Source organism: Cupriavidus sp. 22TCCZM01-5 (assembly GCF_057798915.1).
The window spans coordinates 112,544-167,544 of the sequence record NZ_JBYOJR010000007.1 but is presented as its reverse complement, the minus strand read 5'-3'; the positions used below and the strand labels follow the sequence as shown (position 1 = coordinate 167,544).

Annotated in this window: 52 protein-coding genes and 1 pseudogene (1 of these 53 cut by a window edge); 21 read left to right on the top strand and 32 right to left on the bottom strand. The window is 65.9% G+C overall.

Annotated features, from left to right (window positions below; genetic code table 11):
• Positions 1 to 82: the start of a ribbon-helix-helix protein, CopG family gene (locus AC3FNH_RS09580; RefSeq protein WP_276100987.1), read on the bottom strand. Its footprint begins 194 nt before the window's first position; the window shows 82 of its 276 coding nt (coding positions 1-82); the start codon lies at positions 80 to 82; its stop codon lies off the left edge, out of view.
• A gap of 258 nt (positions 83 to 340) precedes the next feature.
• Between AC3FNH_RS09580 and AC3FNH_RS09575 the strand changes: the two genes are divergently transcribed.
• From AC3FNH_RS09575 to AC3FNH_RS09565, 3 genes are all read left to right on the top strand, one after another.
• Positions 341 to 1,252, top strand: coding sequence for an IclR family transcriptional regulator (locus AC3FNH_RS09575; RefSeq protein ID WP_488719878.1), 912 nt, complete (start codon positions 341 to 343; stop codon positions 1,250 to 1,252).
• Positions 1,253 to 1,280: 28 nt separating this feature from the next.
• Positions 1,281 to 2,093 (top strand): SDR family NAD(P)-dependent oxidoreductase, encoded by an 813-nt coding sequence (locus AC3FNH_RS09570; protein WP_488719877.1) that lies wholly within the window; start codon positions 1,281 to 1,283, stop codon positions 2,091 to 2,093.
• A gap of 64 nt (positions 2,094 to 2,157) precedes the next feature.
• On the top strand, positions 2,158 to 3,132 hold the full coding sequence (locus AC3FNH_RS09565) for a Bug family tripartite tricarboxylate transporter substrate binding protein (protein ID WP_488719876.1): 975 nt from the start codon (positions 2,158 to 2,160) through the stop codon (positions 3,130 to 3,132).
• A 31-nt stretch (positions 3,133 to 3,163) separates the two neighbouring features.
• Here the strand turns inward: AC3FNH_RS09565 and AC3FNH_RS09560 are convergent, their stop codons facing one another.
• The 8 genes from AC3FNH_RS09560 to AC3FNH_RS09525 all read right to left on the bottom strand — a co-directional run bounded on the left by AC3FNH_RS09560 (position 3,164) and on the right by AC3FNH_RS09525 (position 13,801).
• Positions 3,164 to 4,051 (bottom strand): carbohydrate ABC transporter permease, encoded by an 888-nt coding sequence (locus AC3FNH_RS09560; RefSeq protein WP_488719875.1) that lies wholly within the window; start codon positions 4,049 to 4,051, stop codon positions 3,164 to 3,166.
• 1 nt (position 4,052) lies between these two features.
• On the bottom strand, positions 4,053 to 4,988 hold the full coding sequence (locus AC3FNH_RS09555) for a carbohydrate ABC transporter permease (RefSeq protein ID WP_488719874.1): 936 nt from the start codon (positions 4,986 to 4,988) through the stop codon (positions 4,053 to 4,055).
• Positions 4,985 to 6,016 (bottom strand): ABC transporter ATP-binding protein, encoded by a 1,032-nt coding sequence (locus tag AC3FNH_RS09550; protein WP_488719873.1) that lies wholly within the window; start codon positions 6,014 to 6,016, stop codon positions 4,985 to 4,987. The genes AC3FNH_RS09555 and AC3FNH_RS09550 overlap by 4 nt, the downstream gene beginning before the upstream one ends.
• Before the next feature lie 30 nt (positions 6,017 to 6,046).
• Complete coding sequence (locus tag AC3FNH_RS09545) at positions 6,047 to 7,444, bottom strand: ABC transporter substrate-binding protein (protein ID WP_488719872.1); 1,398 nt, start codon at positions 7,442 to 7,444, stop codon at positions 6,047 to 6,049.
• A 193-nt stretch (positions 7,445 to 7,637) separates the two neighbouring features.
• Positions 7,638 to 8,075, bottom strand: coding sequence for a universal stress protein (locus tag AC3FNH_RS09540; protein WP_276100995.1), 438 nt, complete (start codon positions 8,073 to 8,075; stop codon positions 7,638 to 7,640).
• Positions 8,076 to 8,180: 105 nt separating this feature from the next.
• Positions 8,181 to 9,572, bottom strand: coding sequence for an MFS transporter (locus AC3FNH_RS09535; protein WP_276100996.1), 1,392 nt, complete (start codon positions 9,570 to 9,572; stop codon positions 8,181 to 8,183).
• 134 nt (positions 9,573 to 9,706) lie between these two features.
• A complete protein-coding gene (locus AC3FNH_RS09530; protein ID WP_488719871.1) occupies positions 9,707 to 13,147 on the bottom strand; it encodes an ATP-binding protein in 3,441 nt (1,146 codons plus the stop codon).
• A gap of 6 nt (positions 13,148 to 13,153) precedes the next feature.
• Positions 13,154 to 13,801: a response regulator gene (locus tag AC3FNH_RS09525; protein WP_488719870.1), complete on the bottom strand. Its 648-nt coding sequence runs from the start codon at positions 13,799 to 13,801 to the stop codon at positions 13,154 to 13,156.
• A 442-nt stretch (positions 13,802 to 14,243) separates the two neighbouring features.
• Here AC3FNH_RS09525 and AC3FNH_RS09520 point away from each other — a divergent pair, with 442 nt between their 5' ends.
• Positions 14,244 to 14,408, top strand: a complete 165-nt coding sequence (locus AC3FNH_RS09520) for an FmdB family zinc ribbon protein (protein WP_276100999.1) — start codon at positions 14,244 to 14,246, stop codon at positions 14,406 to 14,408.
• A gap of 134 nt (positions 14,409 to 14,542) precedes the next feature.
• The gene (locus tag AC3FNH_RS09515; RefSeq protein WP_488719869.1) at positions 14,543 to 14,797 is read left to right on the top strand and encodes a hypothetical protein; all 255 of its coding nucleotides are present in this window, start codon (positions 14,543 to 14,545) and stop codon (positions 14,795 to 14,797) included.
• 93 nt (positions 14,798 to 14,890) lie between these two features.
• Here the strand turns inward: AC3FNH_RS09515 and AC3FNH_RS09510 are convergent, their stop codons facing one another.
• Both AC3FNH_RS09510 and folE read right to left on the bottom strand, forming a co-directional pair.
• A complete protein-coding gene (locus AC3FNH_RS09510; RefSeq protein ID WP_488719868.1) occupies positions 14,891 to 15,334 on the bottom strand; it encodes a BLUF domain-containing protein in 444 nt (147 codons plus the stop codon).
• Between the two features lie 22 nt (positions 15,335 to 15,356).
• Complete coding sequence (gene folE / locus AC3FNH_RS09505) at positions 15,357 to 16,106, bottom strand: GTP cyclohydrolase I (RefSeq protein WP_276101002.1); 750 nt, start codon at positions 16,104 to 16,106, stop codon at positions 15,357 to 15,359.
• A 318-nt stretch (positions 16,107 to 16,424) separates the two neighbouring features.
• Between folE and AC3FNH_RS09500 the strand changes: the two genes are divergently transcribed.
• Entirely contained in the window at positions 16,425 to 16,589 is a 165-nt protein-coding gene (locus AC3FNH_RS09500; RefSeq protein WP_276101003.1) for an arsenite efflux pump ArsB, read from the top strand.
• Positions 16,590 to 16,636: 47 nt separating this feature from the next.
• Here AC3FNH_RS09500 and AC3FNH_RS09495 read toward each other — a convergent pair whose 3' ends face one another.
• From AC3FNH_RS09495 to AC3FNH_RS09485, 3 genes are read right to left on the bottom strand one after another with little or no spacing between them, the layout of a single operon-like run.
• Entirely contained in the window at positions 16,637 to 17,896 is a 1,260-nt protein-coding gene (locus AC3FNH_RS09495) for an arsenic transporter (RefSeq protein ID WP_276101004.1), read from the bottom strand.
• Between the two features lie 49 nt (positions 17,897 to 17,945).
• Entirely contained in the window at positions 17,946 to 19,988 is a 2,043-nt protein-coding gene (locus AC3FNH_RS09490) for a penicillin-binding protein 1A (RefSeq protein WP_276101005.1), read from the bottom strand.
• Between the two features lie 10 nt (positions 19,989 to 19,998).
• Complete coding sequence (locus AC3FNH_RS09485; protein WP_488719867.1) at positions 19,999 to 20,889, bottom strand: alpha/beta hydrolase; 891 nt, start codon at positions 20,887 to 20,889, stop codon at positions 19,999 to 20,001.
• A gap of 173 nt (positions 20,890 to 21,062) precedes the next feature.
• On the opposite strand from AC3FNH_RS09485, the gene AC3FNH_RS09480 reads away from it, so the two are divergent.
• Together AC3FNH_RS09480 and AC3FNH_RS09475 are read left to right on the top strand one after the other, a co-directional pair.
• Positions 21,063 to 21,305: a hypothetical protein gene (locus tag AC3FNH_RS09480; RefSeq protein ID WP_276101007.1), complete on the top strand. Its 243-nt coding sequence runs from the start codon at positions 21,063 to 21,065 to the stop codon at positions 21,303 to 21,305.
• A gap of 158 nt (positions 21,306 to 21,463) precedes the next feature.
• Positions 21,464 to 23,437 carry a sigma-54-dependent Fis family transcriptional regulator gene (locus AC3FNH_RS09475; RefSeq protein ID WP_488719866.1) on the top strand — a complete coding sequence of 658 codons (1,974 nt, stop codon included), beginning with the start codon at positions 21,464 to 21,466 and terminating at the stop codon, positions 23,435 to 23,437.
• Between the two features lie 7 nt (positions 23,438 to 23,444).
• Here AC3FNH_RS09475 and AC3FNH_RS09470 read toward each other — a convergent pair whose 3' ends face one another.
• The 3 genes from AC3FNH_RS09470 to adh all read right to left on the bottom strand — a co-directional run bounded on the left by AC3FNH_RS09470 (position 23,445) and on the right by adh (position 26,517).
• Positions 23,445 to 23,843, bottom strand: coding sequence for a DUF779 domain-containing protein (locus AC3FNH_RS09470; protein ID WP_276101009.1), 399 nt, complete (start codon positions 23,841 to 23,843; stop codon positions 23,445 to 23,447).
• 10 nt (positions 23,844 to 23,853) lie between these two features.
• Positions 23,854 to 24,882, bottom strand: a complete 1,029-nt coding sequence (gene adhP, locus AC3FNH_RS09465) for an alcohol dehydrogenase AdhP (RefSeq protein WP_276101010.1) — start codon at positions 24,880 to 24,882, stop codon at positions 23,854 to 23,856.
• Between the two features lie 114 nt (positions 24,883 to 24,996).
• The gene (adh, locus tag AC3FNH_RS09460; protein WP_276101011.1) at positions 24,997 to 26,517 is read right to left on the bottom strand and encodes an aldehyde dehydrogenase; all 1,521 of its coding nucleotides are present in this window, start codon (positions 26,515 to 26,517) and stop codon (positions 24,997 to 24,999) included.
• A gap of 394 nt (positions 26,518 to 26,911) precedes the next feature.
• Here adh and AC3FNH_RS09455 point away from each other — a divergent pair, with 394 nt between their 5' ends.
• Both AC3FNH_RS09455 and AC3FNH_RS09450 read left to right on the top strand, forming a co-directional pair.
• A complete protein-coding gene (locus tag AC3FNH_RS09455; RefSeq protein WP_488719865.1) occupies positions 26,912 to 27,439 on the top strand; it encodes a DUF3455 domain-containing protein in 528 nt (175 codons plus the stop codon).
• A 13-nt stretch (positions 27,440 to 27,452) separates the two neighbouring features.
• Positions 27,453 to 28,448: a Vgb family protein gene (locus AC3FNH_RS09450; protein WP_488719864.1), complete on the top strand. Its 996-nt coding sequence runs from the start codon at positions 27,453 to 27,455 to the stop codon at positions 28,446 to 28,448.
• Between the two features lie 34 nt (positions 28,449 to 28,482).
• Here AC3FNH_RS09450 and AC3FNH_RS09445 read toward each other — a convergent pair whose 3' ends face one another.
• The 6 genes from AC3FNH_RS09445 to AC3FNH_RS09420 are packed head-to-tail and all read right to left on the bottom strand — an operon-like array spanning position 28,483 to position 37,542.
• On the bottom strand, positions 28,483 to 29,733 hold the full coding sequence (locus tag AC3FNH_RS09445) for an MFS transporter (RefSeq protein WP_488719863.1): 1,251 nt from the start codon (positions 29,731 to 29,733) through the stop codon (positions 28,483 to 28,485).
• Positions 29,733 to 31,637 (bottom strand): IucA/IucC family protein, encoded by a 1,905-nt coding sequence (locus AC3FNH_RS09440; protein ID WP_488719862.1) that lies wholly within the window; start codon positions 31,635 to 31,637, stop codon positions 29,733 to 29,735. The genes AC3FNH_RS09445 and AC3FNH_RS09440 overlap by 1 nt, the downstream gene beginning before the upstream one ends.
• Before the next feature lie 6 nt (positions 31,638 to 31,643).
• The gene (locus AC3FNH_RS09435) at positions 31,644 to 32,789 is read right to left on the bottom strand and encodes an NAD/NADP octopine/nopaline dehydrogenase family protein (RefSeq protein WP_488719861.1); all 1,146 of its coding nucleotides are present in this window, start codon (positions 32,787 to 32,789) and stop codon (positions 31,644 to 31,646) included.
• On the bottom strand, positions 32,786 to 33,826 hold the full coding sequence (locus AC3FNH_RS09430) for a PLP-dependent cysteine synthase family protein (RefSeq protein ID WP_488719860.1): 1,041 nt from the start codon (positions 33,824 to 33,826) through the stop codon (positions 32,786 to 32,788). Before AC3FNH_RS09430 ends, AC3FNH_RS09435 begins: the two co-directional genes overlap by 4 nt.
• 14 nt (positions 33,827 to 33,840) lie before the next feature.
• Positions 33,841 to 35,247: a Y4yA family PLP-dependent enzyme gene (locus AC3FNH_RS09425; RefSeq protein ID WP_488719859.1), complete on the bottom strand. Its 1,407-nt coding sequence runs from the start codon at positions 35,245 to 35,247 to the stop codon at positions 33,841 to 33,843.
• 51 nt (positions 35,248 to 35,298) lie between these two features.
• Positions 35,299 to 37,542, bottom strand: coding sequence for a TonB-dependent receptor (locus AC3FNH_RS09420; RefSeq protein ID WP_488719858.1), 2,244 nt, complete (start codon positions 37,540 to 37,542; stop codon positions 35,299 to 35,301).
• A 212-nt stretch (positions 37,543 to 37,754) separates the two neighbouring features.
• On the opposite strand from AC3FNH_RS09420, the gene AC3FNH_RS09415 reads away from it, so the two are divergent.
• Positions 37,755 to 38,192 (top strand): ParB N-terminal domain-containing protein, encoded by a 438-nt coding sequence (locus tag AC3FNH_RS09415; protein ID WP_276101019.1) that lies wholly within the window; start codon positions 37,755 to 37,757, stop codon positions 38,190 to 38,192.
• A gap of 127 nt (positions 38,193 to 38,319) precedes the next feature.
• Here AC3FNH_RS09415 and AC3FNH_RS09410 read toward each other — a convergent pair whose 3' ends face one another.
• Positions 38,320 to 38,829 (bottom strand): hypothetical protein, encoded by a 510-nt coding sequence (locus AC3FNH_RS09410; protein ID WP_276101020.1) that lies wholly within the window; start codon positions 38,827 to 38,829, stop codon positions 38,320 to 38,322.
• Between the two features lie 527 nt (positions 38,830 to 39,356).
• Entirely contained in the window at positions 39,357 to 40,271 is a 915-nt protein-coding gene (gene kdgD, locus AC3FNH_RS09405; RefSeq protein ID WP_488719857.1) for a 5-dehydro-4-deoxyglucarate dehydratase, read from the bottom strand.
• A gap of 443 nt (positions 40,272 to 40,714) precedes the next feature.
• Between kdgD and garD the strand changes: the two genes are divergently transcribed.
• Entirely contained in the window at positions 40,715 to 42,304 is a 1,590-nt protein-coding gene (garD, locus tag AC3FNH_RS09400; protein WP_488719856.1) for a galactarate dehydratase, read from the top strand.
• 234 nt (positions 42,305 to 42,538) lie between these two features.
• Entirely contained in the window at positions 42,539 to 42,754 is a 216-nt protein-coding gene (locus AC3FNH_RS09395) for an ATP-binding protein (RefSeq protein WP_488719906.1), read from the top strand.
• A 226-nt stretch (positions 42,755 to 42,980) separates the two neighbouring features.
• Here AC3FNH_RS09395 and AC3FNH_RS09390 read toward each other — a convergent pair whose 3' ends face one another.
• The 3 genes from AC3FNH_RS09390 to AC3FNH_RS09380 form a co-directional block, all read right to left on the bottom strand.
• The gene (locus tag AC3FNH_RS09390; protein ID WP_276101023.1) at positions 42,981 to 43,337 is read right to left on the bottom strand and encodes a SpoIIAA family protein; all 357 of its coding nucleotides are present in this window, start codon (positions 43,335 to 43,337) and stop codon (positions 42,981 to 42,983) included.
• Positions 43,338 to 43,476: 139 nt separating this feature from the next.
• Entirely contained in the window at positions 43,477 to 43,737 is a 261-nt protein-coding gene (locus AC3FNH_RS09385; RefSeq protein WP_488719905.1) for a transcriptional regulator, read from the bottom strand.
• Between the two features lie 121 nt (positions 43,738 to 43,858).
• The gene (locus AC3FNH_RS09380; protein WP_488719904.1) at positions 43,859 to 44,326 is read right to left on the bottom strand and encodes an Hsp20/alpha crystallin family protein; all 468 of its coding nucleotides are present in this window, start codon (positions 44,324 to 44,326) and stop codon (positions 43,859 to 43,861) included.
• 52 nt (positions 44,327 to 44,378) lie between these two features.
• Between AC3FNH_RS09380 and AC3FNH_RS09375 the strand changes: the two genes are divergently transcribed.
• Complete coding sequence (locus AC3FNH_RS09375) at positions 44,379 to 45,332, top strand: DnaJ C-terminal domain-containing protein (protein ID WP_488719855.1); 954 nt, start codon at positions 44,379 to 44,381, stop codon at positions 45,330 to 45,332.
• A gap of 3 nt (positions 45,333 to 45,335) precedes the next feature.
• A complete protein-coding gene (locus AC3FNH_RS09370) occupies positions 45,336 to 45,629 on the top strand; it encodes a chaperone modulator CbpM (protein WP_276101025.1) in 294 nt (97 codons plus the stop codon).
• Positions 45,630 to 46,267: 638 nt separating this feature from the next.
• On the opposite strand, the pseudogene AC3FNH_RS09365 reads toward AC3FNH_RS09370, so the two are convergent.
• Positions 46,268 to 46,689: pseudogene (locus tag AC3FNH_RS09365) on the bottom strand (molybdopterin cofactor-binding domain-containing protein); the annotation flags it as partial.
• A 71-nt stretch (positions 46,690 to 46,760) separates the two neighbouring features.
• On the opposite strand from AC3FNH_RS09365, the gene AC3FNH_RS09360 reads away from it, so the two are divergent.
• The 3 genes from AC3FNH_RS09360 to AC3FNH_RS09350 are packed head-to-tail and all read left to right on the top strand — an operon-like array spanning position 46,761 to position 49,917.
• Positions 46,761 to 48,074, top strand: a complete 1,314-nt coding sequence (locus tag AC3FNH_RS09360; protein WP_488719854.1) for a porin — start codon at positions 46,761 to 46,763, stop codon at positions 48,072 to 48,074.
• A gap of 42 nt (positions 48,075 to 48,116) precedes the next feature.
• Entirely contained in the window at positions 48,117 to 48,896 is a 780-nt protein-coding gene (locus AC3FNH_RS09355; protein ID WP_488719853.1) for a cupin domain-containing protein, read from the top strand.
• A 34-nt stretch (positions 48,897 to 48,930) separates the two neighbouring features.
• Positions 48,931 to 49,917, top strand: coding sequence for a Bug family tripartite tricarboxylate transporter substrate binding protein (locus tag AC3FNH_RS09350; RefSeq protein WP_276101028.1), 987 nt, complete (start codon positions 48,931 to 48,933; stop codon positions 49,915 to 49,917).
• A 19-nt stretch (positions 49,918 to 49,936) separates the two neighbouring features.
• Here AC3FNH_RS09350 and AC3FNH_RS09345 read toward each other — a convergent pair whose 3' ends face one another.
• Positions 49,937 to 50,857 (bottom strand): LysR family transcriptional regulator, encoded by a 921-nt coding sequence (locus AC3FNH_RS09345; RefSeq protein WP_488719852.1) that lies wholly within the window; start codon positions 50,855 to 50,857, stop codon positions 49,937 to 49,939.
• A gap of 233 nt (positions 50,858 to 51,090) precedes the next feature.
• On the opposite strand from AC3FNH_RS09345, the gene AC3FNH_RS09340 reads away from it, so the two are divergent.
• The 3 genes from AC3FNH_RS09340 to AC3FNH_RS09330 are packed head-to-tail and all read left to right on the top strand — an operon-like array spanning position 51,091 to position 52,121.
• Positions 51,091 to 51,621, top strand: coding sequence for a flavin reductase family protein (locus tag AC3FNH_RS09340; protein WP_488719851.1), 531 nt, complete (start codon positions 51,091 to 51,093; stop codon positions 51,619 to 51,621).
• Between the two features lie 33 nt (positions 51,622 to 51,654).
• On the top strand, positions 51,655 to 51,870 hold the full coding sequence (locus AC3FNH_RS09335) for a CDGSH iron-sulfur domain-containing protein (RefSeq protein ID WP_488719850.1): 216 nt from the start codon (positions 51,655 to 51,657) through the stop codon (positions 51,868 to 51,870).
• Positions 51,871 to 51,896: 26 nt separating this feature from the next.
• Positions 51,897 to 52,121 (top strand): CDGSH iron-sulfur domain-containing protein, encoded by a 225-nt coding sequence (locus tag AC3FNH_RS09330; RefSeq protein WP_276101031.1) that lies wholly within the window; start codon positions 51,897 to 51,899, stop codon positions 52,119 to 52,121.
• A gap of 225 nt (positions 52,122 to 52,346) precedes the next feature.
• Here AC3FNH_RS09330 and AC3FNH_RS09325 read toward each other — a convergent pair whose 3' ends face one another.
• Positions 52,347 to 52,745 (bottom strand): cupin domain-containing protein, encoded by a 399-nt coding sequence (locus AC3FNH_RS09325; RefSeq protein ID WP_276101032.1) that lies wholly within the window; start codon positions 52,743 to 52,745, stop codon positions 52,347 to 52,349.
• 41 nt (positions 52,746 to 52,786) lie between these two features.
• Positions 52,787 to 54,043, bottom strand: a complete 1,257-nt coding sequence (locus AC3FNH_RS09320; RefSeq protein WP_276101033.1) for an MFS transporter — start codon at positions 54,041 to 54,043, stop codon at positions 52,787 to 52,789.
• Between the last annotated feature and the right edge of the window lie 958 nt (positions 54,044 to 55,001).

Below are 55,001 nucleotides of genomic sequence, written 5' to 3'. Positions count from 1 at the left end.
CCTGCTGTGCGCAAAGGTGCTCGAAGGCAGCCTTCTTGTCGGGATCGATGAGCAGCGTAAGCCGAGCGGTCTTTTGCTCCATGGGAGCCTCAAGATGGCAATACGATGATGACGTGAATCACATCATAGATGATAAGCATGCGAATCCAAAGGGGCGGCCGTTGCCATTCGCTGCTGCTCGAATTGACAGCATGATCCCGCGCGATGGGGTGAGAATTGGGCTAACCCATTGATTCGGCTATATAGATGGCGTTTCTGGCGCACATGTTTTCCCTACATAGCCAGGGTCGGGGGCCGCCGGAACTGGTATCTAGTCAGGCAGGACAACACCCAGCCCTGCATGAAGCGCTCGACCTCCATCCCGGCACCGCCGCCCGACGCCGCCCACGTCATGCCCGCCATGCCCTGCGGCGCGGCGGAGCCGGCCGAAGACCGCAACTTCGTCACCGCGCTCGCGCGCGGCATGGAACTGCTGCGTGCGTTCGGGCCGCATGACGACTACCTGGGCAATGCCGAGCTGTCACGCCGCACCGGCATTCCGCGGCCCACCGTGTCGCGCCTCACCTACACGCTGGCCTCGCTGGGCTACCTCACCTATATCGAGTCGATGGAGAAGTACCGGCTGGGGCAGGGTGCAATGGTGCTGGGGCATCGCTACATCTCGGGCGCGGGCATCCGCGAGATCGCGCAGCCGCTGATGCAGTCGCTCGCGTTCGCGACCGACTGCACCGTTGCGCTGGCCATGCCTGACCGCCATGCGATGGTCTACCTGGAATCGTGCCAGCCGCGCGGCGCGCTGGTGATCCGGCTTGCGCCCGGCGCGCGGCTGCCGATGGCCACCTCGGCCATGGGGCGCGCGTGGCTGGCCGGGCTGGACAGCGCGCACCGCGAAGCCGCGCTCGCCGAGCTGGAGCGTCACTACGGCGCGCGCTGGGCGCCGGTGCGCAGCAAGATCGAGCGCTCGCTGCGCGACCATGCGCGGTGCGGCTTCTGCGTGGCCCACGCCGAGTGGGACCGCACCGTCAGCGGGGCCGCGGCGCCGCTGCGGCTCGAAGGCAGCGGCGAGGTGCTGGCGCTGAACATCGGCGGCGCCGCGACGCGGCTCTCGCCGGAAATCCTGGAAAGCAACCTGGGCCCGCGTATCCGCGAACTGGCCCAGGCGCTGCAGGCGCGGCTGTGGCAGGCCGGTGCCGGGCGGCAAGGATCGACACGTACGGCGCCGGCAGCGTCCGGCGCGCGCGAAGCCAACTGAAAGCAGACTCAGACGAGGAGACAAAAGCATGCAAGTCAAAGACAAGACCGTCGTCGTGACCGGCGCCGCCACGGGCATTGGCCGGGCGCTGGCCCTGGCATTTGCCCGGGCCGGCGCGCGCGGGGTGGCCATCGCCGACCTCAACGCAGCCGGGGCTGCCACGGTGGCGGCAGAAGTGCAGGCGGCCGCGCCGGACTGCAAGGTGTTCGGGCAGGCGGTGGATGTCGCCGACGCCGCCGCGGTGCAGGCGCTGACGGACGAGGCGACGCGCCGCTTCGGCCAGGTCGATGTGTTCTGTTCCAACGCCGGGATCATCCTGCGCAAGGGGCTCGACGCCAGCGCCGAGGAGTGGCAGCGCATCTGGGACATCAACGTCATGGCGCACATCCATGCGGCCAAGGCCGTGCTGCCGCAGATGCTGGAGCGTGGCGATGGCTATTTCGTCAATACCGTGTCGGCAGCGGGCCTGCTGTCGCAGATCGGTTCGGCGCCGTATGCGGTGACCAAACATGCAGCCATTGGCTTCGCGGAATGGCTGTCGATCACCTATGGCGACCGCGGCATCAAGGTGAGCTGCATCTGCCCGCAGGGCGTGCAGACCAATATGCTGTTCGGCGAGAACGGCGAGCGCAAGGGCTTCCTGCAGGAAGGATCGGTCACGCCCGAGCACGTGGCCGGCGCCACGATCGAAGGCATGGTCGACGAACGATTTCTGATCCTGCCGCATCCGGAGGTATTGGAATACTATCGCCGCAAGGGGCAGGACTATGATCGGTGGCTGCGTGGCATGCGGCGCCTGCAGGAGAAGGTCATGCAGGAGTTCGGCGGTATCGCAGTGTAGTCCCGGATTTTCCGACCAGAACAGCCGGCGCCCACGCAGGTGCCGGCCAGCCAGGAGACAATCGATGCGAGTCAGTTCCCTTGCCGCGGCGGCACTCGCCGCTGCCGCCGTGTTCAGCGCGCCCGCCGCGCAGGCGCAGGCCTATCCGAACAAGCCGATCCGGATGGTGGTCGGCTTTCCCAGCGGCGGCGCGCCGGACACGCTGGCGCGCATCGTCTCCGAGAAGATCTCGCCCTCATGGGGGCAACCGGTCGTGGTGGACAACAAGCCCGGCGCCGGCGGCAATATCGGCGCCGAGGCCGTGGCCCATGCGCCGGCCGACGGCTACACGCTGGCGATGGGCACCGTGGGCACGCACTCGATCAACGGTGCGCTCTACAGCAAGATGCCGTACGACATGGTCAAGGACTTCACGCCCGTGATCCTGGTCGCGACGACACCGAATGTGCTGGTCGTGCATCCGGACGTACCGGCGAAGAACGTCGCCGAACTGATCGCGCTGGCCAAGGCGAAGCCCGGCGGCCTGACGTTCGGCACACCGGGCGTCGGGACCTCTCTGCACGTCGCGGGCGAGCTGTTCAATTCCATGGCCGGCGTGAAGATCGTCCATGTCCCGTACAAGGGCCGGGCCATGGCGATTCCGGACCTGCTCGGCGGCCATATCACGATGATGTTCGACAACCTGCCGTCGGCGCTGCCGGTGGTGAAGGAGGGCAAGCTGCGCGCGCTCGGCGTCACCAGCGCGAAGCGCTCGCCGTCGGCACCGGACATTCCCACGCTGGCCGAGCAGGGCCTGCCCGGCTTCGAGGCGGATTCCTGGTTCGCGATCTTCGCGCCGGCCAATACGCCGAAGGACGTGGTGGCCAAGCTCAATGCCGAGTTCAATCGCATCTACTCGCTGCCGGACGTGCAGGCAAAGCTCAGGACGCTGGGGCTCGAACCGGTCCTTGGCACGCCCGAGCGGCTGGCGAACTACCAGCGCGCGGAGATTGCCAAGTGGGCGAAGGTGGTGAAGGAGTCGGGCGCGAAGGCCGAGTGAGCCGGCTGCCACGCCTTGCCAGCGGGCGCGGCTATTTGATTGCGCCCACGGTGAAGCCGGTCACGAAGCGGTCAAGGAACAGGTTGTAGAGCAAGGCCACCGGCACACTGACAATCAGGCACGCCCCCATCAGCGATCCCCAGAAATAGACATCGCCGCGCACCAGGAACGTCGGCACGCCCACGCTGACCGTGTACTGCGAAGAGCTGGTGATGAAGGTGAGCGCGTAGACGAATTCCTGCATCACCAGCGTCAGCGTGAAGATGACCACGGTCAGGATGCCCGCCGAGGACAGCGGCACCACCACTTTCAGGAAGGCGCCGAAGCGGCTCAGGCCATCCATCATCGCTGCCTCTTCGATGTCGCGTGGGACGGCCTTGAAGAAGCCCATCATCAGCCAGGTGCAGAACGGCACGGTGAAGCTGGGATACACCAGCACCAGCGACCACAGCGAGTCCTGCAGCCCGAGCGCGCCGACGATGCGGGAGAACGGGATGAACAGGATCGTCGGCGGAATCAGGTAGGTCAGGAAGATGGCGATCGCCAGTTGGCGTCCATGCCTGCCAGACAGGCGTGCCAGGCTGTAGCCGGCCGGCACCGCCAGTGCCAGCGTGATGAGCACCACCAGTACGCCCACCAGCAAGGTATTGAGCAGCCAGCGCAGGTACTGCGTGTCGTGGAACAGTACGCGCAGGTTTTCCAGCGTAGGAGGCTGGTTGAACAGGAACGGATTGTTGGCGGTGTTGATCAGGTCGTGGACGTCCTTGAAGGTCGTCACCAACATCCAGTAAAAGGGGAAGGCGCAGAACATGGCAAATGCGGCCAGCGTCACGAACACGAGCATGCGTGCGCCGCGCGCGCGCCAGCGCGGCGCGAACCATTTGCCCGGCTTGCCGCCGGTCGCGATGACGGCGGCCATGTCAGGTCACCTCGGTGCGGTGGGCCACGGTCAGCAGCAGGACCACGGCCGCCACCAGCAGCGGGAAAAGGAATAGCGAGATGGCCGCGCCCTCGGCCAGGTCGCCACCCTGGATCCCCGTGAAGAAGGCCAGGCTCGCCAGCACCTGCGTGGTGTCGTAGGGGCCGCCCCGCGTGAGCACGTAGATGATGATCATGTCGGTCAGCGTGAAGACGATGCCGAACAACAGGGCCACCAGCATGACGGGCATCAGCAGCGGCAGGTCGATGCGGAACAGGCGCCGCCAGAAGCCGGCGCCATCCATGGCGGCGGCGTCATGCAGGTCTTGCGGGATGCCCTGCATGCCGGCCAGGATGATCACCGTGGCCAGAGGCAGCAGGCGCCAGACATCGACCAGAATCACCGATGCCATGGCCAGCGTGGGCTGCCCCAGCCACACCGGCCAGACGCCGGGGCCGAATACGCCGAGCGCCTGCAAGGTCCAGTTGATGATGCTGTAGACCGGGTCGAAGATCCACAGCCAGCCGATCGACCCCAGCGAGATCGGCGCCACCCACGGCAGCAGGATCAGCAGGCGCACCAGCCATTTGCCGGGAAAGTCATGCGCCAGGGCCAGCGCGAGGACCTTCGCCAGCACGACCACCAGCGCCTGCGATACCAGCGTGAAGACCAGCGCATTGCGCAGCGAGCGCCAGAACGTCGCGTTGTGCACGACGCGACGGAAATTCTCCAGGCCGACAAATTGCAGGGCGTGGCTGCCGACGGTGGCATCGGACAGGCTGTACCAGATCGACAGCAGGAACGGGAAAGCCAGCAGCAGTGCAATGTACAGCAGCGCCGGCGCCAGCATCAGAGTACCCAGCCAGCGTTCTTCCCATGGGGCGCGGGCGGCGCCGCCATGGCTGGCTTCCAGCGACGCGGGCAGATGGACGTTCATGGCGCAGCGGGATCGAGGCTCGCGCCGGAGCCGGCATTGAAGTGGTGCAGGTCGGCGTGCCGCACGGCAAAGCGGTGGCGCGTGCCGGCCTGCAGTGCCACGCTGACCGTGCAGGGGATGCGCGAGATGACCTTCACTGGCGGTTGTGGCGGTTCCAGCAGCCCATACACCAGGCGGTCGGAGCCCAGGTTCTCGATGCGGATGATGTTCAGCGGATAGTCCTCCAGCGGCTCGCCTGCGGCGAAGACCTCGCGCGGCAGGAAATGCTCGGGCCGGAATCCTGTCTCCACGTTGCCCGCTGCAAGCAGGTTCATTGGCGGCGAGCCGATGAACGTGGCGACAAAGCGGTCCGCCGGCCGTTGGTAAACCTGGCCCGGCGTGCCGATCTGATGCATGCGCCCGCGGTCGAGCACGGCGATGCGGTCGCCCAGCGCCAGAGCTTCGACCTGGTCATGGGTGACGTAGATCGTGGTGGTGGCCAGGCGGCGCTGGATCTGCTGCAGTTCCTCGCGCGCCGAGGTGCGCAGCTTGGCGTCGAGGTTGGACAGCGGCTCATCCAGCAGGAAGGCCACCGGGTCGCGCACCACGGCCCGCGCCAGGGCCACGCGCTGCCGCTCGCCGCCGGACAGCTGGCGCGGCTTGCGTGCCAGCAACGGTTCGATGCCGAACAGTGCGGCCGCCCACCTGACTTTCTCGTCCACGGCCTGGCGCGGCATGTGCCGGGCCTCGAGCGGGAAGGCGATGTTGGCGGCCACCGTGAGGTGCGGGTAGAGCGCGTAGCTCTGGAACACCATGGCCATGTTGTGCAGGCGCGGCGGCAGGCCGGTGACGATGCTGCCGTTCACCAGCACGTCGCCGGAGGTAGGCGTCTCCAGGCCGGCAATCATGCGCAGCAGGGTGGTCTTGCCGGAGCCGGACGGGCCCAGCAGCACCAGGAACTCGCCTTCGCGCACGGCCAGGTCGATGCCGTCGACGGCATTGCCGCCGTCAAAGCGCTTGGTGAGGGCGTGTGTTTCGACCGTGGCCATGGTGCGCAGGCGCAGAGGCGGCGCTGGCGTTCATACCAGCCCCCTGGCCCGCCATTTGGCAAAGATCCGCTTGCAGGCGGCTTCGGCATCGCGGATGGCGTCCTCCGGCGAGGCGTCGCCGGTCGCGGCCCTTGCGAACATGGTGTTGAGTACCCAGGTGTTGAAGATCTCGTCGATGGCGGCGTTCGCATGGCCGGGATAGCCGACATTGGTGGCCTGCACCATCAGATCGCCCAGTACCCGGTACTTGGTCCCCGGCTTGGCCTTGGGGTCTTCATCGATCAGCTTCTTCAGGTCCGGCACGGTGCTGGCGAAGCACGGGAAATTGTAGGACTCGCTGGCCAGGAAGGCCTTGCGGAAGTTGTCGATGTAGTCCACCAGGAACTGCTTCGCGCCTGCGATGTTCTCGGCGAATTTCCAGATGACGTAGCAGTCCATCACGTGTTCCAGGCAAATGCGCTGCGCCGGCCCGCGCAGGGCCTGCGTCAGCCAGATGTCCGGCGTGACGGGCAGGTTCTTGTTCTCGCCCTCGCGTGTGATGGAGATGGCATTCAGGCATAGCGAGATCTTGCCCGCCAGCATGGCGCGGTTGTTCGAGGAGGGATCCCAGGCAAGTACCTCCGGCGTCATGGTGTCGCGGTACAGCGCTCGCACGTACTTGACGGCTTCGAGCGTATTGCGCGAGTTCAGCACGACATTGCCGCGCTCGTCCTGCTCCGAGCCGCCATACGCAAAGAGGATGGTCCGCATGGCCATGGCCGTGTCCAGTTCGGCGGACAGTCCGATGCCGACCGGAATGCCTTTCGACTGCTTGATCTTGCGCCCGGCCGCCAGCACATCTTCCCAGCTGTCGGGTGCTGCCATGCCGGCTTCATCCCAAAGATCCTTGCGGTAGTTGACCGGATCGGGCACGAAGCTGTCGGAGAAGGCGAAGTACTTGCGCGTCTTGGGGTTGAGCGTGCTGCGGACCGCCAGTTCTACCGGCTTGCCATGCTTGCGCTGGCATTCCTCATAGATCTCGCGGTGGTCGATGACCTGCTCCTCATACACAGGCGGCGGCGACAGGAACATGAAGAGGTCGTGCCCTTTCTGAGCCGAGACCTCGGCCGCGGCGCGCGTAGCCAGCGCCGGGATGCCGACATGGTCGACGATGACCTCGGTGTCGTGGCGCTGCCCCCATTCCTTGACATAGGTGCCGTCGAACCAGGTGTCGTAGCCCGGCACAAAATGGTTCCACTGCAGGATCTTCAGCGTCCGTCTGGCGGCGGCATGTACGGGACGCGGGCTGGCCAGCGTGCCAAGCTCGGCGGCCAGGGCAGCCGCTGCCGCCGCGTGCAGCACGCGGCGGCGCGCCGGGCTGGCGAGCGGGCCCGTGGACGCGCACCGGCGCAGATAGCGGGTTGTGGCAAGGCGTGTCTCGTTCTTCATGGCTGCCTCCGTGTAACGGAAAACAGGACGCGTGCGTCGGGTCCGTTCGGCTGCCCCCGGACAATGCAAGCGCCTGCCAGCCTGACTCGGTCAGGATGGAGACTGACGGGGCCGCTGGCGCATGGCAGGGAAGGCCACATACCGCTGCATGCTGCCGCGCATCGGAACGGCCCCCTCCGCGCTGCCGGTATCGTCAGCGGTACACCAGCACAGGGATGCGGCTGTGCGTGAGTACCTTCTGCGTCTCGCTGCCGATCAGCACCCCTTGCAGGCCGCGCCGCCCGTGCGATGCCATCACGATCAGGTCGCAGCCCTTTTCCACCGCGGTGTTGATGATGGCCTCGTAGGGATGGTCGTGGATGACCGCTACGGTGTCGCAGGCGACTTCCGCCGCCGCAGCCTCGGCGGCCATCGTGTCGAGGTAGTCCTCGACAGCCTTGGTGGCATCGCGCGCGTACTGGTCGCGCGTGCTGGCCAGCATTTCGACCTGGTAGGTGTAGGTGTGGAAATCGGGGATCACCTGGAGCGCCGTGACACGGGCCCCGGCGTCGCGGGCGAAGGCAATGCCCTGGCGGAACGCGGATTCGGAAAGGGGCGAACCGTCAACAGGGAGCAGCAGGTGCTGGAACATAGCAGCCTCCAGTCAAGCAAGGCGGCACTCCCCCCGGTCAGGTGCCGGGCGCCGACGTGACATAACCGGCGCCCTTGATCCAGTATAGGGCACGTACCGGGGACGTCAGGCGTCAGGTTCGGCGGTTGCCTGCGTGCGCCGGGCAGGTCCGGCATCGCGCAGCCGGCTCAGGCTGATTACCGCGCCCAGCGCAGCCATGCCCACCGCCACATAGAGCGCGGAGCGCGCGCCGCCGGTTTCATCCAGGCTGAACAGCAGTGCCACCACGGCCGTGCCGGTGGTCTGCCCGAGCAGCCGCGTGGTTGCCTGCGCCCCGCTGGCGCCGCCGCTGCGCGCGGGCGGCGTGGCACCGATCATGGCGCGGTTGTTCGGCGACTGGAACAGGCCGAAGCCAAGCCCGCACATCGCCATGCGCCAGGCGATGTCGAGGCTGCCGGCATCACGCCCGAGCAACGCCAGGCCGAGCAGGCCGGCCGCAAGCAGCGCCAGCCCGAGGCCCGCCAGGATGCTGGCGGGATAGCGGTCCGACAGCCGTCCCGACAGCGCCGCCATCAGCGCCACCGTCAACGGCCAGGGCGTGATCAGCAGCCCGGTTTCATGCAGCGACCGGCCCAGCTGGTATTCGAGAAAGAACGGAAGGGCCACGAAGGACAGCATCTGCGTCATGAATGAGCAGAACGAAGTGCCGACCGCCAGGGTGAAGGCCCGGCTGGCGAACAGGTCTACGGGCACGAGCGGTGCCGGACGGCCGTGCTGGCGCCGTACCAGGAGCCAGCCCAGCACGAACGTGACGCCTACGGCGGCCGCACCGGCGGCACGCAGGCCGGCATGGCCGAGGCCATCGACGCCCAGGATGAACAGCCCGAAGACCACTGCCGACAGCACGGCGCTTGGATAGTCGAACTCGCGCGGCTGGGGCGCCGTTTCGGGCAGCGCGCTGCGGCTGAGCGCCAGCGCGAAGATCGCCACGGGCACGTTCACCGCGAACAGCCATTGCCAGCTCGCCAGCGACAGGATCAGTGCCCCGAGCGAGGGGCCCACCGCCGTGGTCACGCCGACCACCAGCGCGTTCAGGCCGATGCCGCGGCCCAGGCGCGTGGGCGGATAGATGTAGCGCACCAGCGCCGTATTCACGCTCATGATGCCGGCACCGCCCAGGCCCTGCAGCACGCGCGCCGCCACCAGCATGGGCAGGTTGACCGCCAGCGCGCACAGCAGCGACCCGACCAGGAAGGTGGCCAGTCCGGCGCGGTACACACGCTTGTATCCCAGGATATCGCCCAGCGATGACAGCGGCAGCAGGCATACCGTGACGGTAAGCTGATAGGCGTTCACCACCCAGATGGTGTTCGACGGCTCGGCCTGCAGCTGGCGCGAGATCGAGGGCAGCGCGATATTGGCGATCGAACCGTCCAGCACGGCCATGATCAGCCCGCAGAAAACGGTGAGGATGGCCCAGGTGCGCTGCGGCTGGGGAAGGCCTTGATGTGGCGACATGCGGAAGACAGGAGCGGCAAACAAGGGCGGCAAGGCCGCGCCCGCGAGGCCGGGCACGGCCCCGCCATTATCGGCGCCTGGGGCGTTGCCCGCAAATGCGCGGAATGTGGTAAGCGCTTGTCAGCCGGCTGGAATCAGGGGCGGTCCTGCGCGCTTGCCGACGGGGCATGGCCGGTGTAGCGCCGCGCCAGCGTCAGCAATGCTTCGCCTGCGGCGGCAATGGCCGGAGTCCAGCGGTGCTCTCCGAGGCAGATCCGCTCGACTTCGCGGCAGTGCCCTTGCAGCGCGCGCTGCCGGACGATCCTGAATCCGCCCGCGGCGCGATGCGCCCATCCCTGCAGTGCCCGCACGTCCCTGTCGGCCAGGATTTGCGCAAGCTCGGGCAAGTCGGTCTGCAGTTGTTCGCGCAGCAGGCCCGTGTAGTGTTCCTGGTCGGCACTGGCGGCCTGCACCTCGTGTGCCTGCGTGGTGGGCAAGTCGCGCAGCGCCTGGCCAAGCTCGCGCAACGACGCGGGCTTGGTGATGTAGCCGCTGAAGCCGCGCTGCTGCCAGTCCTCGCCCTGCTCCTGTTGGGCAAGGGCGCTGAACGCTAGTACCGGCAGGCCGGGATGCAAGGCGCGCAGGGCATCCAGCAGGGCGTAGCCGTTCATGAGCGGCATGTGGATGTCGGTCAGGACGGCATCCACATGGGTCGTTTCCGCGACCGCCAGTGCCTGCTTGCCGTTACCGGTGACGATGGGCCGGCAACCCAGGGCGCGCAGTTGTTCGCCGATCAGCGCCTGGTTCAGCGGATTGTCCTCGGCGACGAGGATGGTCAGCCCGGCGGCATCGGGCAACGGCAACGACGCGTGCGCCGTGGGCGGCTCCGCGTCACCGGCCGCGGGCGACGATGCGGTTCCGTCCGGCGGGCCCGGCAGCGCGGATGCCACGCAGGCGAGCAGGGCGCTGTGGCTGAAGCTCGTCACTTCGAGGATGCCGGGTGCGCGTTGCCGGGGCCGGTGGGGGCCTTCCGGCGTCAGCCAGACCATGGGCGCGGAACTCAGCGCATGCAGTGCCGCGAACGCGTCCGGATGGTATTCCTCGGTGGCGACAATCACCTGCGGATGGTGGCTTTCCAGGTGTTCGCGGGCGGCGGCCAGCGATGCCAGCACGTGGGTTCGCCAACCCGCAGTGGCCAGCCAGGCTTCCAGGCATTCGCCGGTCCTGGTGTCATGGCACAGCACCATGACATTGCCGCGACGGACAGGCATGACGCCGGGTCCGTCGCCAGCCGCCGCATCGTCGCTGGCTGGCGGCAATGGCACGGTAATGGTGAAGGCACTGCCCACGTCCTGCACGCTCTGCACGCCGATGCTGCCGCCCATCAGCTCGCACAGGCGCGCGCAGATCGACAAACCGAGACCGGTGCCGCCGTAGCGGCTGGCGGCGACGGCATCGCCTTGCACGAAGGGCTGGAAGACGCGTTCGCTCAGCGCGGGCGGCATGCCGATGCCCGAGTCGCTGACGCGGCAGGTCAGCGTATGCCGGCCCTGCGCGTCCGGTCCGTAGCTGCCGCTGAGCGTGATGCGGCCGCTCGTGGTGAACTTGAAGGCGTTGTTCAGCAGGTTATTGACGACCTGCGTCAGACGCATGCAGTCCCCGCACACTTCGCGGTCCAGTTCGGGGGCCAGTTGCAGGCTGAGCCGGATGCCGCGTTCCGTGGCCATGGGCGCGTAAGTCAGCGCCAGGCCTTCCAGCGCGTGGGCCAGCTGGCATGGCTTGCTGTCCAGTTGCAGCTTGCCGGCATCGATCTTCGAGAAGTCCAGGATGTGGTTGACGATGCGCAGCAGGCCGTCCGCCGCGGTGCCCAGCGCCTGCAGCCGCTGGGCGTGGCTTTCCAGCCCAGGGCTGCGCGCGAGCAGTTCGAGGTTGCCAATCAGGGCATTGAGCGGCGTGCGGATTTCGTGGCTCATGGCCGCGAAGAAGCGCGATCGCGCACGCATCATGGCCTCGGTGGCCTGCTGTGCCGAGCGCAACTGCTGTTCCAGCGCCTGCTGGGTGGTGACGTCCTGCACGGCACAGAACAGGACCTTGTCGTCGCGGTAGCGCGCGGGCGCATACGTGACCTGCAGGTAGCGCTGCGTGTCGCCGTCACCGCTGTCCTCATCGCTGTCGTCGCCGCCGCAGCCTGGCGCAGCGACGGTGAAGCGTGCGATCGGTGCGAGCTGCCCGGTTTCGGTGGACGGTGGCTGGCGTTCGAAGGCCTCCGTCACCGACGCGGGCAAGGTGTCGACCCGGTCCAGCCGCAGCAGTGACTGCGCAAGCTGGTTTGATGTCAGCACCACGTAGTCGCGCTGCCGGACGATGCACAGGCCGACAGGCGTGGCGCTGACGAGGATCTGGTTCGGGATCTCGTTCTCCAGCGCGCGCGCCGCCTCCGAATGGGTGCGGCGCAGCAGCTGGCGGTCCCAGTAGCGCGCACTCAGAACGATGGCACCGATCAGCAGCAGCGCCACGCCGAGGATCACGGCCAGCGCGGGGGCAAGCGCCGGCACCAGCAGCGCGTACGGCAGGAAACAGACCAGCGTGCCGAACGCGGGCTTCAGTGGCTGCACCATCAACACGCCGCGGCGCGTGTAGCGCGACAGATTGCGCGGCTGGCGCCGCGCCTGCGACAGGATGACGCTGACCACCAGGCCTTCGGCCGGCAAGGCCGGGGCGGCAACGTCGATGGCCTCGCCGGCTGGATTGAGCAGGGCGAGCTGCGCCGGTTCTCCGGGGCCTTCGATCAGTGTCAGGAAGTCGCCGACCGGCACGCATGCGGCAAGCAGTACGGTCGGTGTATCCCCCGAATATGCCGCCCCGACGCTCAGCATGACCATCGTGCCGGTCAGCGGATCCCGCACCGGACCGGCCCAGACCTGCTCGCTGCCATGCGGTAGCGCATGGCCGGTTCGGTCCAGCATCGCTTGCGTGATGGTGTCGCGCAGCGTGTCGATCAGCGCGGGACGGACCGACACCGTGGCTTGCGCGGCAGGTGGCTCCCGCATGAGGATGGCCGCACTGTGGTTCTCCAGCGAAAGGACGTAGACCCGGTGGTCAAGGCCAAAGGCCTGCTGCGTCGCGAGCGTGCCCAGCGCAATCTGCTGCAGGCGTGCAAGCTGCGCGGGCAGGGAAGTGCCCCAGGCCCGCCGGGTCGCGGCCGCTGCCATCAGGTAGTAGTCATGTCCGGCGAGCGTGTCGGCAATGCGGGCAACGCCGGTCGCGCGGACGGCGGCTACCGTGGCCGGGTCCGGCATCTGTGCCAGACCCGCTTCACGGTAGCGGCGCACGCCAAGGACGCTGCGCTTCAGGAAGGCGGCCTCGCTTTCCAGGCGCTCCGAGAGGGAGGCGGCATACCGGGCAACCTGGCTTTGCTGCAGGCTCAGGTGCTGGTCTGTTTCGAGCGCCGCGAGCACGATGCCGGCGAATACCACCAGCGCGATCAGCACGGCGATGGTCGCCGAGTACAGATGCTGTTGCCGGCGGGCATTGTCCGCGAGCGTGTCGAAGGCGCTCGCCAGCGACACGCGGGTACTGTCGAGGAGCTGCTGCATGGGCGCTCAGATCAGTCCGTTCTCGTAGGCGTACCGGATCAGGCCGGTATTGGTATGCACGCCGAGCTTGCGCATGGCAACGGTCTTCTGGCTCGATATGGTGCTGACCGAACGCCCGAGCTTGGCCGCGATTTCAATGAGCTGCATGCCCTGCGCATAGAGCCTGACGACTTCCAGCTCGCGCGACGTGAGATCGGTAGCGGGGGCATCCGCCATGGCCGCGTTGTCGAGAATCCTGCGTACGTAGGGCGAGTAGTAGGGGCTGTCGCTGCCCATGACATGGAGGCAGGCGCGCAAGGTCTCTTCGAGTTCATCCTCCTTGCTGACGAAGGCGCGCGCGCCTAGCTTGACGGCGCGCCGGATGATGGCCGCGTTCGACTGCGCGCTGACCACGACGATGCGCGTGCCGCGATGGCGCCGTGCCAGCCGGTTGAGCAGGTTGAAGCCATCCAGCGTGGCATCGCCGTGGCCCATGCAGAAGTCGGTGATGGCGATGTCGGCCGCTTGCGCGTCGAGCGCCTGGACCAGCCCGGAGCCGCTATTGCATTCGCAGGCGACCTGGAAACGTGCGGACCGCTGCAGGCAATCGCGCAGGGCGGTGACGACCAGCGGGTGGTCATCGGCAATGGCCACACGTATGAGCGGTTCATTCATGGCCGACCTCCGGCCGTTGCGCGCGGATGGTGGTGCGCGCGCTTCGGTTCAAGGGGGAGGGCGGGGCGGCGGGGACGGGTACTGCGTTGCGACCGGCAGACGGGCGCCGGAAGATGCCTACAGGCAAGACACATTTGACAATGACCTCGGTAATTGTGGACGTCAACCGGCAAGGGCCGATTGAGACGAGCTATTGCATCACCACAATCCCCGAGATTCTGGCTATCTTATGTGCGCCGTTGAATCGTATTTCGGCTAGTTTCCTTGACGCTTTGAGGGTCGTCCAGCCTTGGGTTACACGAAAGCTGAGGCAGCGCAATCCTGAAGTGGCGTGGCGGGCGCTGCCGTGGTATCGGACTTGCCACCTTGCCGCGTACGCCTAGAATGAATTCGGCAACACGAAGGATGCCTGTCGGCAAGTGTTGCCGCCCGGAGGTGCACCATGCCTGTCTACCAGTACCGTTGTGAAAAGTGCGGGCACATGTTCGAGCATACCGAGCATGTGGCCGAGCATGCGAGCGCACACCCTAGTTGTCCGAAGTGCGGCAGCCAGACGGTACAGCATGCACCCACGCCGTTCGTGGCGAAGACCGGGCGCAAGAGCTGAACCCCCCGAAACAACAACTTACAGTGGGTCGATGCATGCCACCGGCATGCACTTCTTTTTTGCGTCGCGCCTCCTGCGTGACGCACGCTCCCGCTGCGCGCATGCGGCGATCTCATGACCTGACGGAGGATGCCATGGCTACGAGACCGTTTTCCGAATTTTCCGCTGAGGAACAGCAACAGTTCGCGCAGGTATGCAGGCAGATGGGAATGGTCCCCGACGACTTCGACATTACCGACGAGGTGAACGGCAACGCGCTGCGCCGCGTCCGCGTGCGCCGGCTGAGCACCGAGGCCAGCAGCGCCTATGAAGCCGGCGCAAGCGGCGAATGGGTCGAGGAATTCGAGAGCGATCTCGAATGCGGCCTGTTCGGCCGGGTGACCGTATAGCGGAACGCGCCGACGCTCAGGCGGCGGCGCCCGCCGGCCGATAGCCGCGGCAAGATCCGACCTTCTGTGAACAGTGCGGTACGGAGCCGGAACTCAGGGCCGGCCCCGTTCGGCCGCGCGGGCCACGACCGATGCGCCGGCGCTCAATTCCCGGAGCAGCGCCAGCGAGGCCTGTCCGGACGTACAGAACGGGTCCAGTTCCGCGCGCGCGGAAAATCGCAGCAAGGTGGCGGTGTTGATGCGTGCGGCATTGACCTGGCCCATGGACCAGCCGGAGAAGTCGCGCTCGCAGATGTCTTCCAGGTGCAGCAGCACCACGTCATGGTGGCGCGGATCGCGCGCGATCGCCTGGAACAGGCGGGACACTTCCTGGCGCTCGCCTTCCAGCGCCTGCAGGAAGACGCCGTTGCCGTGGCATAGCACGCCGGTGATGCCGTGGCGCGGATTGCGTTCCAGGCTGGTGGCCAGGATGGCGTCGAGCATGGCGGCGTCGATCGCCTCGCGGGCACGGCTGGCATAGAGCAGGCGGACGAGCATGCTGGGGCTCCGGATGACGGCGCTATTTGCCGTTGCGGTTGAGCAGCGCGAGGAATTCGCGGCGCAGGCTGCCGTCCTTCAGGAAGGAGCCGCGCATCACGCTGTTGGTCATCTTGGCGTCGGTGTCGCGCACGCCGCGCCAGTGCATGCAGAAGTGCTCGGCCTCCATCACGATGGCCAGGCCATCGGGCTTCATCTTCTCCTGCAGCAGGTCGGCCACCTGGGCCACGGCTTCTTCCTGGATCTGTGGCCGGCACATGATCCATTCGGCCAGGCGCGCGTACTTGGACAGGCCGATCAGGTTGGAATGCTGGTTCGGCATCACGCCCACCCATAGTTTGCCGATGATCGGGCACAGGTGGTGCGAACAGGCGCTGCGCACGCGGATGGGCCCGACGATCATCAGCTCGCTGAGCTGCTCCACGTTGGGAAACTCCGTCACCGCAGGAGGCTTGGCGTAGCGCCCCGCGAAGATCTCCTTCAGGTACATCTTGGCCACGCGGCGCGCGGTTTCGCGCGTGTTGTGGTCCTGGTCCACGTCGATCACCAGCGCGCGCAGCACGTCTTCCAGGCGTGCCTGCACTTCTTCCTGGAGCGCGTCGAGCTCGCCCGGCTCGATATAGCGGGCGATATTGTCATTGGCATGGAAGCGTTCCCGGGCGGCCAGCAGGCGGGAGCGGATACGGTCCGATACGCCTGGCTCGCCGCGCCCCGGACCGGCGTCGCCGGGTGCCTTCTTTGCGCCGTGATGCGCCGCATCCTTGTCTGTCATGGGAAGCCGCTTCAATAGAAAAAGGGGCGGATGGCGCTGCCCGCCTTGCCCGCCGGCGTGGTGCACCGTGCTCCACTATATGGCAGATGGCCGGCCCCCACAACCTGCGGCGCGGCGCGCAAGCGATGTGCGGTGCACACGGTGCGAGGCCTTCATGAATTGTTGATGACAACTCTCAAGTCCGTCACGCAAGCCGCCGACAAGCGCACATAATTCCCGAACCGCGGCGCCAGACAGGCAGCGGTTCTTCCCCCCGACGGGCCATCTTCCAGGGACCAGCCAGTGATCTTGCCGATTGCGTTTCCGTGCAGCAGCCTGATGTTGCTATATGTCGCCACGGTGCCGCTGCCCCAGCCCACGATGGAAGCGGACGTCGTGGAACATCATGGCCGCGCCGTGCGCGTGAGCGCGCCGCGCCTGCGCTGGCAGGGGGCGCTGTCGCAGCGCGCTGGCAGCCCGGTCCAGATTGACGCTCAGGGCTGAAGCCGCGCACCGCCGGAGCGCCGGAGCGCCGGCAGCGCCGGCAGCGCTCAGCGTACCAGTGCCAGGATCGCGAGCGTCGGCACCATGGCTGCCGGCATGACAATCGCGCCGAGCCGCAGGAACTGGCCGGCGCTGACCATATGTCCGTCCCGCCGCAGGGCAGTCAGCCAAAGCAGCGTGGCCAGGGATCCGGTCGCCGACAGGTTCGGCCCCAGGTCGATGCCCACCAGCACCGCTCCAGTCACCGCGTTGGACGCATGACCCGCCGCCAGCGCCGATGAGGCGATCAGCCCCGCCGGAAGGTTGTTGGCGACGTTGCCGCCCAGTGCCACTGCCGCGCCGATGCCCGCAAGCCCGGCCAGGCTGTCGTGTTGCGAGGCTGCCTGCACGATGCCGGCGAGCCAGTGGATGACGCCGGTAAGTTCCAGCGCCGCCACCAGCACGAACAGCCCGGCCACCATGGGCAGCACGCCCCAGGAAATCTCGCGCAAGGCCGGCCCCAGCAGGTCGCGCCGCGTCGCGCACACCAGCAGCAGCGTGGCCGCGCCTGCCGCGCACGTGGGCCAGCCCAGGTCGCTGCCGCGCAGCGAGGCGATCAGCAGCGCCAGCCCGGTCAGCACAATGCCAATCGCCGTCAGCCACGCCTGCAGGCTCAGCGGCGGTACCGGCACGTCGCAGTCGATGCGCTCGGCCAGCGCCGTGCGCTGCGTCCAGTACAGCGCCGCCAGCGTGGCCACCACGGCCACCAGCGATGGCAGTGCAAAGTGGGCCAGCCAGCCGGCCAGCGGCGGCATGCGCGTGCCGAAGATCACGAGGTTGGCCGGATTGGAGATCGGTAGCACGAAGCTGGCCGCGTTGGCGATGAAGGCGCAGGCGAACAGGTGTGGCAGCGGGTTTTTCACCCTGGCCGCACGCGTGGCGGCCAGCACCGCGGGCGTCAGCACCACGGCGGTGGCGTCGTTGGACATGAACGCGGTGACCAGCGTGCCGAAGCCATAGACCAGCAGGAACAAGCTGCGCGCCGAACCGCGCGCGCGCCGCACAGCCAGTGCCGCCACGTGGTCGAACAATCCCGTCTTGCGCGCCAGTTCGGAGATCACCATCATGCCGGCCAGGAACAGGTAGACATCCAGGCCGCGCGCGACGGCGGCCAGTGCGTCGGGCACGGCCAGCAAGCCGCTCAGGCAAAGCAGCACGGCGCCGGCAACGGCCCAGAACGCCTCGGGCAGGCGCAGCGGCCGCATCAGCACGCCGGCCGTGGTGAAGGCGGCGATCGACCAGATCCATATCGCGTTGACGCTCGACATTGTGGTTCTTGTTGTTGGGGGATGAGTGGAAGGCGATCTGGCGCGCCGGCTACAGGCTGGTCCGGTCGTCGCGCACGCCGGGCGTGGCGGCCTGGCCGGGCAGGCCCACGGCTTCGCTGGTGACGGGGGCGGCGGAAGTGTCCTGTGCCGACGCCGGCGCGGGCGGCGGTGCCGGGAATCCCAGCGAGGCAATCCCCTGATTGCCTTCGGCGTACTCGGCATACATCCAGTCACCCGCGCTGCGCACGACACCGGACGGCGCAGCGGCATCGCGCGCAGGGATGCCTGCGAGCCGGCCTTCCATATACGACGCCCAGATCGGCAGCGCCGTGGTCGCGCCGAATTCGCGGGCACCCAGGCTGTGGTTATCATCAAAGCCCATCCAGGCCACCGTGACCACGTTGCCGGCATAGCCGGCGAACCAGCCGTCGGCAGCGTCGTTGGTGGTGCCGGTCTTGCCCGCGACATCTTCCCGGTGCAGGTAGCGTCGAACGCCCGTGCCGGTGCCGTCATCCACCACGCTGCGCAGCAGGCTGTCCATCACGAAGGCATTGCGTTCGCTGATGACGCGCGGCGGCTGCGCACCGGTGTCGGCGGCAAACAGCACATTGCCCTCGCTGTCGGTAATGCGCGAGATCAGGTATGGCTCGACGCGATGGCCCTGGTTGGCGAACACCGAGTAGGCCGCCGCCAGCCGCAGCGGCGACGTCGTGCCGGTGCCCAGCGCCAGCGGCAGGTAGCGCGGCAGCCGCTTGGGCGAAAAGCCGAAGCGGCTGGCGAATTCCACCGCGTACGGAATGCCGATGGTCTGTAGCGTGCGGATGGCCGGCAGGTTGCGCGAGTCGGCCAGGGCCTGGCGCACCGTGACCGCGCCCAGGAAGCGGCCGTCGTCGTTGGACGGCTGCCAGCGCGAGCCGTTGCCCAGCGGCGCATCGTTGATCAGCGTGCCCGGCGACACGCCGCGTTCCAGCGCCGCCGCATAGATAAAGGGTTTGAAGGTCGAGCCCGGCTGTCGCAGCGCCTGCGTGGCATGGTTGAAGCGATTGGTGGCAAAGTCGGCGCCGCCGACCATGGCCTCGATGGCCCCCGTGTCGCCATCCAGCGAAACCAGGGCTGCCTGCGGCCCGCTGTCCGGACCGGCGAGTCGATGGCGCCGCCCGTATCCGTCCAGGCCGCGCCGCACGGCGTCGTGGGCCATGGTCTGCCGCACCGACGACACCGTGGTGTAGACGTTCAGGCCGCGCGTGTAGGCTTCATCGCCGAACCGGTCGCGTGCCAGCTGGCGCGCGAGTTCCGCGACATATTCCGCGTGGCCGGCGAACTGGCCGGCACTGTCGGGGGCAATCTCCAGCCGGGCGGAGCGTGCTTCGCGGTACTGGTCCTGGCTGATCATGCCGAGCGCCAGCATGCGCCCGAGCACGTATTCCTGGCGGCGCTTGGCGCGCGTGAAGTTCGCCACCGGGTTGATGGTGGAGGGCGCCTTGGGCAGCCCTGCCAGCATGGCGGTTTCGGCCAGCGAAAGCCGGTCCAGCGGCTTGCCGAAATAGGCGTGGGCCGCGCTGCCAAAGCCGTAGGCATGCTCGCCCAGGTAGACCTGGTTCATGTACACCTCGAGGATGCGGTCCTTCGAAAGCGTACGGTCGATCTTCCAGGCCAGCAGGATCTCGTACCACTTGCGCGCGAGTGTCTTCTCGCGCGACAGGTAGAAGTTGCGCGCCACCTGCATCGTGATCGTGGAGGCGCCCTGCGCATAGCCTCGGCCCAGGTTGGCCAGCGCGGCGCGGAAGATTCCCGGGACGTCGATGCCGTCGTGCTCGTAGAACTGGTCGTCCTCGGCGGCAAGCAGCGCCTGCGTCATCTGGCGCGGCATCTTTTCGAACGGGATGAATTCGCGGTGTTCGCTGCCGAACTCGCCGATCTGCACGTTGTCGCTGGTGAAGATCCGCAGCGGCACGTCCGGGCGGTACTCGCGCAGCGCATCGACGGGGGGAAGCTGCCGCAGGCTGACGACCGCGGCGAAACCGGCGAGCAGCACGCCGGCCGCAGCCAGCGCCAGCGCGGCGCCGCCTGCCTTGACTGCAAATTTTTTCATGCGCGCAATTCTAGCGGAACCGGGCCAGCGGAAGCGGCACACCTGACTCGTCGTGGTCCGGCGGCGGGGTGCGCGGGGTGTCGGGGAGGGGATCGTGCTGCACCTGGCGCGCGAACTCGCACAATGCCAGCCAGGTTTCCCGCTGCTCGACAATGGTGAAGTGATCCGTGCCGGGCATGGTCTGCAGCGTTACCGGACCCGGCCAGGCGGCGACCAGCCGTTCCGAGCAGGCATGCGGCACCACGTCATCGACCTCGGCCAGCAGCACCTTGGTGCTTTGCACCACTTTCTTGCAATGTGAAATGGAATCGAAATGGTGGCGCATCAGCTGCCGCAGCGGGACCAGCGGAAAGCGCTGGCGCACCAGTTCCAGCATCGAGTCATAGGGCGTGATGAGCTGCAGGCTTTCAAAGTCCTGCAGGTCGGCAAGCTGGATCGCCACGCCAGTGCCCAGGCTGCGGCCCACGACATGGGCCCGCGTGCCGGGGAAGATGCGGCGCAGGTGCAGCAGGAACTGGCTGGCGTCGGCGACGGCGGCGGCCTCGGTGGGCTGGCCGTCGGAATGTCCGAGTCCGCGGTAGTCGAAGGTTGCGAAGCCCATGCCGGGCGGCAGCCAGCAAGCATATTGCAGCGTTTCGAGCACATCTTCGCCACGGCCTGGCAGGTAGAACAGGAGGTCGCGGACCGTGTCGCCTGGCGCGTGGTAGATGTAGCCGCGCAGTACACCGCCCGGCACCAGGTGCGAATAGCTGATGATACCGTCGGGCAGGTCCCGCGGAGGGCGGCGGCGTGCATCGAACAGCAGGCGCCCCTGGTTGACGCTGAGGTAGGTCCAGTAGCAGGCAAAGCCGCTCGCGGTCACCAGCGTGGCGGCCAGCGCGCGGCGCATGAGGGATGACATGTCTGGGTCCGGAATCCGTGGCGCTCTGGGAGCACAGCGGACTTGGCCCCCTGGGTGGAGCCTAACCGATTTTCGCGCCAGTCGGGATGAGTTCCCATGCCCGCCGGTTCAGTTCTTGTACGATACGGCTCAGAAGGCCGCGCCACCCCAGTGCGCAGGCAGGAGCCCCAGGCATGAGTGAACAGAAGCACGAACAACTGCGCGCCGAAGAGGCGCAGGCCATGCAACGCGTGGTCGACGCGACCCGCCAGGTCCAGGTCGCCTTTGCGGCGCTGCAGTCCCAATATCCCCCGCAAGGCAGCGGCAAGCCCTCCAAACTTGCGCTGCAGACGTTCGACGCTGCGCTGCAGGCGTTGGAAGATGCTCAGGCGACATTCGACGAAATCCTGAACGACCTGCTCGACGAGGCACGGTAACGCCGCGCCGGGCAGGCGCAATCCCGGGGCAGCGTGTGATATGGTTGCCGGACAAAACGCCGCCGCGGCCGCCGCCGGTTCTTCCGGCCATGCGCGAGCCTCGGGACGGCGTGGCCCCGGCTGCACGGCACGGGTGCCGCTACCGGAGACCCGTTGCCATGCCTCGTGCCGACAGCCAGGGCGCTGCCCGTTTTGCCCTTTCCCATGCCGCATCGCTGGCCGATGCCGGCGCAACGGACAGCGACCGCCCCGGACTGATCGCACGCGCGCACGCCCGCTCGGCGGAATTCGGCCTGGACGAGCGCCTGCTGCCCGAATACCAGCCACTCGGCGCGCGCGCGCTGCACGCGCTGGTTGACAGCAATCGCGCCCTGTACCGCCACGCCTTGCCGGTCATGGAGACGCTGCACGCACAGATTGCCAATACCGACAGCATGGTGCTGCTCACGGACCGCACGGGGGTGATCCTGCATAGCCTGGGTGACAGCGAGTTCGCCGCCCGGGCCCGGCGCGTGGCGCTGGCGCCGGGCGAATCGTGGTCCGAACTGAGCAAGGGCACCAATGCCATCGGGACGGCGCTGGCCGAGGCCCGGCCCACGGTGATCCATGCCGGCGAGCATTTCCTGCGTGCCAACCACCAGCTCACCTGCTCGTGCACGCCGATCATCGGGCCCGGCGGCGAGACCCTGGGCGCGCTTGACGTGAGCGGTGACCAGCGCGGCTTCCACAAGCACACCATGGCGCTCGTGCGCATGTCCGCGCAGATGATCGAGAACCACCTGTTCGCCAACCACTACACCGATGCCGTGCTGGTGCGTTTCCATGCGCGCCCGGAATTCGTCGGCACGCTGTTCGAGGGGATGGCGGCCTTCGCGCCGGATGGCAGCTTCCTTGGCGCCAACCGCAGTGCGCTGTTCCAGTTCGGCCTGCCTCCCGACCAGCTGATGGCTGGCGGCTTTGGCGGGCTGTTCGGGCAGCCGGTGGCGCGTGCCATGCAGGCGCGCGGCCAGGCCGCAGGGCACCTGCAGACCCTGGCGCTGCCGAGCCGCGTGCAGGTGTTCGCCCGTATCGAATACCTGCCGTCGGCCGCGCCCGCGCCTTCCGCGTCGGCACCGGACACCCCGGCCGCATTGCCGCCTGCGCTGGCGAGGCTCGACACCGGCGATGCGCGCGTGGCCGCCGTCCTGCGCCGCGTGCACAAGGTCAGCGGACGCGATATCCCGATCCTCGTGCACGGCCGCACCGGGACCGGCAAGGAGTGGCTCGCGCGGGCCATTCATGCGGCATCGCCGCGCAGCGGCGGCCCGTTCGTGGCGGTGAACTGCGCGGCGATCCCGGAATCGCTGATCGAGGCCGAGCTGTTCGGCTACGAGGACGGCGCCTTTACCGGCGCGCGCCGTCACGGCAGCACGGGCAAGGTGACGCAGGCCGACGGCGGCACGCTGTTCCTGGATGAAATCGGCGACATGCCGCTGGCGCAGCAGGTGCGCCTGATGCGCGTGCTGCAGGAACGCGCGGTCACGCCGCTCGGCGGCTCGCGTGCGGTCGCGGTGGATGTCCGCATCGTATGTGCCACGCACCGCGACCTGCGCGCGATGATCGCGGCAGGCACCTTCCGCGAAGACCTCTACTACCGCATCAACGCGCTCATGGTCACGCTGCCGGCCCTGAGCGAGCGCAGCGACCTGCAGGTGCTGGTGGCGCGCACCCTGTCGATGCAGCAGGCCGAAGCCGGGCCGCAGTGTCCGCAGCGCGTGTCCGACGCGGTCATGGCGCGCCTGCGCGCGCATGCATGGCCAGGCAACCTGCGCCAGATGGCCAACGTGCTGCGCACGGCGGCGATCATGGCGGAGGGCGAGGATGAGATCCGCTGCGAGCACCTGCCCGAGGAATTCGCCGACGAGATCGCCAACGAGATTGACGACGAGATTGCCAACGAGATCGCGGCACCCGTGCCGGCCACGGACGCGGTTGCGTTGCCACGGCCGTCCGCGCAAGGACGCATGCGCGACTGGGAGGCCGGCCTGATCCGCCAGGCGCTGGCGCGCCATGGCGGCAACGTCAGCCTGGTAGCGCGCGAGCTGGGCGTGTCGCGCAATACCATCTACCGGCGCCTGCGCGGCGCGCCGTAGCGCAGCGCTACAAGGCAGGCTGCATGGCAAGCCGCGCGGCCTCTTCGTCGCTGAACAGTTCCGAGCGCGTCAGGAAACGCTGACCGGTCCCGCTTTCCAGCGAGAACATGCCGCCCGCGCCCGCCACGACATCGATCACCAGCCGCGTGTGCTGCCAGTACTCGAACTGCGCGCGCGTCATGTAGAACGGCGCGCCGCCGATCTCGCCAAGGCGGACGTCGGCTTCGCCGACGATCAGGTCGCCAGCGGCGAAGCACATCGGCGCGCTGCCGTCGCAGCAGCCGCCGGACTGGTGGAACATCAGCGGACCATGCCGCGCGCGCAGCGCGTCGATCAGCGCCAGCGCGGCCGGGGTGGCGACGACGCGGGGCACGGGATCCGCAGTGTCGGCGTGGGCTCGCGGCATGGTCGCTGCCTCAGCCCGCCAGGTCGAGCACCACGCGGCCCTCGACCCTGCCTTCGCGCAGCCGGTTGAGCACATCGTTGACGTCTTCCAGCTTCGCCGTCGAGACCGTGGCCTTCACGTCGCCGTGCGCGGCGAAATCGAGCGATTCCTGCAGGTCGCTGCGCGTGCCGACAATCGAGCCCCGGATGGTGATGCCCTTGAGCACCACGTCAAAGATCGGCGTGCCGAAATCGCCGGGAGGCAACCCGTTGAGCGCGATGGTGCCGCCACGCCGCACCATGCCGATCGCCTGCGAGAATGCCTTGGGCGAGACCGCCGTGACCAGCACGCCATGCGCGCCGCCGATTTCCTTCTGCAGCCACGCGGCCGGGTCCGTGTCGCGCGCGTTGACCGCCACCTCCGCGCCCAGCCTGCGGGCCAGCTCGAGCTTGGTATCGTCGATATCGACCGCGGCCACGCGCAGGCCCATGGCCCTGGCATACTGCACCGCCACATGGCCCAGGCCGCCGATGCCCGAGATCACCACCCACTGGCCGGGACGCGTGTCGGTGACCTTGAGGCCCTTGTACACGGTGACGCCGGCGCACAGGATCGGCGCGATCTCGACGAAGCCCACCTTGTCGGGCAGCAGGCCCACGTAGTTGGGATCGGCCACGACATACTCGCCATAGCCGCCGTTGACGGAATAGCCGGTGTTCTGCTGCTTTTCGCACAAGGTTTCCCAGCCCTGCAGGCAGTGCTCGCAGTAGCCGCAGGCGCTGTACAACCACGGAATGCCGACGCGGTCGCCTTCCTTCACGCGGCTGACGCCGCTGCCCACGGCAGATACGTAGCCGACGCCTTCATGGCCGGGAATAAAGGGCAGCGTGGGTTTGACCGGCCAGTCGCCGTCGGCGGCGTGCAGGTCGGTGTGGCAGACGCCGGAGGCCTCGATCTTTACCTGGACCTGGCCCGGGCCCGGTTGCGGCACGGGTACTTCATCGATCGTGAGCGGCGCGCCGAATGCGCGCACCACCGCAGCTTTCATCATCGCTGGCATATCGACTCCTGGTTGGATGCGGTGCCCGGGGAGGGGGCACCGCTACGATCATGGCACGCGCTTCGCGGCACGGGGCTGTAAATTCACCAGCAAAGCGAGATGCCTTGAGCATCGTCAGAAGAAGCCGAGGGCGTTCGGGCTGTAGCTGACCAGCAGGTTCTTGGTCTGCTGGTAGTGGTCGAGCATCATGCGATGGTTCTCGCGGCCAATGCCGGACTGCTTGTATCCCCCGAATGCGGCATGCGCCGGATAGGCGTGGTAGCAGTTCGTCCACACGCGGCCGGCCTGGATGCCGCGGCCCATGCGGAACGCGCGTGCGCCATCGCGCGTCCATACGCCCGCGCCCAGACCATAGAGCGTGTCGTTGGCAATGGCCAGCGCTTCCTCTTCATCCTTGAAGGTGGTGACCGACACCACCGGGCCGAAGATTTCCTCCTGGAAGATGCGCATCTTGTTGTGGCCCTTGAACACGGTCGGCTTCACGTAGTAGCCGCCCGCCAGGTCGCCGTCGAACTGGTTGCGCTCGCCGCCGGCCAGGCATTGCGCGCCTTCCTTGCGGCCCAGGTCGATGTACGACAGGATCTTCTCGAGCTGCTCGGCCGATGCCTGCGCGCCAATCATGGTGCCCTTGTCGAGCGGATGGCCCTGGCGGATCGCTGCCACGCGCTTGAGCGCGCGTTCCATGAAGCGGTCGTAGATCGATTCCTGGATCAGCGCGCGCGACGGGCACGTGCAGACCTCGCCCTGGTTCAGCGCGAACATGGCAAAGCCTTCCAGCGCCTTGTCGAAGTAGGCGTCGTCAGCGGCCAGCACGTCTTCGAAGAAGATGTTGGGCGACTTGCCGCCCAGCTCCAGCGTGACCGGGATCAGGTTCTGCGAGGCGTACTGCATGATCAGCCGGCCCGTGGTGGTCTCGCCGGTGAAGGCGACCTTGCTGATGCGCGGGCTCGAGGCCAGCGGCTTGCCCGCTTCCAGGCCAAAGCCGTTGATGACGTTGATGACGCCCGGCGGCAGCAGGTCGCCGATCACCTCCATCAGCACGAGGATGGACGCGGGCGTCTGTTCGGCGGGCTTGAGCACCACGCAGTTGCCCGCGGCGAGGGCCGGCGCGAGCTTCCAGGTGGCCATCAGCAGCGGGAAGTTCCAGGGAATGATCTGCCCGACCACGCCAAGCGGCTCATGGAAGTGGTAGGCGATGGTCTCGGCGTCGATCTCGGAGATGCCGCCTTCCTGCGCGCGGATGCAGCCGGCAAAGTAGCGGAAGTGGTCGACGGCGAGCGGCAGGTCCGCGGCCATGGTCTCGCGCACCGGCTTGCCGTTGTCGATGGTTTCGGCAACGGCCAGCAACGCCAGGTTGGCTTCGATGCGGTCGGCAATCCGGTTCAGGATGTTGGCGCGTTCGGTGGTCGAGGTGCGGCCCCAGGCCGCCTTCGCGGCATGCGCGGCGTCGAGCGCGCCATCGACGTCTTCCTGCTTCGAACGCGGCACGCGCGTGAACGGCTTGCCGGTGATCGGCGTGATGGCCTCGAAATACTCGCCGCCCGCCGGCGGCACCCAGGCGCCGCCGATGTAGTTCTCGTATTGCTGCTTGTAGGGGTTGCTGACGCCCAGCTGGGCAATCTCGGCCATGTTCATGTCTCGCTCCGTCTTGTGAAGTCGTTGGTCGGCACGGCGGTGCGCCGCGCGCCTGGCAGACATCGCAAGAGGTGTGCCGGAGACCGGGACCGGCAGCGAGACTGGCGTGGAATCGGGGTTTCGGGTCTTTCAGGCGCCGATGCTGCGGCGCCGGCTGTGCCAGTGTGGTGGCGCAGTTGTTCCGCACTGGCGCAACTGTGGCAAAACGGAACAGTGGTGCCGTGGCCGCGTTGCGTCAGGCAGAGGCTGTGAGAGATTCGCCACTCCGGCGCGGGAACCTGCACGCGCGGGGGAGCCGGCACCCTGCTCGCTGCAACCGTCTGGCCGTCCTTGGCCTATGCTTGGATCGAAGCGGGGCCGGCGCTCCCGCGCAGGTTCGGACAAGGAGGCAATCATGTCGGTGAATGCACGGGCCGCACACCCATTGGCCATCTCCATGCTCGTTGTTGCGTGCCTGCTGGCTTCCTGTGCAACAGGCCGGGACGCGCCACCGCCCGAGCTGCAGCCCGCCGACGCGGGCCGCGTCATTGCAACACTGCGCGCGACCGGCGTGCAGGTCTATCAATGCAAGCGTGACCAGGGCGGCCGGCTGGTGTGGACGTTCAGGGCACCCGAGGCCAATTTGTACGATGCGTATGGCAAGCCCGCCGGCAAGCATTACGCCGGGCCGACCTGGGAAGCGACCGATGGCAGCAAGGTGACAGGCAAGGTCCTGCGGCAGGCGGCCAACGCGCGCGAGGCGGACAGCATTCCGCTGTTGCTGCTGCAAGCGACCAGCACCGGCGCCCCCGGCCTGCTTTCGTCCGCACGCTATGTCCAGCGACTCAATACGCAAGGTGGCGTGGCATTGCCGCAGGCGTGCAGTCAGGAAGGCATCGAGAATCGCATGCCTTACCGGGCCGATTACGTCTTTATCGACTGAGGAGGAGACCGTGATGCGCCTGCCTTTGCTCGGGGCGGTACTGGCTGCCGGCGTCATGGCGGCCGCTGCCTCCGTAGTCTGTGCCCAGGGCACGATGCCGCCGCGCATCCAACGCTACCCGGTCCCGGCGGGGTCGCATCCCCACGATGTCGCGCCCGCGCCCGACGGCACGGTGTGGTACACGGCCCAGTCCGTCGGCGAGCTCGGGCGGCTGGATCCGGCAACGGGCAAAACCACCAGGGTACCGCTCGGTCCGGGCGCTGCGCCGCATGGCGTGATCGTCGGGCCGGATGGCGCCGCGTGGGTCACGGACGGCGGCCAGAATGCCATCCTGCGGGTCGACCCCGCGACGCATGAGGCGAAGCGCTTCCCACTCCCGTCCGGGCAGGCCAATGCCAACCTGAATACCGCCGTGTTCGATACGCAGGGACACCTCTGGTTCACCGGACAGAACGGCGTCTATGGCGAACTCGATCCGGCCAGCGGGCGCATGCGCATGTTCGACGCGCCCCACGGGCGAGGACCATACGGCATTGCCGTGACGCCGGGTGGCGACATCTATTTTGCTTCGCTGGCCGGTGATTACATTGCCCGCATCGATGCGGCCTCCGGTGCCGCGCATGTCATTGCGCCTCCCGCGGCAAGGTCGGGGCCACGCCGCATCTGGTCGGACTCGAAGGGGGTGCTCTGGGTCAGCGAATGGACCGCCGGCAAGCTGGGGGCCTATGATCCCCGCACCGGCCGCTGGCGGGAATGGACCCTGCCGGGAGGGAGTCCTCATGCCTACGCGATATACGTGGATGAGCAGGACAAGGTATGGCTGAGCGACTGGGGCAAGAACGCCGTCCTGCGCTTCGACCCGCAGACCGGCAGGTTCGAGACCTTCGCCAGTCCGCGACCGGACGCCAATGTGCGTCAGATGCTCGGTCGTCCGGGCGAGGCCTGGGCGGCGGAATCCGGCACGGACCATTTGGTCGTGTATCGTTTCGGCGCGGGTGGGCCAAAATGAGCGAGTCCGTCAGCGAAATAACCGCGCATCACGCCTATGCCGGGTCGACCGGCCGGGCGGCAAGGAGCGGACCGCACCTGCGCTGCAGCACCAGCATCGGCAGGAGCGCCATCAGATAGGCGGCAGCGACCAGGACATAGGTGTACTGCAGTCCCGCCGCCTCGCTCAGCCAGCCCCCAAGCGAGATGCCGGCAATCGACGATATCTGCGACACGCTCTGGGTCATGCCGAGCAGATGGCCCTGTCGCGCATTGCCTGCCGTGCGGGAAATCAGGGCGGTCAGTACCGGCGTGGTGGCGCCCAGCAGCAGGCCCCACAGGAAATACACCGCGACAAATACCGCGATGCTGCGCGTGCACGCGGCCAACGTCATCAGCGCGGCGCACGCCGCCACCACGACTCCCATGCGGCGCAGCGTGTCGTCTGGCTGCCGTCTTTCGAAGTAGCGCGCACACGGCGCGGCCGACACGATGAAGCCCAGCGCCAGCGAACCGTAGCATAGCCCCACCACCCAATTGCGAACGTCGAATACCGAGCTGACATATAGCGAGAAGGGCGTCTGCGGGATCATCCGGCTCATCTGCAGCAGGCCGATGGTACCGAGCAGCATCAGTACCTGCGGCGTGCACCAGTCCTTGCCACGCGCCGCGCGGGTAGCCTTCGCGTCGCTGGCGGGCGCCGCTGCCGGCGGCACGGCCGGCAGGCACAGGGCGACGGCCGCCGCGCAGGACGCGCAAAGCGCCGCGGCGACGATATTGATCCAGAAGAAGGTGGCGAGGTCCAGGATCAGCCCGCCCGCCACCGCACCCATCAGCGAGCCGACGTTGGTGGAGACCTGCAGGAAGGCGAACAGCCGCCCGCGCCGCAACGGGTTCTCGATACTGACGCCGTAGGCCTGTGCCGGCGCGATGTAGCCGGCGCAGGCGCCTTGCAGGAAGCGCAGCATGAGTACGGTCCATACATCCTGTGCCCAGGCCAGCGCCAGCTGCGTCAGGCACAGCCCGGCCAGCGCGCGCAGCATCATCGGCTTGTGGCCGTAACGGTCGCCAATGCGGCCCCAGAAGGCGCTGGTGAGGACGATGCCGAGCATCGGGCCGACATAGACGGCGATGCCGGCGAAGCCGAACACAGGGTCGGAGCTGCTCATCGCGCGCAGGTGGATGGGCCAGAACGGGCCGCTCATCTCCATCGCGCCCATGGAGATGCATTGCAGCACGAACAGCAGCCGCACCAGCCGCGCAGTCTGCCGTGCATCGCCCGGATTCGCCTGGCCGGGGCCGCGCATCAGGCCGCGCCCGCTTGCCGCAACGGGTTGGCCAGCCCGTGCTGCAACCGGTAGTTGCTGTACCTCAGCATATGCATGCGCAGCAGCGAGCGGGTCGGCCACGGGTCTTCAAGGAAGATGCGGCGCTCATCGGCCCAGAATGCCGGCTCGATACGCGCCCGCACGGCATCGAACGCAGCGATGGTCTCCTCGCGCAGGATCTCCCAAAGCCGCGGTGTGGTGAAGCCATAGCGGTGAGTCAGCCCCAGCGCGAGCTCGTGCAGGTGGCTGACGAAGCAGGCATCGATCACGAACGTGCGCACCGGCTCGATCTCGCCTTCGAACACCGTGGGCAGGATGCCCGGCCACGTATAGGGCTGCAGCGTCAGGCCGCGTGCTGCCAGCAGCGGCGCGTAGGTGCGACCATCGCCGAAGTCGCGCACCAGCAGGCGCTGTGCCATGCCGTCGGCGCCAAACAGGACTTGCGTGTTCTGCTGGTGCGCTTCCAGCGCAATGCCGTAGAGCAGGTAGATGGCAATGACCGGCCGCGTCACGGTGCGTGCGTACTGGCGGAACCAGCGTTGCGCCGTGTCCTGTGGCGTTGCATCGCCGGTACGGGCCTCCACCAGTTCGGTGAACAATGGCCCGCGCCCGTCCGGGCGTTGCGCGAACAGTGCCGCCACCGTGACGGGCAGGCAGTCGTCATCGCGGGCAAAGGCCGGCACGCTGGCGCGGAATACCACGGACAGGTGCTTGCCCGGCGCGTCGTCCTGTGTGACGGCGTGCCGATAGTGCCAGGCCACCTCCTCGGGAAAAATCTCCAGCATTCGGCCAAAGCCGCTTTCCGTCTCAAGGATACGCTGGATCAGCGCGCTGATGCGCGGCCCCATGTGGATCGACTTCGCCTGCAGGCTGCGCTGTTCGCTGGTCATCCACAGCGCCACGGGCAGCTTGATGAAGGGGGCGGCATCCGGCGTGGCCGGCAGCACGGTGCGGAAGGACATGGTCGGCAGCGTCGGCAGGTCTGGCCCGTCCACGATCAGGATGCCATCGGCAATTTCCTTCGCGTAGGCAGATGTCACATGGGCTTCCAGGTGCCAGCCGTGGATCGGCATGGGCAGCCAGTCCGACTCCCGCAGGCCGCGTGCATTCAGCCTTGCCTTCCAGTCCCGCCACAACGAAGGGAACTGCCTCGCAAACCATGCCTGGCTGTCCTCGACGTGGGGCATGCGCTCCACATAGGCCATGTCGGCGCGCAGCGCGGCAATGCGAACCGGAACCCGGGCCTGGCACTCCGGCGAGAGCGCCAGCACTTCGTCGTCGCCGAGCCCGGGCTTGGCCTTCCAGGTCGGATAGTAGGGGTGGCCTTCCAGCGCGCCCCACTGGTCCAGCAGCATGGCGGCATCACGCGCGCTGAACTGCTGGCGCAAGTAGTCGGTCAGCCGCGCAGCATCCGCCGCGGCCATGTCGCGCCGCAGCGCCTCGGCCCAGCCTTGCCGGTGCGCGCGGACATTGGCGTCGTTGCGCAGGCTGTTGAGCATGTCAGCCTTCAGGCCATCGATACCGTCATCGCCAGGCTCGACATCAAAGCTTTCGCGCAGCACGTCGATCAGCGCCTCGTGTGTATCCAGTGGCGCACGCGTGCCGTCGGCGCGCAGCAGCGTGATATTGCCGCGGTTGATGAAGGTATCGGCGGGCGCTGCCTCGAGGTCATCGAAGAATACGATGGCCTGCTGCTTCCACAATGGGAACCATGCATGGCGTCCATGTGGGGCCAGCACTAGCCGGGTCTTGTCGAGGATGCCCTCGGCAAACAGGCAGCGGACCAGGCGGCGCAACGCATTGCGCCGCGAAAAGCCCAGGTCGGGCATGCCTGCCGGCGTGGAATCGTTCGGGAGAGGGCTTGCGGATTGTTGATTCAGCATGGTGGTTTACCGTGGCCAGTGTTCGGGAAAGTAGTCGAGCGCGGAGGCGCGCAGGCTCTCCATGTAGGTGACGTTCCAGTCGAAGATCTCGCGCAGGTGGGGGGTGTCAACGCCCAGCCGCCTGCCCATTTCCACCAGTGTCGCCAGTCCGTAGGCCACATCCTCCTGGAAGGCGCGGCAGGACTTGTCCATCAGGTACCCGCCACCGTCGGCCGGCACCAGCGGGGCTTCGATATCCGCGTAGGCCTGGTTGGTGCGCAGCACCGACAGCATGGTCGACGGGTCACGGATCTGCTCGCCGTAGGCTTCGACGATTTCCTGCCTGAGCGGCTTGACCGAAGACAGGTCGACGCCGAGCTGGCGCGTGACCGCATGGCATAGCCGCTGGCTTTCCTCGTCGGCGCGGGCCAGGAAGTACGCACCCAGTTCGGGGCAGTCGGTCCACCAGCAGAGAGGCGCGGGCAGGGGCCTGTCATGCCACTGTCCGTAAGGGCCGATCAGTCCGTAGATCACGGCGCTGTGCATGATCGGATTGCCGGGGGTCAGGGTGATCTCCAGGTAGCTGTCGAGCAGGCCCACGGGTGCTTCATAGAGCCGGCTCAGGTGGGCCAGCAGGGCTTGCCGTGCCGACTGCCGCTCGCGCGCATGGCAGCCGGCATAGAGCTGTTGCTTGGCGCCACCCATGCGCACGCTGACGCCGGGGTCCAGTGCGAATGCAGTATGTGGCACGTCCTTCATGCCCCAGATCACCGCGTTCGGCCGTTGCGCGAGTTCCATCTCGGCTAGCCAGTCGAATCCGCAGAAGCCCGGGATGGCACCCACGTAGACGGGCTTTTCCATTGGCAGGTGTGGTGCGATCTGTCGCAACAGCGCATGACGGACGTGGGCGGGCACGGTGATGACGACCACATCGGCATCATGCAAGGCGAGGATGGCATCGTCAGTCACCATGTCGGCACGGGCGCCGAGCGTCCCGCCGTCCGGCAGGAAGGCGGTCAGCACTGCGTCTTCCTGCCCGTGGCGCGCGGCGACGCGACGATTGCCCGTCAGGAGCTTCACGCGCACGCCCGGCAGTTGCGCGAACAGGATCGCATTCAGGTGTCCGGTGCGGCCGCCGCCGCAGACCGTCACGTTCAGCGGTGGCGCGCTCATGCGGCGTTCAGGCGCAGGACGTTCGGGGCTGCCTCGTGGTTGCAGGCCTTGCCGAGCCAGGCGTCAAGGCGCCGCCAGACTTGCGCGTCGAGCAGGTTGCGCGCGCGCAGCCAGTCTTCATCGAAGACCGTGTGCAAGTACTTTTCGCCGCCGTCGGCGACGGGCACCACCACGTTGCCGCGGACCTGGTCGTCATGAATGGCTTCCAGTGCCTTGTAGATGGCACCGCCGGTAGAGCCGCCCACCAGCAGGCCGGTCTGGCGAGCCAGGTAGCGCGCGGTCTCGAAGGCCTGCGAGTCGGTTACCTGCACGCCCATGTCGATGCAGCTGTAGTCGAGCACCAGGCCAACCGTGTCGCCCTGCGGCGTGCCCGTGCCGGACTGGTAGTAGGGGTGGCCCGGCATGCCGAACACGATGGAGCCGGACGGCTCGACAGCAATGGTTACCGCCGCGGGGTTGAACTGCTTCACGCCGCGCGCGATGCCGGTCATCGAGCCCCCGGTGCCGACGCAGCCGACAAAGGCATTGACAACCCCGGCCTGGGCGAAGGTTTCGCGAACGAACTCCAGGTAGCCGCCCGCATTGGCTGCATTGTCCGACTGGTTCATGAACACTGCGCCCAGGACCTGCGCGGCGATCTCCGCAGCCAGGCGCTGACGTTCCACCACAGCCACCTCGTTCTCTTCGAAATCGCCCCGCACGTAGCGGATCTCCGCGCCCAGCGCACGCATTACCGCGATCTTGTCCTGGGCGGCATGGTGATCCACCACGGCAATGAAGCGCAGGCCGAACTCGATGGCGGCCAGCGCCAGGCCGATGCCCGTGTTGCCGGACGAAGACTCGACGATCACGCCGTTCGGCCGGAGCCGGCCGGATTTCAGCGCCGCCAGCACCATGTTGCGGGCCATGCGGTCCTTCATGCTGCCGCCGGGATTGTTTTTTTCCACCTTCAGCAACAGCACCGAATCTTTTTCAGGGACGGGGATGCCCAGCATGGGCGTGTTGCCGATCAGGTCAGACACTTTCCTCAGGATCATCGAGACACTCCGGTTCATTGGTCGAGGGAGAAGCACACGTGGCCCGCTTCATTGCACTGCGCAACCACGCGCCGTGGCATGGGATGGCGGTGGAACTCGTTTTCCAGCAGATCCATCTGGTAGCCGGCGGTGTTGGCGTACACCAGCAGGTCGCCGGGGCGGGGCAAGGCGGCGAAAGTCAGCAGGCGGTTGGTCAGCACGTCTTCGTCCAGGCAGCTGTGGCCGGCGATATAGGCCTGCGTGGGCGGGGTGCCTTGCGCCGGCAGCGCGCCGGCGCTGACTACGGCAGGATCGGACAGGAACTCGGAGGCAAACCAGGTCTCGCAGGCACTGAAGCTGCTGCCTTCCACGAACACGACATGATGGCCATTGCCGAGTGCCTTGCTGCGCGTGACGCGGAATACGGTGATGCCTGCCTGGTCCGCCAGGCAGCGGCCGGGCTCGAGCGCCAGCGTGATGGCGCGCTTGCGCAGCCACGCCGCAATCGTCTGGTCTGCCACGCACGGTGCGTTGAGAAAAAGATCCAGCCAGGTGGCGGCATCGAGATCCCCGCCATACGGATAGAACGAAGGCGGCACGGTGCCATTGCGGTAGTGTTCCGGCCGCTGCGACCGCAGGAATTCGGCGCAGACCTCGGGATCCACATAGCGCACCGGCAGGCCGCCACCGATGTCGATCATCTTGAGGGGCAACCCCATGGAGGCTGCGGCATCCACGAAGGGGAGCAATTCGCGGAACGCCTGCGCCCTGGCTTCCCAGGCGTAGCCGCCCAGATGGAAGTGAAAGCCTTCGATAGCCAGCCGGTCGGTCGCAGCGGCAACGCTGCGCAGGCACTGCGCCACGGTATCCGCATCCATGCCAAAGCGGCTGGCGCGGGCCGAGGACGGACGGTAGCGCAGCAGCACGCGCGCGCGCCGGCCAGGCGGCTGCTGCCGCAGACAGGCCTGCAGGTCATCCAGCTCCTCGATGGAGTCCACCGAGACCAGCGCGCCGCGCGCAAGCAACTGGTCGTGGAATGCCGCCGTCTTTGCGGGTCCGGTGGCACACAGGCGCAGCGGGTCTGCGCTGGCGCGAAGGGCATCGCGCAGTTCATAGCGGCTGGACACATCGATGCCCGCGCCTGCCATCACCGCTGCCTTTACCAGTGCCTGCGACTTGTTGACCTTGGCGCCGTAGAAGATATCGCTTCGCACGCCATGCGCCGCCAGCACGGCACGCAGCGCCCCGACGTTGTTGTGCAGAGCGTGTGGCCAGATCACGTTCAGCGGAGAACCATATCGCTCCACGGCCGCCACCAGCGACTGCGGCGAGGTGCGGAGCATCCGCGCGATCACCGGGTCCCAGAATGGCGGCAATTGCGTGGGCGGGTGGGTCCGGTATGTTTCCGGCAGGGTGGGTACGGATTCATGGTCGATCCACATGGTCTGGTTCCGGCGGGGGCGTTGGTGATCAGCGATTCAGTGGGGGCCGTCTCAGAACTCGACCGTGGCGGACAGCAGCACCGTGCGCGGCGCGGCCTGCGAGAAGCCGCCCCAGGAGGTGACGCCCGACCAGTAGTCGCGGTCGAACACATTGAGGATGTTGGCGCGCAAGGTGGTGGCCTTGCCGGCGATGCGCGTGCGGTAGCGGGCCCCCACGTCGAACTTGGTCCACGACGGCAGGCCGGCAGTGTTGAGCTGGTTCACGTATTGCCGGTCCGTGTAGATCATGGCGCCGGTCACGGTCAGGCCCGCCACCCACGGCAGGTCCCATTCCGCGCCCAGGTTGGCCTGCACCCTTGGCACGCCGATGGCGGTCTTGCCAACCGCCGCCGGCGCGCCGGACTCGGTAATCTCGCCGTCGATCAGCGCCACGCCGCCAAGCAGCCGCACGCCGGGCGCGGCCTCGCCAAAGAGGTTCAGCTCCAGGCCGCGATTGCGTTGTTCGCCGTTGATCGAGAACACGTTGCCGGTCAGCTGGCCGCTCGGCTTGGTGATCTGGAACGCGGCGAGCGTGGCGGTAAAGCGCCCGAGATCCACCTTGGTGCCGACCTCATACTGCCGGGTCTTGTACGGCGCGAACACCTGGCCCGAATTGCTGGCGGTTGGCGGCGCCACATCGCCCTTGCTCAGGCCCTGGATGTAGTTGGCGTAGAAGGACACTCGCTTCCACGGCTGCACCACCAGGCCAGCCATCGGCGTGGTGGCGCTTTCGTCGTAGGACGAGGTCACCGCGCCTGCCGGACTGAAGTTGCGCGAGCGGATGCGTTGCTGGCGCACGCCCAGCGTCAGCAGCACGCGGTCGTCCAGGGCGGATAGGGTGTCGGCCAGCGAGAAGCCGGTCTGGTCGTTGTCAGAGACCCTGGGCACGCTGGCCGGCGCGGGCAGGTCCTGGGCCGGCCGCACCACCGGGTTGTAGAGGTTCGATGCCACTGGCGTGCCGGTGGTGTTGGCGCGGTCCAGGCTGTCGGCGTAGGCGCTAGCCTGGAAAGTCACGGCATGGCGCACGGGGCCGGTGTGGAAGCGGCCGCGCAGGCCGGCATCGTATGTGGCGCGATCGACCTTGAACTTGTAGTAGGTGGGCGTGCTCAGCGTATCGCCCTGCGCGTTGAGGATCTGCGGCGTGGTGCCGAACAGCCGCGAAAGCTGCGTCCAGCCGCCGCCGGCATCGGCGAAGACGGTGAGCTGGTCGGTGATGTCGTATTCCGTGCGGAACAGCAGCGATTCGTCGGTGCCGCGCGTCCACTCCCACGGCTGCGTGACATTGCGCCTGCCGTCCGGTGCCCCGGGGATGGACTGCAGCCCGGGCCCCATGATGAAGGCGCGGCCCGGCGCATCGAGCTTTTCCTGCTGGCCGATCACGTCCAGCGAAGCGCGCAGCCGCTTGCCCTGATAGTCCAGGGACAATGCGCCGATGGCGGCCTGGCGAGACTGGTTGTCCATGGGCGTGTCGCCCTGGTAGTAGCTGCCGTTGAAGCGCACGCCCCATTCGCGCGACTCGCCGAAGCGGCGGCTCACGTCTACGTGTCCACCCAACTGCGTGTCCGATGCGTAGCTGGCCGTCACGGAAGCCAGGTCCTCGTGCGCGCGCTTGGGCACGATGTTGATCACGCCGCCGACGCCGCTGTTGGGGGACATGCCATACAGCATGGCGGCCGGACCCTTGATGACTTCCACGCGTTCCACATAGTCGGTGAAGACGCGGTAGTTCGGCGCTACGCCGTACAGGCCGTCGAAGGCGATTTCGCCGGTGTTGCCTTCGCCGACAGGGAAGCCGCGGATGTAGAAGTTGTCGATATTGCCGCCGGGCAAGCCGGTGAAACGCACCGATGGGTCCTTGTTGACCGCGTCGGCCACGGTCGGCGACTGCTGATCCTGGATCATCTGCGCGGTGTAGCTGCTGACGTTGAATGGCGCCTTCATGATGCTGGTGTTGCCTAGCACGCCGAGGCGCGCACCACGCGCGACCTGGCCGCCCGCATACGGCGCCGGCAGGTCTTCCGGCGAAGCGTCGGCCGTTACCCGGACCTCCGGCAGCGTCTGCGCAGGAGCGTTGCCGGCATCCTGAGCCAGCACGGGATCGATGTTGGCCAACGCCAGCAGGCCGGCTACCGCCAGCGATGGTGCCAGCGCACGTGCCGACGGCAGAGCCGGACAGGGGGTGGATGGCGACGGCAGGCGTGGTCTTCTGATGATGTTGCTGCGGATTGCTGCGGCAGTCTGACCGGAGACCGGCATGGTTCAAGCTTCCTTAGGTGTCCCTGCCGCGCGATCTGCAAGGATCGGTTCGCATGGGACGGGTTGGTCGGCAGTGCCGAAGTGGAGTAAAGAGACTATTGTAAATGAGAAGCGTTATCAAGTAGATTGTGAGGACATTTTGATCTGCTTGAAACTTGCTGGCGACTGGAGATGTCGCTGGCATGGCCAGATACCAACCATTCGCAGACACCATGAACGAGATCTCGCAGATGCCCGTGTCGATGCCGGAAGCCGGCAGCTATGTCGTCACCCTGCAGCCGGTATCCTTTTTCCGGCAGTCAGAGCAGGTCGACCTGGAGGGGGTATGGATGCTCACCGAGCTGATCGCCAGCGACGGTTGCTGGCTGGCGCCCATCCCGGTGGAGGCATCGCACGGCATCGTGATGGACGGAAATCACCGCTTGCGTGCCGCCATGCGCCTTGGGCTCAAGCGCTTGCCATGCATCCAGCTGTGCTATGGCGATCCGCGCGTTTGCGTGCGCGACTGGAACTCGGGGAAGCCATTCGATGCCGGTTGCATCCTGCGAACCGTGGCTTGCGGCGGGCTTCTTCCGCACAAGAGCACGCGGCATTTCTTCGAGCCATCGCTGCCGGGAACGTCGATTCCCTTGGGACGACTGAGGGATTAGGAGGACAGGGTGGGTGCCAGCCCGTGGCGGCTTTGCCTGGCGGGGCTGGCATGGGTGTGGCACGGCACCAGGCGTTCCAGGCGCCCGGTAGGCTCAGGCAACCGCCAGGTGACGAGCTTGCGCAAGCTCACCGGCGCCGCCGGTCGCCGCCATACGAGTCCACAATGATCATCGTGCGATCCAGCACGCCCTGGTCGTCGAAGTAGACGCTGAAGTGGGCCGGCTGGTAGCCGCTTGCGTAGAGCCGGTACGACCATGCCTCGCGCTTCATCAGCGGGTAGTACTGGACGGGCTCGCGCGGCAGGCCGAAGCGCTCGGCCACGTCGCGCTTGGTCCATACCCCTGGCCTGGCCTCGTAGATCGTTTGCTCGGTCAACATCTGGCGGAAGTTCACGAGCTTTCCGTTGACATCGAAATCGGCGGCGTAGACCTCGTATCCCAGGGGCTGATGCGAATAGATCCAGCGCGTGGTGCCATCGGCGAGCTTGTAGACCTCGGTGGGCTCGCCGAAGGTCGCACGCACGGAGCTTTCGGGGCTTCCTGCCATTTTCTGCGCGGTCTGGACCGGTTGCAGCGTCGCACATGCGCCCAGCGCCACTGCGGCGCCTGCTGCCCAACTGGCTAAGCGATATGACATGGCTGTTCCCCACTGCTGAAATGCGCCGGTTCATTCGGCCGGTATTCAATCGAGGCATCGTCCGCCTACTACATTCCGGACCCGGCCCCTGCTCCGCCAGTCCCGCCCGCGCCACCGCCGGTCCCGCCCGTGCCGGGCGTCGGCTGGAATCCGGGAGCGCTTGCGCCGCCCGCCATGCCGGATCCGGACGCGGTGCCGGAGTCTTCCCCGTCTCCGCCGCAAGCGGCGAGCATGAATGCGGCAAGCAGCGCCGCAAGAATTCGACTCGACATGATGTTCTCCCGGCGTCGCATCGATGAAATGGTTCTGGCATTTCCAGGGCGTTACGGCGAATTCTGGTACGTCTGACTAAACGCCTGGCGGCCAGCATTTATTCCGTTCGGGGCTGCCGCAAATGACGAAAGGCCATGCCTGTGCGCATGGCCGCGGGTGTCACTGCCGACAAGGGTTCGATGATGCCCGTCTCAAAAGGAAAAACCCCGCACAAGGCGGGGTATCCGGTTCGTGTCCCGTGCTCCGGGGCGACGTTACTGCGGGCCGAGCTTGCGGATCAGCGCGTCGAGCTGCTCCATCTCATCCCGGGTCAGGTCCGTCAGCGGCGCACGCACCGGGCCCGCGTCATGGCCGACCAGGCGGGCCCCAGCCTTGACGATGCTCACGGCATAGCCCTGGCGGCGGTTGCGGATATCCAGGTAGGGCAGGAAGAACTCGTCGAGCAGGCGGCCGATGGTGGCGTGGTCATCGGCGGCAACGGCGCGGTAGAACTCCATCGCGGTGCGCGGGATGAAGTTGAACACGGCGGACGAGTACACGGGCACGCCCAGCGCCTTGTAGGCCGCGGCATAGACTTCTGCGGTCGGCAGGCCGCCCAGGTAGGCCAGGCGGTCGCCCAGCTTGCGGCGCACGCGCACCATCGCTTCGATCTCGCCAACGCCGTCCTTGAAGCCGATCAGGTTGGGGCAGCGGTCCACCACGCGTTCCAGCAGGTCGGCGCCGATGCGCGAATTGGCGCGGTTGTAGACGATCACGCCGATATTGACGGCCTTGCAGACCTCTTCGATGTGGTTGGCAATGCCTTCCTCGCAGGCCTCAGTCAGGTAGTGCGGCATCAGCAGCACGCCCTTGGCGCCCAGGCGCTGGGCTTCCTGCGCATACGCGATGGCCACGCGGGTCGGGCCGCCGGCACCCGCCAGGATGGGCACCTTGCCTGCGCAGGTTTCGACCGCGGTGCGGATCACGTTGGAGTAGTCGTCCGGCGTCAGCGAGAAGAACTCGCCCGTGCCGCCGGCGGCGAACAGTGCCGATGCGCCATAGGGCGCCAGCCATTCCAGGCGCTTGACGTAGGTCTCAGGGCGGAAGTTGCCCTGCTGGTCGAAGTCGGTGATGGGGAAGGACAGCAGGCCTTCCGAAATGATCTGCTTCAGTTCTTGCGGTGTCGTCATGTCTCTCATCCTGGCGCCGGGACCGGCAATGGGTGATGGATCGGGCAGGGCGGCTTCCGCGTTCCTGCTAGGCGTTATCAATGTACGTCATCGTACAACTAGGCGCAAGTAGACAAGTGGCAATGAAGCGAATTCCGGGAAAACCACGGGATCTTCCTCGGGAAGGAGACGGCATGAAAAGTAAGGCCTGTAAGGAAAGAGAAGGGCTGCTGCGGATCAGCCGGAGGATTTAGGGTAAACGCGCACTACGGCATGCCAGTCGTATCCTTATAATCTCAGTCATACGACGACATATGTCAATCGGCAGAATTGCGGATCCTTCAACGGCGCCCTGGTGTTCGTCGGGGTCCACGCGCTGGTCACGGTGCTGAGCTACCTGGTGATCGTCAAGGACATCCGCCGCGTGGAACTCAGGCACCCGCAATAACCGCAGGAAGCACAGCATGTCAGAACACGATTCGCGCGCCCCGGCCGCCCAGCCAGTCCAGGCTCCGCTCTATATCCGCATCCATCCGGAAGACAACGTGGCCATCGTCGCCAACGATGGCGGCCTGCCGGCCGGCACGGCGTTCCCGTGCGGGCTGGTCCTGCGCGAAGCCGTGCCCCAGGGGCACAAGGTCGCGCTGTCGGACCTGAAGCAGGGCGATGCGGTGGTGCGCTACAACGTGGTGATCGGCTATGCGCTGAAAGACCTGCCGCGTGGCACCTGGGTCAACGAGCGCGTGATCGAGATGCCCGTGGCGCCGGGCCTGACCGACCTGCCGGTCGGCACGCGCGTGCCGGCGCCGCTGCCGCCGCTCGAAGGCTATACCTTCGAGGGCTTCCGCAATCCGGATGGTTCGGTCGGCACGCGCAATATCCTCGCCATCACCACCACCGTGCAGTGCGTGTCGGGCGTGGTCGAGCATGCCGTGCGGCGCATCCGCGAAGAACTGCTGCCGTGCTATCCCAATGTCGACGACGTGGTCGGGCTGGAGCACACCTACGGCTGCGGCGTGGCCATCGACGCGCCCGATGCCGTCATCCCGATCCGCACGCTGCGCAATATCGCGCTCAATCCCAATTTCGGCGGCACCGCGATGGTGGTCAGCCTGGGCTGCGAGAAGCTGCAGCCGGACCGCCTGATGCCGGCGGGCACCATCCCGATTCAGACCGGCGCGGGCGAGGTGCAGGTCGGCGTGGTCTGCCTGCAGGATGAGCAGCACGTGGGTTTCGCGTCGATGATCGCGTCGATCATGACGATGGCCGAGACTCACCTGGAGCGCCTGAACGCACGCCGGCGCGAAACCTGCCCGGTGTCGGACCTCGTGGTCGGCGTGCAGTGCGGCGGCAGCGACGCGTTCTCCGGTGTAACGGCCAATCCGGCCGTGGGGTTTGCCACCGACCTGCTGGTGCGTGCCGGCGCCAGCGTGATGTTCTCCGAAGTGACCGAAGTGCGTGACGGCATCGACCAGCTCACCGCGCGTGCCGCCACGCCCGAAGTGGCCGAGGCGATGATCCGCGAGATGGCCTGGTACGACCGCTACCTCGAACGCGGCCGCGTGGACCGCAGCGCCAACACGACCCCCGGCAACAAGAAGGGCGGTTTGTCGAACATCGTGGAAAAGGCGATGGGCTCGATCATCAAGTCGGGCAGCGCGCCGATCACTGGCGTGCTGTCGCCAGGCGAGAAACTCAGGCAGAAGGGGCTGATCTATGCGGCCACGCCGGCGAGCGACTTCATCTGCGGCACGCTGCAGCTGGCCGCCGGCATGAACCTGCACGTGTTCACGACCGGACGCGGCACGCCCTACGGCTTGGCCGAAGTGCCCGTGATCAAGGTCGCGACGCGCAGTGACCTGGCGCGCCGCTGGCATGACCTGATGGACGTGAATGCGGGCCGCATTGCCACGGGCGAAGCCACGATCGAGGACGTGGCCTGGGAGTTGTTCCACCTGATGATCGATGTGGCCAGTGGCCGCAGGAAGACCTGGGCGGAGCACCACAAGCTGCACAACGCGCTGGCGTTGTTCAATCCGGCGCCGGTGACCTGAGGCGGGGGCTTCTCACGTCTTTCACGACGATTGTCAGCCCAAGTAATTCGCTTGACAATTCGGCCGTTTCTCTTGATTGAGCCGAATCCAGCGAATCACTTTATTTTGTGTTGCATCGCTAACTTCTCGCGGAAACGAGCTTGCTTTAGCTGTGAGCGTGCTGGCGGCGTATTCTTAGGAACACTTGTGCGCACCGGCTGAGGCTGCTGATCGCGCGCGGGCGCGTCCGTTACACTGTCTTTGGACGAGCGTTATTGTCACTTGCGTATTTGCGACGATGGCATTGGATTCCCGCGAGACTCGGCGCCACGACCCGATGCCTTCGGCCTGCTCGGCATGCGTGAACGGGTCCTGCAATTGGGCGGCCTGCTGACTATTGAGAGCACACCCGGTAACGGCGTTGCCGTCACGGCAAAGGTACCAGTGTCACGAATCGTGGTGACGAGCTGAGACCTCCGCAGAGGGCTTCCAGCTTCGCTGGCCAAAGAACCAATTTATCCGCTGCTTTTGACGACATGACCGCACCGGGCTCAGGAAGCGGGGCGGGCCCGCCAAGGTGGCTCAAGGTTAGAAGGTCTTGGAAAGGGACGCCGTGTTGTTGCCGACGTTGTGGTTGTAGCTGTTCGTGTAGAACGAGTCCTAGCGTCTTGCGCGGACGCTCGTTAAGCCGCCTCGCTCAGGCGTTGATCCAGGCGCGCGCCTGCTCCAACTCGTTGACGTGGAATGCCTTGACTTCGGCCTTCGTAAAGAACCGCGCCAGATGCATCGAAGCGCGGATCCAGCCCGCGTCGGCCACGACGGCGGCGCGCGTGATCCTCCGGGCCACGGAAACGCCGAGCGTCATGTCGGTCCATAGCGCCTTTGGCTCAATGCCGGTGAAATGCTCGATGCGTTCGAGCACGCGGGTTTTGCCGTTCAGTTCGAGATCACCACGCATGCGCTCGATGGCCTCGCGCAGATCGTGGTCGGTGATTTTGCCTTCGACGGAAATTTCGATGACCGGGGAATCAGGGGCAGTGTGATACAAAATCATGGTAGGACCTCTTGGCTAGGGGCTGGAGAATCTGTTCCTCCAGCTACACGCGCGTCGTCTGGATATGCCTGCTTCCAGGTGAGTAATCAATTGGGCAGGTAGTCCTATTCCACCTGCCGCCCCAAGAGCATTCAGGATCTCATTCGGATTTATCGAAGATGCCGGCTTCGAGATCTTCCCTGAAATGCTGAAGCCAATCGGTTTGATAGCCGATGGGGTATTCCCTTGTGACTCGTGTCGTTCGTCTGGTTACCGTGACGTAGCCCTGTAAGCCGAAGTTCTCGTCGCCCTTTGGGTCAGTTGTATCCGTTTCCAGGAGCTCAAAATCACCTGCTGCCAGACCATTACGCTGCAATACCGCAAGAAAGTTCTGTTGTTCATCCGGTTCGATCAGTCGCATCCTCGGCCCCTCCCTGTTCAACGGGGCGAAAACTGGAACTCTTTTCAATGATTCCATCTTCATGTCAGCCCTCCTACGTGTGTGCAGCCATGGGTGATGCCCACCGCCCGCTCGGCTTACATCACGTCACCTTGACCTCAATGCGGCTCGGTTGCGCGGAATCGGCTTTCGGGATGCGCAGTTTGAGCACGCCGTGGTTGAACTCGGCGACGACATTTTCGGGATCTAGTTCCTTGGATAGTGTGAACACGCGCCGGTAACGGGGCAGGGAGACCTCCGCGTAACTGGCTTCCATGCCTTCCGGCAGATCCAGAGCGACTTCGCCCTTGATGGTCAGGATATCGCCTTGCACCTGCACGACCAGCTTGTCCTTGGGCACACCCGGAAGGTCGGCGTACAGGGTGATGCCTGCGGCGTCCTCGTACACATTCACTGGCGGCGTCAGTGCCGCTTCAGTGTTGCCAGTGTCGGCTTGCTTGGTGACAGCAGCATTTGTTTTCGTGCGGGCGCCATATTCTGACGTCTCCGGTTGCAATGGTAAGGCTTCGCTTGGGGATTTCAAGTTCTTGATTTGACTGATATTCGCCATCATTCTTCCGGGGGAGAAGGGCAGCCCTCGAGACCGGAAAAGGGGAGCACGCATGGAGTTCCACGACTACTATAAGACGCTGGGGGTGACACGCGATGCCACGGCGGAGGACATCAAGAAGGCGTTCCGCAAGCTCGCGCGCAAGTTCCATCCGGACGTTTCCAAGGAGTCGGATGCCGAGCTGCGCATGAGGGAGCTCAACGAGGCCTACTCTGTGCTCTCCGACCCGGAAAAGCGCGCTGCGTACGATCAGTTGGGTCGCGGCTATCAGCCCGGCCAGGAGTTCCGTCCGCCGCCGGACTGGGACACCGGTTTCGAGTTCTCCAGTCGGGGCTTCTCGCCCCAGGAAGAGGCCGATTTCAGCGACTTCTTCGCCGAGCTGTTTGGCCATGTGGGGGACAGACACCGCGGCTTCCATACACACGGTGGCAGCATCCAGTCACGCGGTGTGGATCACCATGCGAAGGTGCGGCTGGACCTGGAGGACGCCTTTACCGGCGCCACCCGTCAACTTTCGCTGCGGGTGCCAAGCATGGACGCGCAGGGCAGGGTGCAGTTGAGGAGCCGGACCCTCAGCGTGAAGATTCCCAAAGGCGTGAGCGAGGGGCAGCTCATCCGTCTGGTCGGGCAGGGGGCGCCGGGGATCGGCGGAGCACCGGCGGGGGATCTTTTTCTCGAGGTGCATTTCAATCCGCACGATCAACTGAAGGTGAAGGGGCGCAATCTACACCTCACCCTGCCGGTGGCGCCATGGGAGGCGGCGCTGGGGGCGGTGGTGCCCATCGATTTACCTGGTGGCGAACTGAAGGTGCGCATTCCCCCTGGCGCCCAGAGCGGCAGCGAGCTACGCGTGCGCGGCAAGGGCATTCCCGCCAACCCACCTGGCGATCTGCTGCTGGACATCCAGGTGGTGTTGCCGCCGGCGAACACCCCCAAATCGCGGGAGCTTTATGAAACCATGGCGCGGGAATTGACCTTTGATCCGCGCCCGGACAGGAGAGCCTGACCCATGTCTGATAATGACGTTCTCATCGCCTACCGGATGGACGATGCTTGGCTAACTCTGGAGCAGGTGGCGGCAGCCTGCATGGTAGAACCAGAGTGGCTCAAGCGGCATGTAGATGAGGGCTTGTTTCCCCATGCCGTAAGTGTCGCTGGCGTCTGGCGGTTTTCCAGCGCCAGCCTGCTACGGGCGAGGCGCATGCGTCAGTTGGAGCGTGACTTTGAAGCCGTCCCGGAACTTGCCGCTTTGGTGGCCGACCTGCTGGAAGAAATGGATGATCTGCAAGCGCGGATGCGTTGATGATGCTCGCGTCAACAGCAAAGCCCTCGCCTTGAAAGATGCAGGATCGCTTCGACTTCGGCTCGCCACACCTAGTAGCCTGAGGCGTTGCTCATGCGCTTAACAGGTGCTGAAGTACCCTTCGCACAAACGGCACACTTTCCGTCTCTGCGGGTGAAGTGCTGTTTGATTTCACAATCCAGAAGCCGCGTGCCATTTCATTAGTTTTTCGGGCGTTGGGCGCCCGCTTCCAGCCCTTTTTTCCCATTACTGCAACTGCGGACGGATTTGTCCCAGCCAACGAATGAGTACGAGCTTGTAGGGGAGGACGGGCCGGCAACGGCGCGTCCTTACCCGACTCAGTTGGCGCTCGGACCGGACCTGCAGCAACATGGCCTGCGGCCAAGACCGACCTGACGCAATTGCGTGCCTTTGCCGATGCCCACGTTCGCTGATGATGTGCCGTAGCGATCCGTCGGACCTGCGGGCGCTGTTGTACAGGTGACGTGGCGCCTTGTCGACCCAAGCCAGATGGCTCAGAACGGACCCGTTGCGGTCGTACGACCGTGTGTGACCACAGCGACAGCTTCCAGGTGATAACGGCCATTTGGCAGGCCCTAGTTGGAGGTCCCTCGTCATCCGTTTTTGCCGTTGTCGATGCCAACCTTGAGAGTGATGGCGCCATGCATCGCTGCACTCCGGTCAAAGCCGATGCCACCTTCCATTTACGCGACGATCACGTCTGGATTGATGACAAGACCGCAGTCAACGGCGCAAACCACACGGTCGACCTTATAGCTGCCGTCCGGCTTGACTGTCACCTCGGCAACCTGCGCGATGTAAGTGTTGAACGACTCATGCACGGCAATGCCACGGCCGCGCCGTTCCCCCGCGGCTCTGCGCCTGAGCGGTTCGCCCAGCCGGCCTTGTCGCAGCCAACTCCATAACCCGCTCGCAGACGCGGTGCCTTCGACAAGAGGTCACGGCGGTAGTGGTCGGGATCCTTGCCGGCAACGATCGCGGCCTCGTCGATTAGTCCTCCTGACACGAAAGCATTGCAAGAGTGGCCTACCGAGCGCCACTAACCACTGCTCCAGGCTGTCGCACTGAAAAGCGTCGGCTGACTCATCAGCCGTGATTGTCCGAGACCAGATGTACAGAATTCCGTTCCGTGGCTGGAACATGATGGACCATGGCGCGGTCTTTCTCGCGGATTCGTCGGCAATTAGACTTGGATCGTTCGATAGCAAGACCAAAGCGCGGCGCATGTTCCGAAGCGCCTCACAAATCGACACCACAAGAACTAGATGCACGGAGGAGCCAATTTTGGAAGACTTCAGAGCAAAGGCGATTGCTTGGAATTTCATTCTTTTGTCCGCGCTTTGCTTCGGCAAGGTATATGCGGAGTCAGGTGTGCGGGTGTTCGGCATTGTCGATGCAGGCGTCGAAGTGAGCAGCGCAGGCAAGGGTACGCAGACGCGCGTGGTCTCCGGTGGAGATGCGGGTAGTCGTTGGGGTATCGATGGGACCGAGGACCTCGGTCAGGGCCTCAGCGCCACGTTCCGTCTGGTGGGTGGCTTCAGTGCGGACGATGGGCAGATGGGCCAGGGCGGCCGCCTGTTCGGCCGCGAGGCGGCGGTGGGTCTCATCAAGCGGGACGCCGGCAGCTTGCTGCTGGGGCGTCAGCCAACGCCCGTTTCGCTGACCAACTCCTTTGTCGATGCCTTCTACTGGATGGGCAGCGGTGGTCTCATTTCGCTGACCCGCAGCGGCGCGACGGCGGCCCAGCAAGTGATTCCGCAGGTCGTCTCCGCGCGTGCCGACAATGCCATCAAGTACTACTCGCCCGAAGAGTGGAAATCGGTGTCGTTCTCGGTGCTGGTGGCACCAGGGGAGAAGTCTCCGCAACTGGGCAGCACCTACGGTGCATCGGCACGCTTTCTCCAAGGACCGTGGGACTTGAATGCTGCCTGGGGTCGGCAGGAGGCCGGCACCGGTGCCACGGGCCAGATCACTTCCTATTCGCTGGGTGGCAGCTACGATTTTCATCTGGTGAAGCTCTATCTGGGCTACACCGACGAAAAGAACTCCTGCTCGACCTGTACCGGAGCGTTGACCCGTGCCACGGACAGCTTCAAGGCGACGCGGAGCGAGTTCAGTCTGGCTAACGTGGGTGTCCGTGTTCCCATCGGCCGCTTCACCGCCATTGCCCAGGCGGCCTACGTGAACGACCGCTCCGCATATCAGGTGGATCCCGGCAACAGGAACGCGTGGTGGTTCGCCGTGGGCGGCGAGTATGCGCTGTCGCGTCGCACGACGTTGTATGGCTCTGTCGGCACGATCGAGAACCGCAACGGGTCGATGTATGCGCTGGGCAGCGGCGGCGTGCAACAGCCCGCCAATTCCGTCGGTGCCGGAAATCCAAGGTCGACGGCCGGCAATATCGGCATCAAACATCTGTTCTGAAACCGGGGCATACGCCCAGCATTCTTGCGAGAGTCCAATCCAATGAATGTCGTCACCACAACATCTTGCACACGTTGGTCGCCCATGAGCGCGGCGTCGGAAGGCGACGCATTTCATGCCGGGCTGATCGGCAAGGAGTACACCGATGCGTATACGCTCGGACTAGCCCGGCTACAGGCCCATGGGCAGATCCGATCGCGCATCAGTTCGCATAACCAGGCGTTCTTTGTGATGGAGGGCAAGGGCGTCGCTTCGCTCGCCGGCGCGCAGAGCGCGTTTTGCCAGGGCGCGGTCATCAAGATCCCCCGAGGTGTTCGCCATGCAATTCGCAACGCGGAGGCCACGCCCATGTGGCTTCTCGCCATCCATGACACGCCCATGGCACTGGAGGCTGACGCCTCCGGGCCCGATCAAGCACCGGACCTGGCATGTCGCCGCGAAGCAGAGCCGATGGCGAAGCACGCCCCCGAAGTCGTGAATGCCGACGCGATGGCCTGGAGAGCCTTCGAGGCGCCAGGTGTCCAGGGCTATGAACTGAAGCCCATGCTTGTCGGCGAGGAACATTCCGATGCCTATAGCGTTGACCTGATGCGCGTCGCGGCCGGAGGCTTTTCCGCGGCGCATACGGATCTGGGCCGGCATGCCTTTGTCATTCTCGCGGGACAGGGGCGCCTCACGGTCGATGGCGAACCCATCGACTTTCGGCAGGGCGACATCGTGAAGGTGCCGACAGGGTCTTTGCATGCGGTGCATAACGTGGGCGGCGACCCGTTGGAGTTTCTCGCGATCTACGATCCGCCGCGTCGCCGCAAGGCTGGCTGAGTCGGCCATGACAACCCTCTGACCTGGAGTGAACATGAGCAAGCACGCAAGCCGGCCGCTGGCCTGGAAGGTTACCGGCGCGATCCTGGCGCTTTGCGCTTGCCTGACGGCGCACGCCGAAGACTGGCCGGCCCGGCCGATAAAGCTGGTGGTGCCGTCCACGCCCGGCTCGACCCCGGACGTCCTCGCACGTATCGTGGCCGATGCATTGCACACCAGGCTCGGCGCGACCCTGGTGGTGGAAAACAAGCCGGGTGCGGGCGGTGCGATCGCCGTGAATGTTATCGCGAAGGCGCCTCCCGACGGCTATACGATCGGCATCACACCTCCCGGGCCGATTGGCGCCGACACCATACTGCAAAAGCGTCTGCCCTACCAACCCGGCAGGGACCTGGCGCTGGTGTCGCTCGCCGTCACCCAGGCCAATGTCCTGGTCGTACGCAGTACGCTCGAAGTGAAGGACCTGGGGCAATTGATGGGGCGGCTCGCTAAGGAGCCAGGGAAATACACCTATGCCGCGATCGGCGCGGGCTCCGTCAACCGCCTCTGCATGGAGCTGGTTGCGCAGCGAAGCGGTGCGCGCATGACGCGGGTTGCCTATTCCGGCACGCCCCAGGCCATGCTCGCGGTAATCAGTGGCGAAGTCGACATGGCGTGCCTGCCGGAGCAGGCAGTCTCCGCGCAGGTGCAGGCGGGAAAGCTCCATGCTCTCGCGGTGGCGTCGGCAAAGCGATCATCCGTGATGGCCAATGTGCCGACGCTCGACGAGCTTGGCATGCCCGGCGTCGAGGCAAACGCCTGGATGGGGATCATCGCGCCGGCCGGCACGCCGGTCCAGATCATCAGGCGCCTGCAAGGCGAGATCGCACGGGCGTTGTCCCAGCCGGACGTTCGCGCAACGCTGCATACCCAGTTCATGGAGGCGGTCGGCTCCACGCCGGAGGTATTTGCCCGGACCGTCCAGGGCGATGTCGAGCGCTGGAAGCGCCTGGTCCGCACGGGAAAGGTCGCCGTGGACTGATCGCGACCCCCGCACGTCGCTATCGTGCCGCCGACGTGCCCGACCGCGGACCGCCGGCCTTGCCCAGATCCACGAATCGCTCGCAGAGAAAATCCACGAAGGAACGGACCTTCGGAGATACCGTTCGATGCTGTGGGAACACGGCATGGATATCGCGTTTGCCGCGTCCCCACCCAGGCAACACGTGAATCAGCGTGCCGGCCGCGAGATCTTCCTGGCAGAGATAGTCGGGCAGCCAGCCGATGCCGGTGCCATTCAGCAGCACAGTGCGGATGGTGCTGGTGTCATTGGCCGAAAAGCGCGTATGGACCCGCACGGATTCGGTCTCGGCATCCTTGTCCATGCGCCATTCAACGTTGCCGGCAAAAATATCCAGGAGGGCGTGTCCGACAAGGTCCGCCGGAACCTCTGGTGTTCCATGTGCCTTGAGGTAGGCCGGCGTGGCCACCAGCTTCAGTGCCACGGTGCCCAGCCGTCGCGCGGCCAGACGGCTGTCTTCAAGTTCCCCCGTCCGGATGACCACGTCGATCTCCTCGGCCATCGGCTCGACCTTGTGGCTCGTGAGCGTCAGAGCAACGTTCATCTCCGGATAGCGCGTCAGATACTCAGCGATGAGCGGCGCGAGCATCCACTGCCCCGGCGTGACGGGCGCGCTGACGCGCAACAGTCCCCGTGGTGTGAGCCTGACCTGCCCGACCTTCTGTTCCGCTTCCTCGATACTGGAAAGGATGCGGTGTGCGTCCTCGGCGAACAGCAGGCCGGTTTCGGTCAGGGCCAGTTTCCGGTTGGTTCGATAGAGCAACGCGACGCCCAGGTGCTTCTCCAGTCGGGTCAGGCTTCGGCTGACCGACGACTTCGGCATGCCCAGCACATTGGCCGCAGCGCTGAGACTCATCAGTTCGCTGATTTTTGCGAATACTCGGATGTCGACCAATTCCATCGTCAATAGGGGCGCAAGCCGGAAGTCGTGGCAGTGTCGTGACAGAAGCTGTTCTGTCTATAGCGGCGGCCCGGGGCTGGCGTCAACCGGTGTTTGCCATGACGGCGGCCTGCGACCTGGAGGGCTGTTCCCCTGGCGGAACGTCGCTTTCCACCGTTCTGTCTTGTCCATGGAGTTGCCGCTTGCGACGATAGGCATATGTACCCGATTTCGAGGAGAACCCAGGAGACGATATGACTCAATCCCAACACATTGATCCGGAAGAGTTCCGCAAGGGCCTGCGTGCCTTCACGACGGGTGTGACCGTCGTGTCGATGGACGACGGCCTGGGCGGTATGCACGCCATGACGGCAAGTTCCTTTGCCGCGGTATCCATCGAGCCGCAACTGGTCGCCGTGAGCATCGCCAAGACAGCCAAGTCGCACGCGCTTCTGGGAGCCGACCGGCCTTACGCCATCAACATCCTCGGCGAGCGTCAGGCATTCCTTGGTCACTATTTCGCCAATCGCATGCCAGAACGCTGGAACCCGGCCTACGAATGGCACGAAGGCGCGCCCGTTCTGACAGGCACGATGGGCTGGTTTGTCTGCCGGCGCTGGGCTGCCTACGACGGCGGCGACCACACCATCCTGGTGGGTGAAACCCTGAAGATCCAGCGCACTGACGAGCGGCCTCTGGTTTGCTGCCGGGGCGACTTTCACGCTTTGGGTGAAAAGGTGGACGTCGTCCACCCCGGGGCTCAGGGCGCGAGGAGCACTGCGTGAGGTCTGGCTTCCCAGCGTAATGAGGACTGAATCATGACTACCACGATTACCCTGGGCGACGACGGCCCATTGCAGGTCGCCGGTGACTTTGAGCTGGTCGACGAGGCCGGCGTACCGTTTCGTCGACGCAAGTCATGCTTGCTTTGTCGCTGCGGCCACACCAGGCGCCCGCCATTCTGCGATGCCTCGCATCACGAGGCCGGCTTCAGCAGTTGTCCGCGTGCGCCACTGCAGGCGCCAACCCGTTAAGGACGACTCGAGCGTCCGGAGTTTCCATGTCTACTACCAACATCCGCGTCCTGAACTCAGGGCCTCTCCATGTGACCGGCGAGTTCGAATTGGTCGATGCCGATGGCAACCGCTACCCCCACAAGGGCATCTTTTCGCTTTGTCGTTGCGGGTTGTCCGCCAGCAAGCCCTATTGCGATGGTTCCCATCGCGCCGAGCGCTGGGAGAGTATCGTGCAGTCGGACAAGCCTGTCGCATCGACCGTGCCCTGACAGCATGCGCCCGCGGGGCGCTGATGAGGGTGATCTGGGGACGTAGCGACGTCGCCAGACAAACACAACGGCGCCCCTCGGATAACCGGGAGGGCGCCGTTCTTGTTAGCGTATCGGAATCTGCGGACTGCCGGACGGTCAGTCAGGAACTGCTTGCGGAAGAAGGTCGTGCACTGATCGACTCCCCTCGCTCTTGCGCGAGGGGGGCATGCCTGACCATGCGGATCAGTTTGCCCCCACATGGTCCGTGGGTGGCACGGCCCCATCCTGGGATTTGCGTACGCGGGGCGGATCGTAGATGGTCAATAACACCAGATCTCGCTGTCCGGCATTGCGAACGGCATGGACGACGCCGCGCGGGATGCGGACGACCGCACCGGCCGTGGCACGATGGCAGACATCGGCGATGTCGATCTCGGCTTCGCCACCGAGGATGTAGAACGCGTGATTGTCAGGGTCGATGTGCGGTGGTGAGTAGCCGCCTTCTGCAACGCGAACGATATCGACAGAGTATGCGTCCGTGTATTCCCCGGCCAGGATGTCGAAGATGAATTCAAACCCTTCCGACCCTTCGATCTTGTGCGGAATCCACAGTTTTTCGGTGATATGGGTAATGTGTTTCATGGCTGCTTATACCTCGGTGGTTGTCAGAAGCTGCGCGCCATTCACTGGCGTTGGCCTTCCTTGATAAATGCCAGGCAGAGGGCCCCGAAGAGCGGCCCGGCGGCAAGCACCGCGAACGCCAACGGGAAGGAATGCTGTGCCTGGAATACCAGGCCGACGAGTGCCGGGGACAGCGCGGAACCTAACTGCCACGCGGCGTTGGCGACGCCTGCCCCCGAGCCGGCCCTCGACGGACCCGTCTGCTCGGCGACCATCGTGACCAGCAGCGGGCTGTAAACGAAGGCCCCGACACCAATAAAAGGGGCGGCCAGGCGGAACGTGGCCAGATCATCGCCCTGGCCGAAGGCGAGCAGCGCCGCGCAAAAGAAGATCAGTGACAGAATGGCCAGCAGCTTCCGGCGTGCACCGAAGGAATCGGAAATCCAGCCGATGGTGGGCTTCGCGAACAGGCCCGCAATCCCGGCCACTGCCAGGACATAGCCGGCCTGAACCGGCGAAACATGATGCGCCTTCACCATTAGAGGGATTGCCCATGCGGTGAAGCCAAGCGTCCCCCAGAACGCACCACATCCAGCCAGTGCCAGCAGGACGAAATTTCTTGTCATCAATGCGCGCGCGTCCGCGAGGATCTGGCCATGCGCGCGAGCACGGTGGGTGTGGCGTTCTCCCGGTTGCGTTGCACCGCCAGTCGGGACCCGGTCGCGAAGGACCGCGACACAGACCACGGCCAGGAACACAGAGAGAACGCCGAGCAGGCGATAGCTCACGCGCCAGCTATAGGCCTCTACTAGTGTCGGCAGGATGGCGTTCGTCGCGATGACTGCGACCGACGACGCGCTCATGAGAAGCCCCACGGCCCGGCCGCGTTCACGCTTCTCAAACCATGTCGTCACCAGCTTCACCCCTGCCGCGTAGTCAGCGCCGGCGGTCAGCCCCATGAGTGCCTGCAAGACCAGGCCAACCGTGAGCGTTGGTGTGTAGGAAAAGGCGTAAGTAGCGATGGCAAGGCTGACAAGCGAAGCGGAAAGCGCCACGCGGCCGCCAACGCGATCGATTGCAAACCCGCACACGAAGTTGGACAGCACATAGCCGACATAGAATGCCGTCACGAACATGCCGAGTGCGGCGAGCGGCAGCGTCAGCGACTGTCCCAACGGAATGGCCAGCGTTCCCCACGCCAGTCTGCAGACGGTCGAGAGGACGAGCGCCGCCCACGCCACCGTCAACACAAGCCATCTGGTGCGTGAGTCTGTTCCATGCATGGGCACGGACAACCGGGTGGTGGTTTCACCGTTCATCGGGTCTCCTGGCGGTCACTATTGTTATGGCGGGCAGCGCATACAATCTTGCCCCGCTTCCATCATGATGCAACGATCTAGGGCCGGGAAACGCAAGTGGAATCGAACACCGTGTTGCGGCACTGGAACGCCGTGGATTGTTGCGTGTGCCTTCAGGTCGTCGGGCACGCGTTGCCCTTGAGCCGCTACGCGTGCCGCTTCTGAGTTTTGCGCGGCTGCTTATCGAAGCGCGCCGCGGAGTAGCCGGCAAATCGGCCCAGGTGCCCGAGACCGACCTCAAGTGCGGTTCCAGTGACGCCGGCAGCGGGATCGAGCAGCATCCGGGGCGCACCGCAACGAGGCGTGCGTTGCGCAGCAATTCCATCGGCGATGCCGAAATGGCGATGGCACGGTGCGTTGAGCGTCCGACTGGAAGAGGGCGAGGCTCCAGATGTCCCACCCAGTTGGCTTGGATGGCGGAACGGTCCGCGCAGGAAATCAGGTTCCGCAGCGAATGCGCGATTAGTTCCCATTGCGCTTCCAGCGCGCGCGGCAGCAGAAGGTCGGAGGCGAGCAGGGCCGATGAATCAGCGTCGAGGCCACCGGCCTAAAGGAGCAGGCTGTTGGGGATGCGCCGCTAGGCCCGCTTTTTGGTGTGGATCCGCCGTTCGAATGCCTGCCTGAAACCCTGGGCGAGCGTCCGCAGGTGGCCGACTACGGCCCGACGCTGAACACAACCCGAGGTCTCCTACAAGGAGGAAAAGGCCTGCTCTTATACAAGCCCTTTAGGGGGGCAACTATCCCGCCTCCACCATCCGGAACTGTTGGACTGTTCCGCCAAAAAGAGTTCAGGGGCGGTTCCCGCAGCCAGAGGGTCTGGGCCGCCGCTGTAAGGCCGCGTCGTTGTGAAGTTCTTAACCGCTATCGGGTCGACAGTTCGCGGCCGATTTGTATGCGAACAGGATGTTGGAAAGTGGAG

Coding starts and splice junctions, on each gene's coding strand:
- AC3FNH_RS09575 (WP_488719878.1), top strand. CDS start 341: ATGAAGCGCTCGACCTCCATCCCGGCACCGCCGCCCGACGCCGCCCAC.
- AC3FNH_RS09570 (WP_488719877.1), top strand. CDS start 1,281: ATGCAAGTCAAAGACAAGACCGTCGTCGTGACCGGCGCCGCCACGGGC.
- AC3FNH_RS09565 (WP_488719876.1), top strand. CDS start 2,158: ATGCGAGTCAGTTCCCTTGCCGCGGCGGCACTCGCCGCTGCCGCCGTG.
- AC3FNH_RS09560 (WP_488719875.1), bottom strand. CDS start 4,051: ATGGCCGCCGTCATCGCGACCGGCGGCAAGCCGGGCAAATGGTTCGCG.
- AC3FNH_RS09555 (WP_488719874.1), bottom strand. CDS start 4,988: ATGAACGTCCATCTGCCCGCGTCGCTGGAAGCCAGCCATGGCGGCGCC.
- AC3FNH_RS09550 (WP_488719873.1), bottom strand. CDS start 6,016: ATGGCCACGGTCGAAACACACGCCCTCACCAAGCGCTTTGACGGCGGC.
- AC3FNH_RS09545 (WP_488719872.1), bottom strand. CDS start 7,444: ATGAAGAACGAGACACGCCTTGCCACAACCCGCTATCTGCGCCGGTGC.
- AC3FNH_RS09540 (WP_276100995.1), bottom strand. CDS start 8,075: ATGTTCCAGCACCTGCTGCTCCCTGTTGACGGTTCGCCCCTTTCCGAA.
- AC3FNH_RS09535 (WP_276100996.1), bottom strand. CDS start 9,572: ATGTCGCCACATCAAGGCCTTCCCCAGCCGCAGCGCACCTGGGCCATC.
- AC3FNH_RS09530 (WP_488719871.1), bottom strand. CDS start 13,147: ATGCAGCAGCTCCTCGACAGTACCCGCGTGTCGCTGGCGAGCGCCTTC.
- AC3FNH_RS09525 (WP_488719870.1), bottom strand. CDS start 13,801: ATGAATGAACCGCTCATACGTGTGGCCATTGCCGATGACCACCCGCTG.
- AC3FNH_RS09520 (WP_276100999.1), top strand. CDS start 14,244: ATGCCTGTCTACCAGTACCGTTGTGAAAAGTGCGGGCACATGTTCGAG.
- AC3FNH_RS09515 (WP_488719869.1), top strand. CDS start 14,543: ATGGCTACGAGACCGTTTTCCGAATTTTCCGCTGAGGAACAGCAACAG.
- AC3FNH_RS09510 (WP_488719868.1), bottom strand. CDS start 15,334: ATGCTCGTCCGCCTGCTCTATGCCAGCCGTGCCCGCGAGGCGATCGAC.
- folE (WP_276101002.1), bottom strand. CDS start 16,106: ATGACAGACAAGGATGCGGCGCATCACGGCGCAAAGAAGGCACCCGGC.
- AC3FNH_RS09500 (WP_276101003.1), top strand. CDS start 16,425: ATGTTGCTATATGTCGCCACGGTGCCGCTGCCCCAGCCCACGATGGAA.
- AC3FNH_RS09495 (WP_276101004.1), bottom strand. CDS start 17,896: ATGTCGAGCGTCAACGCGATATGGATCTGGTCGATCGCCGCCTTCACC.
- AC3FNH_RS09490 (WP_276101005.1), bottom strand. CDS start 19,988: ATGAAAAAATTTGCAGTCAAGGCAGGCGGCGCCGCGCTGGCGCTGGCT.
- AC3FNH_RS09485 (WP_488719867.1), bottom strand. CDS start 20,889: ATGTCATCCCTCATGCGCCGCGCGCTGGCCGCCACGCTGGTGACCGCG.
- AC3FNH_RS09480 (WP_276101007.1), top strand. CDS start 21,063: ATGAGTGAACAGAAGCACGAACAACTGCGCGCCGAAGAGGCGCAGGCC.
- AC3FNH_RS09475 (WP_488719866.1), top strand. CDS start 21,464: ATGCCTCGTGCCGACAGCCAGGGCGCTGCCCGTTTTGCCCTTTCCCAT.
- AC3FNH_RS09470 (WP_276101009.1), bottom strand. CDS start 23,843: ATGCCGCGAGCCCACGCCGACACTGCGGATCCCGTGCCCCGCGTCGTC.
- adhP (WP_276101010.1), bottom strand. CDS start 24,882: ATGCCAGCGATGATGAAAGCTGCGGTGGTGCGCGCATTCGGCGCGCCG.
- adh (WP_276101011.1), bottom strand. CDS start 26,517: ATGAACATGGCCGAGATTGCCCAGCTGGGCGTCAGCAACCCCTACAAG.
- AC3FNH_RS09455 (WP_488719865.1), top strand. CDS start 26,912: ATGTCGGTGAATGCACGGGCCGCACACCCATTGGCCATCTCCATGCTC.
- AC3FNH_RS09450 (WP_488719864.1), top strand. CDS start 27,453: ATGCGCCTGCCTTTGCTCGGGGCGGTACTGGCTGCCGGCGTCATGGCG.
- AC3FNH_RS09445 (WP_488719863.1), bottom strand. CDS start 29,733: ATGCGCGGCCCCGGCCAGGCGAATCCGGGCGATGCACGGCAGACTGCG.
- AC3FNH_RS09440 (WP_488719862.1), bottom strand. CDS start 31,637: ATGCTGAATCAACAATCCGCAAGCCCTCTCCCGAACGATTCCACGCCG.
- AC3FNH_RS09435 (WP_488719861.1), bottom strand. CDS start 32,789: ATGAGCGCGCCACCGCTGAACGTGACGGTCTGCGGCGGCGGCCGCACC.
- AC3FNH_RS09430 (WP_488719860.1), bottom strand. CDS start 33,826: ATGATCCTGAGGAAAGTGTCTGACCTGATCGGCAACACGCCCATGCTG.
- AC3FNH_RS09425 (WP_488719859.1), bottom strand. CDS start 35,247: ATGTGGATCGACCATGAATCCGTACCCACCCTGCCGGAAACATACCGG.
- AC3FNH_RS09420 (WP_488719858.1), bottom strand. CDS start 37,542: ATGCCGGTCTCCGGTCAGACTGCCGCAGCAATCCGCAGCAACATCATC.
- AC3FNH_RS09415 (WP_276101019.1), top strand. CDS start 37,755: ATGAACGAGATCTCGCAGATGCCCGTGTCGATGCCGGAAGCCGGCAGC.
- AC3FNH_RS09410 (WP_276101020.1), bottom strand. CDS start 38,829: ATGTCATATCGCTTAGCCAGTTGGGCAGCAGGCGCCGCAGTGGCGCTG.
- kdgD (WP_488719857.1), bottom strand. CDS start 40,271: ATGACGACACCGCAAGAACTGAAGCAGATCATTTCGGAAGGCCTGCTG.
- garD (WP_488719856.1), top strand. CDS start 40,715: ATGTCAGAACACGATTCGCGCGCCCCGGCCGCCCAGCCAGTCCAGGCT.
- AC3FNH_RS09390 (WP_276101023.1), bottom strand. CDS start 43,337: ATGATTTTGTATCACACTGCCCCTGATTCCCCGGTCATCGAAATTTCC.
- AC3FNH_RS09385 (WP_488719905.1), bottom strand. CDS start 43,737: ATGCGACTGATCGAACCGGATGAACAACAGAACTTTCTTGCGGTATTG.
- AC3FNH_RS09380 (WP_488719904.1), bottom strand. CDS start 44,326: ATGGCGAATATCAGTCAAATCAAGAACTTGAAATCCCCAAGCGAAGCC.
- AC3FNH_RS09375 (WP_488719855.1), top strand. CDS start 44,379: ATGGAGTTCCACGACTACTATAAGACGCTGGGGGTGACACGCGATGCC.
- AC3FNH_RS09370 (WP_276101025.1), top strand. CDS start 45,336: ATGTCTGATAATGACGTTCTCATCGCCTACCGGATGGACGATGCTTGG.
- AC3FNH_RS09360 (WP_488719854.1), top strand. CDS start 46,761: ATGTACAGAATTCCGTTCCGTGGCTGGAACATGATGGACCATGGCGCG.
- AC3FNH_RS09355 (WP_488719853.1), top strand. CDS start 48,117: ATGAATGTCGTCACCACAACATCTTGCACACGTTGGTCGCCCATGAGC.
- AC3FNH_RS09350 (WP_276101028.1), top strand. CDS start 48,931: ATGAGCAAGCACGCAAGCCGGCCGCTGGCCTGGAAGGTTACCGGCGCG.
- AC3FNH_RS09345 (WP_488719852.1), bottom strand. CDS start 50,857: ATGGAATTGGTCGACATCCGAGTATTCGCAAAAATCAGCGAACTGATG.
- AC3FNH_RS09340 (WP_488719851.1), top strand. CDS start 51,091: ATGACTCAATCCCAACACATTGATCCGGAAGAGTTCCGCAAGGGCCTG.
- AC3FNH_RS09335 (WP_488719850.1), top strand. CDS start 51,655: ATGACTACCACGATTACCCTGGGCGACGACGGCCCATTGCAGGTCGCC.
- AC3FNH_RS09330 (WP_276101031.1), top strand. CDS start 51,897: ATGTCTACTACCAACATCCGCGTCCTGAACTCAGGGCCTCTCCATGTG.
- AC3FNH_RS09325 (WP_276101032.1), bottom strand. CDS start 52,745: ATGAAACACATTACCCATATCACCGAAAAACTGTGGATTCCGCACAAG.
- AC3FNH_RS09320 (WP_276101033.1), bottom strand. CDS start 54,043: ATGAACGGTGAAACCACCACCCGGTTGTCCGTGCCCATGCATGGAACA.